The organism is Halosegnis rubeus (assembly GCF_009184545.1).
Lineage (GTDB): Archaea > Halobacteriota > Halobacteria > Halobacteriales > Haloarculaceae > Halosegnis > Halosegnis rubeus.
On the sequence record NZ_QJOW01000005.1, the window covers coordinates 1 to 57671 of the forward strand.

Below are 57671 nucleotides of genomic sequence, written 5' to 3' on the forward strand. Positions count from 1 at the left end.
CAGCATAGAGGACCTAATAGATGCTTTCTGATTTTCAAGCCCGGCTCGAAGAAGTCGAGAGACTCGTCCGAGATGATAGAGATGAAGTTGGCAAGCGAGCTGGGGTCCCGTTCATTGTCTTCACCTACGACCCCGGTGACGAAATCGAAGTCGATGAAGAGGTTCGAAACCTCATCGAGAAACTGGAGTATCACGACCAAACTGTCGCAGGAATCGATATGCGTGAACTGGTCTTCAGTATCCTCAAAGACCGCGGCATCTTGGAGAACGTTGCCGATCTCGAACGCCGGGACCGGGACCAATTACTCGATGGTCTGAAATCGTCACTCTTGGATGGCGGCGAGATGGGACAGTTGGCCTCGGCCATCGCAGCGAAGGCAGAAGACGCTGACACGGTGATTGTCTACCGGATGGGTATCCTATACCCATTCGCCAGTGCTTCCACACTAATGGGACAATTAGAGACGAACACGCCGGAAGACACGCCCATCGTGTTCTGCTATCCGGCGAAAGTCGATGACAAGAGCTTAAGATTCCTCGATGAATCTGAAGGAACATATTACCGCGCAATGGTGATCGGACATGAGTGACACTACCACATCACACCAGATTCACGAGATCTTCTACCGCTCGATCAATCGAAAGATCGACCGGGTGGTCAAAGTCGATAACGACGAGCCGAGCGTCGTCAAGAAAGAACTCGAAGAGTACATTCTCACGCCACAGCTTGAACGACACTTCTCGGACGCGCTAGAGGCCGTCATCGATACGGAACACGCACAGACCGAAGATGTCGGGATGTGGGTCTCCGGATTCTTCGGCTCAGGGAAGAGCCACTATATGAAAATCCTCGGCCACATCCTCGAAAACCGCGAATTCGATGATACACACGCGGCCGAGATGTTCCGGGACCGAATCGAAGGCAATGAGATGCTCGATGGAGCAGTCTCGTCTGTCACCCAGAAGTTCGATTCCGAGGTGCTGATGTTCCAGATCGGCGCGAAAGCCGACGCATCCGGGAGCGAGTCCATCACCGAGATCATTCACCGTGAATTCAACATCTCCCGTGGGTATGCCTCGATGCCCTGGGTTGCGCAAATGGAGCAGGAACTCGAATCCCGCGGCGTGTACGAGGAGTTCGTCGACGCGATTGAGGGGAACACCGGGAAAGACTGGACGGAAGCCCGCAAGGACGCTATGTTTGTCCGGTCTGACATGGAGACCGCATTAGTCGAGGCTACCGATGAGTTCGACGACGAGGACGATGCGGCTCGCGCAATCGACGACGTTCAGGACAACGTTCTGATCAACGCGTCCACGCTCGCCGAAGACATCGTGGACTACGTCGAACAACGGGAGACCGAGACCGGTGACAACTGTCGGTACTTCGTGTTTATCGACGAAATTTCGCAGTTCATCGGCGACGACGGCCAACTCCTCTTGGAACTCCAGAGTATCGTCGAGGAGTTCGGGCAGAAAGGAAAAGGAAAGGTCTTCCTTGGGGTCACCTCCCAGGAGCAACTCCAGCAACTCATCCCCGGCGTCCTGGAGAAGGAGGCCGAAGAGTCGAAAGTCATCGACCGCTTCCCACACCGATTTGACCTCACCTCCGAGAACCTCGACAAGGTCGTCCGTGACCGCGTCCTCAGCAAGAAAGGCGAATTCAGAGGCATCATAGGCGACCTGTACGACCAGCACGAAGGTATCCTTTCGGCCAGATACAAACTCGACTCCAGTCAGAGTCTGAAGCCGATTAACGAGGAGAACTTCATCGACTGTTACCCGTTCCTCCCCTACCAACTCGACATCCTTCCGGAGATGTTCAAAGCCCTCGGAAAAGGCTCAGACGACCAACTTGCAGGGAGTGAGCGCACACTGATCGATGTCACACAGAGCGTCCTCAAAGATGAGGACCACCTCTACAACGACGAACTCGGGGCACTCGTCACGCTGGACATGATCTTCGACGAGATCAGCAACGACATCCCCAGCAGTGACGTCAAGTCGATCCGCGAGGCGCGACCGAAAGATGCCGACCCAGAAATCGCACGGCGCGTCCTCAAGTCCCTTTACCTTCTCCAACAGCTTCCATGGATTCCGAATACGGCCGACAACATTGCGACGTCACTCCAAACGGAACTCGGTCCCACACAGCAACTGGAGGGGGACGTCGAAGACACACTTGATGCGCTCGTCGACGCCGGTTACGTCGGTCGGAGCGAGGAAGGCTACCGGTTCCTCCGTGAAACCGAACGGGAGCTCGAAAACGAAATCAAGGGCATCGAAGTCGGGCCAGGTGACATCAGGCGCTCGTCAAAGCGCTTCCTGAACGACATCCTCGACGAAACGTCCCGCGTCAACTACCAAGGTAAGACGTTCCAGGTGAACCTGAGCATCGACGGCGAGGAAATCACATCGAAAGGCCACATCGACCTCAAAACGTACTCGCCGGTTTACCAGCGATACGAGGACCTCGACCCAGACGGGCTGAAAACGCAGAGCTTCAGCGAGGACGGCACACTGTACTGGATCGCCGATAACGAGAAACAGCACGACATCTACGAGAAGTTGAAGTCGATCTTCCAGATCAACACCGTCGTCAAAGAGAAACGGGGTGATCAGCTCAGCCAAGAGGAACAAGAAGCCTTAGGACAGAAGCAGGAGGATCTCCAGCGTCTCCGCAACGAGGTCGAACGCGAATTCAAGCGAAGCTTCCAGCGCGGAGTCCTCATCTACAACGGTGACACCGAAGAGTTCGACACCACGAGCACCTCTCTCACCTCGCTCGTCGCCCGAAAGACGGACAACGCCATCCCGAAGGTCTTCACCAACTTCAAGCACGGCTCAGCAACGGTCAGAGACCGACACATCGAGCAGATCTTCGGTGACCTCGGTGGCTCGTCGAACCCGTCAGTCTTCTCTGATCTGGGTGTCGTCCAGGACGGCGAGCTTATCGCGGAGGCCCGGATTTCATCCGAAGTCGAAGACGAGATTCAACGTCGTGAGAAAGCGGGTGAGTCCCGTACTGGCAGCGACCTAATCGATCACTTCGCTGAACCGCCGTACGGGTGGAGTCGTGAAGTCGTTAGGCTGGCCGCAGCGGTGCTTTTCCGAAACGGCTCGATAATTCCGACGTACAAGGAGCGAACCTACGGAACGTACACGGAAGACGGCGCACAGGAGCTGTTCACTCAAGTCACGAAGTTCAAGTCTACCTCATTCGATGAGCGCGAAACCGTAGATATCGATACGCGAACGGACGCCAAGCAGCTCCTTGACCGCCTGTTCGATCGCAAAGTCAAATCGACGGACCAGGCCGTCGACGAAGGCATTCGAGATGAAGCCAACAACTGGGTCTCCACTACCAGCACACTCCTCTCACAGCTCCGTCGGGTCGACTTCCCGCTCGTGGACGACGTCGAGCGGTTCCAGACCCGACTAAAGAACCTGATTCAGCAACCCACGTCGGCCAAGCGCATCAAGCAGTTCGTCGAGTTTGAGGACGAACTCGAAGGACTCACCAAAACCACGAAAGATGTCGCTCAGTTCTGCGGTGAGAACGGCGGCGAAAACCGCTTGAAAGAATACGAGACGATCCAGCGATTCATCACAAATGAGTGGGAATCGCTCGTCGACGAGGCGGACGATCACTCTTCACTCGTCGACATCAGCGACGACGCGCGTGATGCCGCCGAGCGGGTCAAGAACACGCTGGACACCGAGGGCGTCATCAGCCAGTGGAACAACGTCAAGACCGACTATCGAGCCGCAGCAGAAGCTTTCACCGCGACCTACGAGGCGCTGTACGAGAAACGGCACGAAACGTACACAGACTCCATTGACTCGGTCAAAGCATACGCTGGCTCCGATGTCGACGATAACGATCTCGACTCGGCCCTGTCAGACCTGACGGAACGGCAGGGCGATGGCTCGGTCGATCTGGACATCTCGAACGAGGACCACATCAATCCGGATCCCTCTCTCACCCGACTTATCGAACACATCCAGACCGTCGACGCCTACGAGAACGGGGCGAAAACCGAAATCGACGATCTGGGCGGAGGCGGTGGCGGTGGTGGAACGATCCGGGAAAGCGTGGACATCGACGATATCTTCGGGAGCGTTGTCGTGACTGACTCTGAAGACATCGATGCACCAATCGAGGAACTGCGGGGAGAGATCGCCGACCTTCTCGATCAAGACGGTGACGTAGAGATCCGGTTCCGATAATTCACTGTCCGGACTCCGACTTTTTGCTGGTGACCGTTGCGAGATTCGGCAGCCCCCGGTATAGGACGCTCTCCCACAATTATAAGACACGCCGAATACTTGCTCGTTGTATGTCATCGCGGGCGGGAATCCCGACACAGCGTACTGCTGTCCCGCCTGTTTCGCGGAAGTACGCGACCCTCTGATATACATGTCCACGACACACGCTCAACCCGGTCTCTCGTCGGATCAGCGCTCGAATATTCGAAGCACTATCCTCAGCACGCGGCATACGCTCGAAGACGAACTCCGACGACAGCTCGAAAAGTACGGCATCTACGAGGACAAGAAACTTCCACAGGATAAGCTGACGCATCTCTCTGCTGACGAACTCCATACCCGCAGTAGGATAGACGCAGCTATCGAACGGGAACTCAAATCCACGGAAGGTGATCTGGAGCGGTCGATCACGAATTACGTCCGCGAAGCGACGAAGACCTACCTCAACCGATTCGTCGCGCTGAAAACCATCGAGGTTCGCGGCCTCGTCGAGGAGACCATCACCGAGCGACCGGAGTACGGCAATCGGTCGTATATGCACCACACCGTGGCCGAAATCGCCGGCGAGCTAACCAACGCTCCAGATGACGGCTTCGGTGCCGCACTCGATCTTGCGTACCAAGAAATCGGCGCGGAGATCCGGATTATCTTCGAGGAATCTGAACATACCGCGATCGATCTTGATGCGCAGGTTCGAGAAGAAGTACTCGACGACTTGGACGCAATCGATGACGAAGCCTGGGAGAGCGATGAGGCATTGGGCTGGGTGTACCAATACTTTGGTGAAGAAGAACGCGAAGACATCGACGAGCGCGTCGATGAAGAGAACTACAAAATCGCTGGGACAGATATCGCCACGAAAACCCAGCTGTTCACTCCGCGGTACATCGTCGAGTGGATGGTGGATAATTCACTGGGCCGTACGTGGCTCGAAATGCAGGGTGAACGGACGAATATCGACGATGAAGATAATTGCTTCTACCTTGCCCCGCTAGAAGAGTCCCTGATTGAGCGAGAGACAAAAGCAGTCGAGGATATTACGGTGCTTGACCCTGCTTGTGGCAGTGGTCATATGTTGTTCTATGCCTTTGACATACTCTACCAGATGTATTTAGAGGAAGGTGAAGTTCTTGAGAGGCACATACCGCGAGAGATCCTTCGAAACAATCTCTATGGAGTCGATATTGATTCGGGAGCCGCGCAGATCGCTGCCCTATCCCTCTACCTAAAGGCGAAAGACCAATCGCCGGATGTCGAGATTCCACAGTTGAATATCGTCTCAGCAGACGCCGTGCTAATTAACGGGGAACGGAAAGAGGAGATACTCGAACGTGCAGGCTCGGAATTGGAGAGAGACATTTTAGAGCAGATTTGGAACAGCTTCGGTGACATCCGTGAGTTAGGCAGTTTGGTTCAGGTCGAAGACCGCATTGATGAAGTCCTCGATGAATACCGCGAGGAATTCGAGGCAACTGGTCAAGCACAGTTTACGAGCGGTGGCGGGCTAACCTCTCAATCGACCTTCGTTGCAGGGGGTGACGAAGAGTCCTGGGACGAGATCAAGTCGCGGTTGATGCAGAGTGTACAAGACCTCGCTAGCGAGGCACTCGAACATAATGACCCAATTGAGGAGATGTTTGCAGCGGAGGTTGGAAAGACGGTCGAACTACTCGATGTTCTGATGGGAGAATACGATACGGTCGTTAGCAATCCGCCTTATTTGCAGAGCAAAAAGATGGGGGAGACGCTGAAGGACTACATCAGGGATCACTATGAAGGTAAATACGACGTCTATGGTGCCTTCATCGAGCGCTGCCTTTCCTTCTCTTCGGAGGATGGCCACGTTAGTATGGTTACTCCGGAGAATTTCATGTTTCTCTACTACTTCCGGGGACTGCGAAAGAAGCTTCTAAATGAGAGTTACTTCGTCGAGGCTGCTCACCTTTCCAGATACGGTTTCGAACAGCAGAAAGACGCATACACAATTCCCTTCGTGCTTAGAGGATCGACTCCCTCGGAGGGAGAACCGTCTCGCTTCTATAGAATGACGCACGAACAGGAACACTACGAGAACTACGAGCGTAAAATTGCAGGCCTGCGGGAGATCGCTGAAGCCCTTCGTTCTGGAGAGGAACACGACGATGTGTATGTCTTCTCTCAAAGCAGAATAGATGATATTGGTAGGCGGCCATTCCTTTATTGGTTCGGCGAAGAGACACTAAGTTTGTTCTCTGATCATCCAAGTATTGATGATATTGGAGAAGTGAAACAGGGGCTCTCTACCGGCGACGATGACCGATTCGTTCGGAAGTCGTGGGAGGTGCCAAAACAAGAGATTGGTGATCGATACAAACGGTTCCAGAAGAGCGGAACAGACTCCGAGTACTACGATTACGCTGAAGACTACGTGGACTGGGGAGACTCAGGGAAAGATCTGCGGGATGCAGGAGCGAATCTTCGTAACGAAGACTTCTATTTTGAGGAGGGGGTTACCTTCAGAGCATTCGGGAATCATTTCGTCGGACGCAAACAACCAGCAGATTCTATCTTTTCGCACAAGTCCCACGCAGTATTCTCAAATAAGGTATCGGACGAACTCCTCCTAGCGAATCTCAATTCGACTCTACACAGATTCATCGGGAATGGACTCAACCCGGGCCTGAGCTTTGAGGTAGGTGACGCAAAGCGATTCCCGGTGAAAACAGATTACGAATATCCGTCTACGCTAACGGAGCTAGTTTCTACTGGAATTCAAGAGCGCAGGAAGATATCTCAGCTGACGGAGACTAGCGCAGATTTCGATGGTGAAGAACTTGCAACGCTGCTCGAATCGAATACAATCGACCTCCAATACGCTGAGGAGGCTGCCCAAGCTCGCATCCTTACTGTTCACGGCATTTCCGATACACTCCTCTTCGATGAATACGATATTTCACCTGAGACGCAAAAGCAGGTGTACGCCAACCTCCCAAAGAACACCTCTGAATATCCTGTGGATCGCAATACCCACGTTGAGTATCCAGATTACTTGAACCAGTATCTGGAAGTCGCTGACCTGAATGACGAACGGATTGATTCAGCAATTGAAACTCTCCGGTCATTAGACGATGTCACACTCCGCCAAGCAGCAGAAGAAACTGAACTCTCCCCGTTAACCGTGGCTCAACTTCGGCACGACCACGATCTCTATACCAATGATGAGCAGACGACGGCCGCAGGTCGAGTGGTTTCTCTAATAGTTGGGTCCCTGTTTGACCGCTGGGATTGCGGTAGCACGATTCCCACTCTCGATGACGAGATACTCGCTTTCGACCACTCGACTACCTCTGCCTCAAACTTATTCTCAAGGGCCATTGACAATCTGTTTCAGGAACCGGAGCGGGCAGAACGTGAACTTGAATCCGCTCTGGGTGATCGGCCGATTAATTGGTTCCGTGAGAGATTCTTCCGGCACCATCACGTCGACGAGTACAAACCGCGAGGTGAACGAAGTCCGATTTACTGGCAACTCGAAAGCCCCAACGGCGGATTCAGTTGCTTCGTCTATTATCACGAGATAGACGAGAACACGCTACCGAAGCTCCGGGGTCAGTATCTCGATCCCCGGATTGGGGAACTCGAAAACGAGCTGGAAACCCTGAATGCACAAACTAGCGGTGACAACCCAGACAAGGAGCTTCTGAACAGGAAAGAGGATGTTCAGAATGACCTCGACGATATCAGGAAGTTCCGCAATACCATCGACGAAATGATCGACGATGGCGTAACCGTCGATATCGAGAAGGGTATTTGGGAGAACATCAAGGAGTGGGACCAGTACGATGTACTAGAAACTGGTCTGCCCAAGTTGAAGTCCAGCTACACAAGATAAACGAGCGACAAATACAGACAAAATAAAGTAAATGACAGAAATTTTCTTAGCTCCTGCATCACGAAGGGATAATGCGTTCGAAATCTTTGACAGAACGGCTCTCAATGGCATAGAACGAGCGACATACAGTAATCACTCTGATAACGACTGGGGGGACTCAGTCGGTATATGGGGTCTAACGTCGTCTTTCGAATCAACTTGGCAAAACGTGAATAAGGGCGACTGGATTTTATTCTATACCGATTCTGACCAATATGAGTATGCTGCGAAAGTAGCTGAAAAAGAGCATAATCCGGATCTCGGCGATGCAATTCGTACTGATATTTTAAACTTGGAGAACAACGGAGATAGGGATTGGGACTTCCTACTGATCTTAGAAAGTCCAATTTCCATATCGATTTCCGGCCATAAATTAGCGGAACTGCTCGATTATGGCAACTACTATCCAGTCAGGTTCATTCGAGTAACCGAAAGCCGAATGCAACATCTCAGAAAAGAATACGAGTCTGTAAACGAATTCATATATAAAATAAGAACGGACACCACATAATACAGTCTGGGACCCCTGCTATCGATTACAACTGCCAAGTATCCCCGAAACAACAATCAGTCCCCGCTTGAAAAGAGAACGCAATGGGAGATCTCGCGGACAGCATTATTACGGAACTCCGGCAGAAGTTCGACCGACACCCAGTCTGGGTGTGGTACGACGCCCAAGAGAAGTACAAAGGCGTCCTCGACGAGGTCGAAGCTGCCCTCGATGACATCACACTCGCACGCTACGACGGCAGCTACTTCGAACTGAAGCGCCGCCTCCACGAAGAGGATCCGAACTACGAGCAAGACTGGCTGTTCTACATCCCTGAGTCCCGAAACGACGCCGAGTGGTTCCGCGACATCCACTCACTCGGACGGCAGTACCGAGTCGGTCAAGACATCGACAACACGCCCGTGACGCAGTTTCTCGTCGAGCACGACGAAGAGATACCCGATGCGTACGAGGACTGGGGACAGAACCGTGAGGTTCAGCGCTTGGCGTTCTTCTGCGTTCTCTTCGATACCGCAGGTCCCGCGACCAATAACTGGGTTCGGACCTACCTCTCAAACCCAGAAGAGTACCGCGAGACAATCGAGGATAATGCGATGGCCGACGCTTGGGACGCACAGCTCCGCGAGGAGTACGGTGTCACCGCGGGACTTGACCCGAAAGAGCTAGCCACCCAGCTCCTCTTCGGCGAGGTTGCCAGCCGAGCACCGACATCCCGGTACGACGAACTGGCGGCTGACGACAGCCGCGCTGCGGCGGCGTTCTGCGATGAGTGGCAGCAGTATGCCCCTGCCGAGTTCACGCGGTACGCACAGAAAATCGCTGAGGACTACGACCTCGCGAAGGCCGTTATCGACTCGGACCGAGTTCGCTGGGACGCGACCGCGTTCAAGGGCATCGACATGGGTCTCATTCGGCTCGTGATGAAACGACTCGCTGACGAGACCTACGCAGATCTTCCCGAAATCGCGGCAGACCTCCAGCAGACGGTCACCGAGCGACAGGACAGCTTCTGGAACAACGAGGACCTCGTCGATTGGTCAGTCCCGACCCTGGCGGTCGAAACCCTCCAGCTCGTTGGAGCCATCGACGCCGACGAAGCCAAGACGCTCTCCTCGTCGGAACTTGCCCAGAAGTACACGAGTGACGATGGTTGGTGGCAAGTCGACGCGGCCTATCGGCAGTACATCAACGCCACGCAGAAGGCCACATTCCCCTACCCGAACGAGACCACGGTCAAGCAACGGGTCACGCAACACTATATGTCCTTCCTCCAGGGGGTGAACCGGCCACTTGCGAATATGCTGAGTGACGACCCGACACTCGGGACACCGCAGACCTCCTTCTACGATGAGTTCGCTGACCTTGACAACGGCACCGTGATCATCATCTGTGACGGACTTCGCTACGAACTCGCCGAAACAATCAAACAGAACCTCGGGCGACGAACTGACTTCGAGCAAAATCTGAGCGCAGTCAGCGCCGCACTGCCTTCCATTACTGAGGTCGGTATGGCTGCACATCTACCCGGAGAACTCGGTCTTTCCCTGGAAGACGACGACCTCGTCGTGACTAGCGGTGGTGAGGAGATGACCGGGAAATCAGACCGCGTCGAACAACTCACCGCTGCGGGGTTCGAAGTGGTGGATATGGACGAGGTGAACAACATCTCGTTGGAAAGCTTGTCCGGGTCTGATCCGGTCCCCCGAGTCGTCTACTCGGGGACGATTGACAAACTCGGTGAGAGCCTCGATGACGACGCGGCCTTCAGCCAGGTCGCTTCCCACGTCGACGACGTTGAACGGACAGTCCAGCGACTGAAGCAGGCCGGGTACACTCGGTTCGTCATCACTAGCGACCACGGATTCCTCTACACGGATCGTCTATCAGACGATCTTAAAGTCGAATCTCCCGATCTCGCTCCCGTCGTCAAACGACGATTCGCAGCCGCCGACCATGATGCTCCCCTCGTCGATACGGACGAGTTCATCGAAGTCGGTTCAGATTCTCTGTCCGACCTCGGCATCAATGCCCCAGAACTCAAGCTGCTCTTCCCCCGAAGTGTCGCCTGCTTCAAGGCCCAAGGCGGGAATATGCGGTACTTCCACGGCGGGATTTCTCTCCAAGAGCTCCTCGTCCCGTGTCTCACGGTGACCACCGGTGAGATCGAAGAAAGCGCATCGATCAGCTATGACGTCACGATTCCAGACCCCATCACGAACTCGATAATCTCTGTCGAGATCGAAGCCAAGAGCGGACAAGTAGCGTTCGACCCAGCTCCGAGACTGGAGGTCCGTGCCAATATCGACGATATAGCGGTCGCAGACCCTGTAACGATGGAAATCTCCCCGGGAACCAATAGTGAGCGTGTCCGTCTCAAACAGGGGGCTATCTCTGGAGAGAGCTCAGTCCAGTTCGAAGTTATAGACACCGACACCCGAGAAACAATTAAGCGGAAAACTGTGGAACTCGATCTACTCTTCGGAGACGACGATATGGGATTTGACGTCTAATCACAACGGATCTCACCAACTGTGTATGGGCGCGGGGCTGAGAATTGGAGATCGGTAATCCGTATCGGTATTCCACTTGGAGTGACCGACACCAATATGCCCCCGGCTCTGTTTCTCGAATATAATGACTACTGAGGACGTCGATCAGAAAGCTCTCGACGTCTTTCCCGGACGCGTCGTCCGGAAGGATCTTGTTCAAGATATCAAGTCGGGAGTGAACGTCCCCACTTATGTGCTCGAATACCTCATCGGGCAATACTGCGCTACTGACGATGAGGAATCGCTTGAGGAGGGGCTCGAAAAGGTCAAACAAATTCTGTCGAAGCACTACGTTCGCCCTGATGAGGCCGAGTATGTGAAAAGCGAAGTGCGTGAGCGAGGACGATACCGAGTCATCGACAAAGTAACCGTCAGACTTGACGAACAGCAGGATGCCTACATCGGTTCGTTCGTCAACCTCGGACTCAACGACGTCGAAATCAACGAACATCTTGTCAGCAAGCATCCGAAGCTCCTGGGTGGTGGTGTCTGGGCCATTATTGACTTAGAATACCTTCCGGACAACGCGAACAGCCCCAAGAGCCTGTTCGGTATCGAATCGTTCAAACCGATACAGGTGTCGAACCTTGACCTCGACCAGCTGAAAGACCGTCGACGAGAGTTCACTCGGGACGAGTGGATGAACCTTCTCCTCCAGAGCGTCGGGTACGACCCTTCAGCTTTCAGTGACCGTGAAAAACTGCTCTTCCTAACTCGGTGTCTTCCTCTCGTCGAGTCTAACTACAACTACGTCGAGTTAGGACCCCGCGGAACGGGGAAGAGCTACCTATACCGTGAAATTAGCCCGCATTCGATTCTTATCTCCGGTGGAAAAACTACCGTTGCGAAGCTCTTCCTAAACCTCAACACAGGACGAATTGGACTTGTCGGCCGCTGGGACGTCGTCGCATTTGACGAAGTTGGTGGACTCCAATTCAGCGACTCGGAAGCAGTCCAGATGTTAAAAGACTACATGGAGTCCGGGAGCTTCTCACGCGGCACTGAGGAACTCACAGCCCAAGCTTCGATGGTTTACGTCGGAAACATCGATCTGGATGTCGAAGGCGTTCTCAAGAGCTCCCATCTCTTCGAGCCGTTCCCAGAAGATATGCAGGACCTCGCCCTCATCGATCGCTTCCACTACTACCTTCCTGGTTGGGAAGTTCCGAAGATGCGCTCCGAGTTCTTTGGCGACCAGTTCGGATTTATCGTGGATTACTTCGCCGAGTTTGTCCGCGAACTTCGCAAGGAATCCTATGGTGATGCGATCAACGAGGAGTTCGCATTCGGAGACCACCTGAATCAACGAGATGAAAGGGCTGTCCGGAAGACGGTATCTGGCCTGCTCAAATTGCTCCACCCGCACGGAGAATATACGAAAGAAGAGCTCCGTGAATATCTCGAATTTGCTATGGAGGGGCGTCGTCGCGTCAAAGAACAGTTGAAGCGGATGGGTGGTATGGAGTATCGTGCTGTCGAGTTCTCGTATCTGGACTTAGAAACGAAAGAAGAACGCTACGTTCCGGTTCCTGAGGAAGCCGATGAGGCGCTCATTCCTCCCGGCACACAGCAATCAGGTACTGTCTACACTATCGGCGAAAGCGAAGGTCGTCACGCCCCTTTCCGCATCGAAACTCAGACACTCCCAGGTTCTGGCAAGACGAATATCTCGGGGACACCGGGGAAACAGATGAAAGAGTCGTTTGAAACTGCCTGTGACTACCTCCAGGCAAATATGCGAGAACTCCGCCGCGATGAGACTCTCGATGAGTACAATATCAATGTTCAAGTACTGAATCCATCCGACGCCAACGAAGGCGGTGAGACAAGTGTCGGCTTGCTTGTAGGAATAGTCTCGGGCATTCTCGATCGACCTGTCCGTCCCCAGACAGTCATCTTGGGTGCTATGAGTTTGATGGGTGAACTGGTTGCAGTAAGCTCATTAGTTGACAAGTTACAATTGGCGGCAGATTCGGGGGCTAAGACCGTATTGTTGCCGGCCAAAAACAAAGAGGATATGGCGAAGATACCGGACGAACTTCTAGATCAGCTTCAGCTTGTATTCTATACAGATCCACTTGACGCCGCCAGCAAAGCGATTCAGATAGACTGAACGACGCAAGAGGCGCTCTGATGCGGTGATTCGGCAAATGACGCTTGTCGATTGAGCTCTCGAATTCTTATCAAATGTCTGGGGGCTAATTATGGTACTTCAAAGCTGTCAGTCTCGCCAAGAGTGAAGTGAGACCGATATCTTGGTAGGGAGTGTTCGATGGATTCAACGCTTCTCACTGGCCCGAAACACGCCCGATTGGAACGACGGGCATTTCAGCGGGCTGATGACACCGCTACCGATTCGCTGGGGAGTATTCTCTACATAACGCGAAACGACGCTCGCAGGAGTATGGTTGAGGACCGCTGGGCCGCGTCGCACGATCCCCTCCGTCTTCGTGCCGAGACGCTCGACGGGGTCGTTCGGGAGTGGTACGAGGAGCTCCACGGTCCGGTTCAACCCCTCTCCGGGCAGCTGAACCGCCGGCTGGCGGAGTACGCTCTGGACAGATCGACAGCCGAGACAGATGGCGCTCTCGCTGGCGAACCTGCCTCTGCCGCTCTCGCTGATTCGTTCAGTAGCCGCTTCTCGCTCTTCGACGACGCCGGCGTCGGTACCGCTGACGCGCTCGTAGCGGAGTTCGAGGGCTCAGACCTCGATGACCGTATCGCGAAAGCCACTGCCGACGCGTACCGACACTACCGGGATCTCCACGGCGACTATGTCGACGAGTGGGTCTGTACCCGGGGAGAAATGTTCGACGCCGTGGCGACGGCGGAGCAGTCACTATCGGCGTTCTCTCCGGAACCGGATGTCGTCATCCTTTCCGGGTATCACGAGTTCCGTCCTGTCGAACGCCGCCTCATCGAACGCCTCGTCGATGAACTTCCGATGATCGCACTGCTGCCGCTCCACCAAGATGGCCGGAGCGGAGTCGACGCCGTTGCGGAGGACGCCTTGGATGTCTACGAAGCACTTGACTTTGAGGCAGTAGAACTCGAGCCCGTCGACGAGTCAGGGCGGGCCTTTGGAACGATCACCGAGTCGCTCTACCGCCCGGACCCGGACACTGTCCCTGCTCCAGACACTCTGCGATGGCGTGAACTCCCGACGCCCGAGCGCGAGATTCGCTTTGTCGCTCGCGAGCTCCGGACTGAGTTGGCCAATGGTCGCGATCCCGACGACCTGGCTGTCGTCGTCCCGGGGACCGAGGCCTATTCGGGGTACGTCGAGGACACGTTCGATACGTTCGACATCCCGCACGTCACGACCGCCGCCTCACAGCTGAACCGGACGTTCACCGGGAGCGTTGTACACGACCTCCTGAACCTCGCTGAACCGGATCCGCGGGCTGAGGACCTCACGTCCCTGTTAGCGAATCCATTGGTCGACGTCGTCGACACCGACCAAGCCAACGCCGTCACGGCAGCTGCTCGTCGGCGTGACACCGTTTCTGTGTCACCCCTGCTCGATGACGTCGACGGCGAGGCGGCGGCGGTGATCGAGCAGCTGCTGGCCACGTTAAAGACGCTCCGAACGGAGGACACCGAGGACGCAACCGAGACGCTCCGACGACTGTTGGACGACCGGTTCGACCTGGAGGGGGCGACGGAGGACTACGCCAGCGGCGCCGAGCAAGCCGTCGAACAGCGAGCCTACGACCTCGTGGACGAAGTCCTCTCCTCGTTCGAGTCGCTGTCGGCGGTCAATAGCGATCTCTCCCCGTTGGCACTGTTCACCCGTGCATTCGATGGTGTGCCCATTCGGGTTCCACAGCGCGCTGCTGGTGGCCACGTTGAGGTGATGGGGCTGCTCGACGCCCGGATGCGCTCGTTCGAGAAGGTGTTCCTCGTGGGACTGACGAGCGCGCACTTCCCGGTAACGCCGGAACGTCCGGCCTTTTTCGAGGAGATGACCGACGCCCACCCACGGTTCGACACCGGCGACGAGCGACTCCGGGGCCGCTATCTCTTCGCGACGCTACTCGCGAACGTCGACGAACTCACGATCACAACACCAGAGACGGGCGACGACGAATCCGCCGTCGTCCGGTCGCCGGTCCTCGACGAACTCCAGCGCGTGACCGGCATCGACCCAGAAGACGGCGTCGACAACCGCGTAGGCTCCCGCGAAGACCTCCAGCGCCACGTCGCTGCAACGGCCGACCGGCGTGCGGCAGTAAGCCTCGCCGGCGACCGAGGTGATTTCTCCCCCGAGCAGACCAAGCGCACGGATCGGGGACTCCACTGTGCGGACAACAGGGGAACGGCTGGCCTCTCTGAACACGATGGCGTGTTAGAACCCAAGACAGTCGATGAGGTCTACCCTCCGTCGGAACGGGAACCCTACAGCGCGAGTCGAATCGAACGATACGTCGAGTGTGGGTTCAAGTTCTACGCTGAGAAGGTGCTCGGAATCGAGGATCCCGACGACGTTGAGGTCGTCCCTACGCCCCTCGAAACCGGGTCGTACGTTCACGACGTTCTCGAACGATTTTTCGCGGATCTACGGGACGAGACCGAGGATGGTGTCGATCTCATGGACTTCGACCGGGACGAACTGGCGACGCACCTTCGCGAGATCGCCGTCGAGGAACTCCGGGATGCCGACTTCGAGTACGACGGTCTGTTCTACGAGCGGTGGAAAGCGGAGCTGTTCGCGGGCTTGGGTGACGGCGAGAGCACCCCTTACGAGGCCGGGAGCAAACCCCACGACGCACCGGAACAGGGATTGTTCACTACCTTCCTCGACAACGAGCTCTCGCGGGACGGCGCTGACCGACCACACTTGTTCGAGGCCCCGTTCGGCGAGGGACTTCCCGACTCGGATGCTGGGCCGTTCACAGTTGAGCGACCGGACGGCTCGACCGTCTCGATTCGGGGATACATCGACCGCGTTGACGTGAGCCAGGGTGGCGAAAAACCGACGCTCACGCTCTACGACTACAAGACTGGACGGGCACCGTATATGACGAAGACGACCGGCGGCACGAAGTTCCAGCTCCCCATCTATCTGCTTGCTGCCGCCGAGGTCGTCGACGGTGACCTGTTCGCGGAGGGCTCGCTCTCGGCGACGTACTATCAGGTGCGACCGCCAAACGACCTCAAGGTTCCACGCGGCGTCGAATCGAAGTTCGATTCAGAGGTCGAACTCCGCCGGTTCCTGAACAAGGTCGTCCCGGAATGGTTGGGTCAGATCGACGAGGCGATCGGCAACGGACGGTTCCACACGACGCTTCTGTCCGCTCGGGGTGCGAACTGCCGATACTGTGACTACCGTCGGGCGTGCGATGTCCGCCATCACCGCAAGCGGGAGTTTGTCGACGAGGTGCACGAGGACGACGCTGCGTACGTTCCCCTCCGTGTTCGCGACGACGAGGACATCGAGGCGGTGATGAGCGATGACTGAGGACCCCGAGGAGATTCAGCTCACGGAGGAACAGGAGGACGCGCTCGTCCAGGGCCGGAACGTCGCGATCACTGCCGGCGCCGGGACGGGGAAGACGACAACGCTCACCGAGCGGTACGTGACCATACTGGCCCAGAACCCGTCGCTCACCCCGGAGAATATCGTCACGATCACCTTCACGCGAAAGGCCGCTGCCGAACTGACTGAGCGCGTTCGGGAGGAGGTGTACGACAGGCTCGAGGCTGTCGACTCACCAGAGGCCTACCACCGCTGGCGAAACGTTCTCGACGATCTGGAGGACGGCTATGTCCACACCATTCACGCGTTCTGTACCCGGCTCTTGCGAGAACGGGCCGTCGAGGCTCCGGTTCCGCTCGGCTTCGACGTGCTTGACGAAGACGGCGCCGCGACACTCCAACGCGAAGTTGTGACGGAGTTCCTCGAACGCAACCAGGACGATGACGACGTGGAGCTCCTTGCCCAGCTCTGGAGTCGCGACCAGTTGGTCGATACACTCGCTGGATTACTCGATGAACGCCCACAGAGCGAGTCCGTCCTCGAGGCGTGGCGTGACGCCGAGGTCGACGACTACGTCGATATCTGCTGGGAGGTCGTTTGTGATCTCGACGTCGACGACGCCCGACAGACGCTGTATGCGGACGGACTCCTTGAGCAGCTACGCACGGTTGCGGGCCGTGTCGACCGCGAGGGCGCTATCGCCGACGAAGACGGTCTTCGAGCCTACCGGACCTTCACCGAAGTCGCGACCACACTCTCGGCCGACCTGGTGGAAAGCGATCCTCGCGACTGTCAACGGGCAATCCTCGACCTCTACGAGGCCTGTGAGAAGAAGAACGGTGGCCTGTACAGCAGTTCGGGGTACGTCGTCGGTGACCGGGACGATTGGGGTGAGTACGGTGACGTCTACGACGATCTGAAAGACGCCATCGACACGGTCATCGATGCCGTCGAACTGCACGCGGATGCGGTCGAGACGACACCGGGGGAACTGGAAGAGAATAGCGCTCACTACGCGCTGGCTCTGATGCGGGTCTTCGATGACGTCCTCGCCGCCTACGCCGACGAGAAAGAGCGTCGCGATACGCTCGACTTCCCCGACGTGATCGAGACCACCCTTGAGTTCTTGCGAACGAACGATGCCGTCACGGAGGGGCTACGAGAGCAGTTTGCGGCCGTGATGGTCGACGAGTTCCAGGACACGGACCCGCGCCAGTGGGAGCTGGTCAAGCTCCTCACGGGCGTCGACGAGCAGACGGCGTCGAACGTCTTTCTGGTCGGCGACGAGAAACAGAGTATCTACGGATTCCGTGGTGCCGACGTGACGACGTTCGGGGAAGCGAGAGCGGAACTCCAGACTGTCAACGAAGCCCGTGGGGTCGACGACGTCCCCGACAGCGATGCCGAGAGTCCGACCGCGCTCGAACTCTCCGGGAACTTCCGGACGCTGGATGAGCCGCTGTCGTTCCTGAACGAGCTCTTCGAGTACCTGTTCCAGCCGGAGGGTGACAGCCACGAACCCCACGAAGCGCCACCGCAGGAGTTGACCACACAACGCGACCGTATCGAGGACATCGAGGGACTGACCGGGAGTGTCGAGTATCTCGCTGTCCCCGACGACGCTGACACGGCGGCAGAGCTTTTCGGCGACGACCATCCGGTCGCCGAAGGTGCGCTGGACCACACCATCGAGGCCGAGGCGCAAGCGCTCGCTGCTCGACTGACCCACCTGTTCGACGATCCGCCGCAAGTCCAAGACCCCGACACGGGTGCTCATCGCGACGCTACGCCGGACGACACGGCAATCCTCCTCCGCCGGCGAACCCATTTGGATCGGTATCAGCGCGCCCTTGAGGAGTACGACATCCCCTACACTGTCGTCGGTGGCGTCGGGTTCTACGATACGCCTGAGGTCCAGGCGCTCACGAACCTGCTTCGAGTACTCGGTGATCCACAGGACGACGTCTCCCTCTACGGGGTGCTTCGGTCGCCGCTGTTCGGATTCGCGGATGATCGCCTCGCACCGGCGGTCGCAGAGGCTGATTCAGTGTGGGACGCGCTCGCCGAGACGGACGATCCACAGCTCGCGGACGCGTTCGACCTCCTCACAACGTGGCGGACTCTCAGCGGCTGTGCGACGCCGTCCGAAGATGGCGTCCTCCCGTGGAACCGCCTGCTGTCCCGGGTGATCGACGACACCGGGTATCTGGCAAGTGTGAGTGCAGATGAACGCGGTCGACAGGCCGTCGCGAACGTCGAGAAGTTCCGCGACCAGGTCCGTACTTGGAGCGAGAATGGTGTTCACACAGCTGCCGGGTTGCTCCACCGGATCGACCGCCAAGCCGAGATCGACCCTCGTGAGGGGGAGGCAGATATTCCGGGTGACGCCGAGGGCGTCCGGATTATGACGATCCATTCCGCGAAGGGACTTGAGTTCCCGATCGTCACGGTCCCCGATCTCGGGAGTGATCTCAACTTCGGTCGGTCCGTCGACGACCATGGCTACGTTCGACTCGTGGACGGAACTGATGACGCGCCGCCGGTCCCGGCGGTCGGCGGGCCGAATCCGGGCGATGCGTTCTCCATCGAGAAGACGGCCGTCCACGAGTACGCCGACCGACGGTCGCGTCCACAGGAGCGGGCGGAGTCGAAACGCCTCCTCTACGTAGCGTGTACACGAATGCGGGATCACCTCCTTCTCTGCGGCACGCACGACATTGACGTCGACGAGTCCGATACAATCGAACTCGGCGAGCCTGCAGCCTTCGACGACGCAGACCGGTGGCGCGACTGGTTACAGCCAGCCCTCCTCGACGGAGCACTTGTCGCCGAGGCGGTTCGTGACGGACAGGCCCGTTGTGAGATAGATGGAGCCAGCTATACTGTTCGCAGGCCGCCGCGCCCAGTAGACTGGGACACCGACGACGATGCTGTTGATTCAGCGCCGGAGATATCGATCCCCTCACCGCCGTCGTTAGCGCCGGCGAAACGGATCGCGGCGACGACCCTCGTGAATGCGGTGGCGGATGCGTCTCCAGACGGTCACAGTTACTCTCAGCGTGAGGAGTCGGCCGGCCTGAGTCCAACGACGTTTGGGACGGTCGTCCACCGGATCAACGAACTTCGTCCACCGAGAGACGAGTGGACCACCCTGATCCGTCGTTTGAGTCAGATGGCTGGTGAGGAGCCGACAGAATCGGACCTCCGTGATGCTGTCAACCACGCTGCTGATGCAGTCGAATTTGTTGATCAGATCGAGTCTGATACTCAGCCTCAGGAGGTTTACGACGAGTACTCTGTTGTCGCTCGAATCGATGAGTCGCGGATTGTCGGTGATATCGACCGGCTGCTCGTCACGCCAGACGCATTCCACATAATCGACTACAAGACCAACGAGCTCTCAGCTACGACATCGGATGAGCTCGCGGAACACTATCGACCGCAGATGCTCGCGTACGCTCTCGCTCTCCTCCAACATGACCGGAATCGTGACGTACGATCATCACTCCGGTTTACTGACGAGGGGATAGAGGAGCGGTTCCATTGGGTGTCGGATCAGATGACGGAGATGGAATCTGAACTACGCTCAATGGTGGATTTGGTGGATTAAGCCTCTGTTTTCGCCAATTCACCCACCTTGCGATAGGTCAGGACAAGCTCTTGGTGGCAGCCTTCGAGAAACGAATAGAACGAACGAAACGAACTCAACGAGAGTATTTCGAGTAATGAATGAATTTACTGGAACGAGCCGAACCGACGCTGGAACAGAGTGCTCGGTGAACGAAACGAGGAAAACGAGAGAAACGAACAATATGATAAAAACGAACGAAACTTCTTCAACGAGTGGAACGAACAGTTGGTTTTAACATCGTAGTAATCCTCTCACCGAGTGAAACACCCTCACCGAACGCACCGAACTAAACGACCAAAACGAACGAAACGTACATAACGAGAGAAACGAAGATAATGACCGACACCAATACCGCACGAATCACGGTGGCAAATCAGAAAGGAGGCGCGGGGAAAACAACCGACGTCATTCATACTGGCGGCGCACTCTCCGCCAGAGGCCACGACGTCCTCCTGGTCGATATCGACTATCACGGAGGGCTCACCTGCTCGCTTGGCTACAACGATCTGTATTACGACACCGACCGCACAACGCTGTTCGACGTCCTCGACTTCGATCAGATGGAGTCGGTGAACGACATCATCGTCGAGCACGAGGAATTCGACATTCTTCCCGCCAGCGAGAAGCTCGCGAACAACAAGAACATCCAGACGTTGCTTGAGGCGCCGAAGAGTCGCGAGCGTTTGGAGATGACTCTTGACGAACTCGAGAAGGACTACGACTACATCATCGTCGACACGCCGCCATCCCTGAACGTCCTCACCGACAACGCCCTCGTCGCGACCGGCAACGTCGTCATCCCCGTCATTCCCGAGAAGCTCAACGCCAACAGCCTCCAGATTTTCGCAAAGCAGCTGAGCTCCCTCGAACAGGCGTACGGAGACATCAACCGGCTCGCCATCGTCTGTAACCGTGTCGAGCAGAACGCTGAGCACCGCGATACCATTGAGGAGATCAAGTCGGCGTACTCCCTCCCAGTGTTCGAGATCCCGAAGCGGACCGACCTCTCTCAGTCGATTGGCGAGGGTGTGTCTGTCTTCGGCTTCGGCAAGGAGAACCAGCGCGTCGAGGATGCACGCGATCTGTTCAACGAGATTGCCGACCTGTTCGACGAGACGTTTGAGAAGACCGCACCTGAGGAGGTGGAAGCATGACCGACGGCTGGGGCGATGCTTCCGGCATCGAGGGCAACTACGAAGAGGAGGACGAGGAGGTCGAATCCAGCGAAACGAGTGAGGTGAGTGAAACGGTGGAAACCAGTTCATCGACCGAAACGACCGAATCGACTTCAACGAGTGAAACGAACGAAACGAGCAAAACGAAGACGAACATCAAGGACGAATGGAATGGGCGGACGATCTACATTCCCGACGATGTCCTCGACGAGATGGAGGATACCTACCTCGAGTCCCAGCTGAAGCTCCGCAAGGCGGGGCAGGACGAGTTCAAGAAGAACCGTCACTTCTACCCGCTACTCGTCCAGTTCGGTGTTGAGGCGCTCTCTGATGCGGATGCTGAGGAAATCCAGGCTCGGCTCTCGGAACTCGGCGACGAATGACCTTGCGCAGAGCGAGGCTCGGCAGTAGTTGAGACTGGCTCTCTCAATGCATACGGGATGGAACCGATCTGAGCAGTCTGTCGAAGACGATGGGTTGGACGGTGAAACGGAACTGCTGTTTCCCATGGTTCCAGATTCACAGAGTCGTTTATTTTCCAGTGACATAACCGAAGGAGTCATTCGGATTCGGACACAGAAGGACCGCATGGATAGCGATGAGAGATTGAGCTCACAGACAACTCCCGAACTGGAGGATGTCTCATCGCTCGACCGGCTTCCGCTGCACTCAACTGATCTGTTGACGCTGCTTGACCCGTCAGGCGTCGTGCTGTACGAGAGTCCATCTATCGAGCGCCTCTACGGGTACGATCAGGAGGAACTGGTCGGGGAGCAGGTTGCCGAGTACTTCCATCCCGAGGATCGAGACCGGGTCGTCGAAGCGTTCGCTGCAATCGTCTCCGACGACGGCAACCACGTCGAAACCGTCGAATACCGCCACGAGATGGCAGACGGTTCTTACAAGTGGATCGAAACTACCGGCTCTTCGAACCCGACGCCTGACGGACATTATGTCATCAACTCTCGGGACATCTCCGAGCGAAAGCAGCGAGAGCAGCAACTCCAGCAGACTCGTAAACAGGTCCAATCCGAACGCGACGGAAAAGAGGCCATTCGCCAGCTCCTTCTGGAAACCTCGACAGACCGGGAGATCGCCGCGAGCGTCTGTCGATTGCTCGTCGAGGACTATGGGTACGAGGCGGGCTGGGTCGTCCGAAAGCAAGCACGGGACGGCGACGACCCGCGTCCGGTGATGGTCGCCGATCACGGCTCGGACCGGGGGTTCCGGGGACCGGACGCGGCCGGCAGTATCGACACGGCGACACGCCGGACGCTCGCCACGGACGCTCCCGTGACGGTCACGACGGGCTCGGACGAGGAGCCGGACATCGTCGCCCGGCTGGAGCGGTGTGGGCTGTCCTCGGTCCGGTCGGTGCCCCTGGACCACGAGGGCCTGTCCTACGGCGCGCTCACCGTGGTCCGGACGGATTCCGGAAGTGACGTGGCCCAGCAGTTGGTCGATGAGGTGGCGGTCGCGATCGCGTTCAAACAGCAGGTCCACCGTCAGCAGGAGGCTCTCGCCAGCGAGACAGTCACGGAGCTCACGCTCCGATATACGGGTGAACACGTCTTGACAGCCCTGTTGGCGGCGCTGGCTGCCGACGAACGCGAGGAGACCAACGACGGCGACAGGCCGGAAGTAGTCGTTGAGGAACTACAGAGCGGTGGTGACTCAGGTGTCACGTTTCTGCTCAAAACTGCGGACGCAGACGCGGAGACACTCCGATCGACCGCAGCGGGACTCCCGTCGGTTCAGGCGGCGACCGTTGTTACGGCGTCGGAGACAATAGCGGTCGTGTTGATGCGCACCGACGGACAGTCAATACGGAGACTCGTGGGCGGGCACGGCGAAGTCCTGCGCTCGATTATCACCTATGACGGTTGTTTGGATCTGACTGTGGAATTCCCGCGTCGGACCGACATTGGTGCTATCGTCGACACTGTGGAAGACCACTGGCCGGGGGCCAGTATGTACGCCTGTACCGAGCGGCCTGTCGATGATGAACATCCGAGCGCGTTCGGCAGGCTGACGATCAAACAGGAAGACGCACTCCGGGCGGCCTCGCTGGCGGGCTTTTTCGAGCGCCCACAGGAGGCCAGCGCCGAGGACGTGGCCGAGACGCTCGGCTGCTCGGCCTCGACCTTCCTCCATCACCTGCGCAACGCCGAACTGGCCGTTTTCAAGGACGCCTTCTCTCACGACGGGCGAGTCGACTGATCCGACGGCGCGTGGCTATCTGTTCTGACTAGTTGCCTCGTTGTCACTGTTGCGTATATTTGTAAGCCAATTTTACACCAGCATGATGCGTACCGAAGATCGATATGTATTCGCTTCTATGCCTCTGTGGGCGTCGGTCGGTGGGTTCGGGCGCGGTCAGTTCCGCTGGCGGCCGGTACCGACCGACGGCGGCCGTCGGTGACAGACTACAGTCTCGTGTCGTCGGTCTCGTGACCGCACCAGCGGGTAGCGCGAGCGGCCGGGCAGTGAGACGGCAGTGGTTCTGGCGGTGGTTGGCATAACGCGCACGGCGAGTCGACTGGCTGCGGTATATCTTGTCACAATCGTGGGGCTCGCGATGCTGGCGACCAGTGGTGGCTTTGTCGGGACCGCTACGGCCGCGGCAGGCAATACGGCCCCGGACTGTGGCACAATCAGTTACACGACCAACAGTTCGGGCTGGCATGAGGTTACTAACGTCAGCCAGTTACAGTGTATCAATCAAAACCATAGCGATGCGACCAGTCGGTCGGACGCCCTGAGTAAAAGATACGTCCAGACCAGGGATATCGATGCCACCGGAACGAATAACTGGAATACTCGCAGCAGTTTCACCGACACGTTCTCTGTCTTTTCTGCCCCAAAGCCCGTCGAACTTTCTTACGCACCAATCGACAGTAGTTCGGTGACAGTCACTGATACGGCTGACGGCACCTCGCTTAGCTTCAATGTGGTCGATGCGGATTCGGGGGCCATTGACCTCACCGAAAAACCGGATGGCGATGTAACGGTCTCCTACGATACGCAGAGTCCGCGAACGCTCGGGTTCGAACCGATCGGAAACCGTACCGACGACTTCACCGGCGCGTTCGACGGAAGCAGCCACACGATATCGAATCTGTTCATCAATCGGCCCGGCCATGATCAGATTGGCTTGTTCGGTAATGTCTATGGGGTCACGATTACGAACGTCGGTCTCACGAGCGTCGATATCACTGGCAACGAAGATACCGGCGGGGTCGCTGGCGAAGTCGGTGAAAGTAGTTCGCAGGTCAGTCACTCATTCGTGACCGGCGACATCTCGGCTGACGGCAGTGCCGGTGGTGTCGTTGGAACAGTGACTCGGGGAACGCTCGAAGATTCATATGCAAACGTCACCGTTACATCTCCGGGTAACTACGTCGGTGGGGTCGTCGGGTTCGTAAACGTGGGGACGGTGCAGCGGACGTACGCCACAGGGGCGGTGTCGGGTCTCAACTCCGGCGGCGTCTCGGGGTATATATCGGGCTCCGGAACGGTCCAGAACTCCTACTGGGACAAAGGAACGACTGACCAGGGGAGCGTTATCGGAAAGGACAACGGCGGAACCACCTCGGGACTCACGGGCTACGGGTCCACGAGTGACACCACTCCAGCCCCGGAGATGCAGGGGTCAAGCGCCTCCTCGAACATGGGGAATCTCGATTTCACCAGCACATGGGAAACAGTCGAAAACGGCGACGCCGACGCCACCGGAGACGGCTACCCGATTCTGCAGTCCGCCAACGGACAGGCACAACTGGAAGCCCAGGACGCGTACGCCTACGCCGGCGGTGACGGCTCCACGGACAATCCCTACGAAATCGCGAACTGGTATCACCTCAACAACACCCGAGAGAACCTCGACGCGGAGTTCATCCTGACCGCCGGCCTCGATTCGAACACCGCTGGCTACGACGACGTGGCGAGTTCGTCAGCCAACGGTGGCAACGGCTTCGATCCCATCGGCGACGACAGCTCGCGGTTCACAGGCACGTTCAACGGCACCGGACACACGATTTCGAACCTCTCCATCGACCGAGGGTGGGCTTTTGATGTTGGACTGTTCGGGTACGTCAACGGTGGCACTATCGAGAACGTCGGCGTCGAGAACGCCGACATCACCGGTAAGGAACGAGTGGGAGGCCTCGTCGGGAAGAACTTCGGCACAGTCAGCAACTCCTACGCGACCGGCACCGTCTACGGAGACAAGGAAGTGGGCGGCCTCGTCGGGTTCAATTTCGGCAACACGACTGCGTCCTACGCGACCAGCGATGTCTCCGGGACGGGCAACGACGTGGGCGGCCTCGTCGGGTCCAACGTTGGCAACACGAGTGGGTCCTACGCGACCGGCAATGTCTCCGGAACCGGAATCAAAAACGTGGGGGGCCTCGCCGGGGTCAGCGAAGGGGAGATCACGGAGTCGAACGCGACCGGCACCATCTCTGGAAACAATCTCGTCGGTGGCCTCGTCGGAGTGAACACCGGCACGGTCACCGAGTCGTACGCGACCGGCAACGTCTCCGGAACCGGCGACGTCGTGGGCGGCCTTGTCGCACGAAACTTCGGGGCAACAGTCACCAAGTCGTACGCGACTGGGTCCGTCACTGGGACCAAAGGCGTTGGAGGTCTCGTCGGCATAAACAGCGGCATAAGTAGCGCAAAAGTCTCGGAGTCGTACGCGGCCGGCTCCGTCACTGGGACCGACGACGTGGGTGGTCTCGTCGGAGTGAACAATCGCACAGTCAGCGACAGCTACTGGGACACGGCGAGGACCAACCAGTCCGACGGCGTCGGGAGAGATGACGGCGGCACCGCCACCAACATGGTCGGCCTCACGACTGCGGAGATGACCGGGGACCGCGCGGCGGGGAACATGGGACCGTTTGACTTCTCCAGCACCTGGCAGACGACCGGAGACGACGGCTCCGTCGAGGGCTACGGCGTCTTCTACCCGACGCTACAGAACAACACTCAGCAGCCCGCACCCAGTGCCACACTCTACGCTGGCGGTGACGGCTCCGCAAGCACTCCCTACGAAATCGCGAACTGGTACCACCTCGACAACGTCCGCCAGAATCTCGGGTCGGAGTTCGTCCTGACCGCCGACCTCGATTCGAACACCGCTGGCTACGACGACGTGGCGAGTTCGTCAGCCAACGGCGGTAATGGCTTCGACCCCATCGGCGACGACAGCTCGCGATTCACAGGCACGTTCAACGGCACCGGGCGCACGATTTCGAACCTTTTCATCGACCGGAGCGTTTACGTCGGACTGTTCGGGTACGTGGACGGTGGCCGTGTCGAGAACGTCGGCGTCGTGGACGCCGATATCAGCGTAACCATTCGGTGGATGGGCGGCCTCGTCGGGTACAACGACCAAGGCACGGTGAGCGGTTCATACGCGACTGGGCATGTATCCGGCGGGACAAATGACGGAAATCACGTGGGCGGCCTCGTTGGGGAGAACAACGGAGGCACGGTCACCGAGTCGCACGCAGCCAGTTCCGTCGGCGGACTCGTTTGGATTGGCGGCCTCGTCGGGACAAACGATGGCGGCTTGATCACCGAGTCGTACGCGACCGGCGATGTATCCAGCGGCTCTGGTGCGGGCGGTCTCGTCGGGAAAAACAGCGGCACTGTCACTGAGTCTTACGCAACGGGCGATGCCTCCGGAGTCATCACCGTTGTAGGTGGCCTCGCCGGACAAAACAGCGGCACAGTCAACGAGTCGTACGCGACCGGCGATGTCGAAGCAGCCGCCATCGTGGGCGGCCTCGTCGGGCGTATCAAGAGCGGCACAGTCAGCGGCTCGTACGCGACTGGCGATGTCACCGGAGACAACGACCGCGCTGGTGGCTTCGCCGGAGAGAAAAACGGTGGCACGATCACCGACGGCTACTGGGACGACGAGGCGGCGACGGTCACGGAAGGTGGCAGCACAGTCGACAACCAGGGTGTCAGTGACGGTGGGGGTGACGTGATCGCGCTCACGACAACCGAGATGCAACGCTTCGCCCCGCTCGCCAACATGGACGGGTTCTCCTTCGAGAGCCCCGAGACGTGGCTCGTCACGAGCGGCTACCCCGCCCTGGCCTGGGAGTCAGTCACCGAACTCACCGTCGACACTGTCGAGGCGAGCGACCAGACCGTCGCCGAGAACAAATCGGGAACGATCAACGTAACCGCAAAGGAGGGCGGGGTCAACGCCGGTGAGGGCGTCACCATCGAAGTCCTCGACAACGACAGCCTCGACGGCTTCGCGACCGGCGACACGACGGTCACCGATGCCAACGGAAAAGCCACCTTCAGCTTCGACGAACCGGACGACGGCAGCTACGAACCCGAGTTCGCGTGGGCCGACGATACGACTGTCTCGGCAACGCCGACCGTCACCATCGACACGACTGCGCCGACTATCGACAGCGCCAGAAGGGTCGACGACACCACCATCGACGTGGATTTCTCCGACGGTGGAGCCGGGATCGAGAAGAACAGTATCAGCTCGGGGGACTTCTCGCTCGATTCCGGCTCTATTTCGACTATCGACACCAGCGGCGTCACCGACGGCGGAACCGGAACCCAGACGGTGACGATCAACCTCAACTCAGCGGTCGACAGCGACACGGTGACGGTGAGCCTCCAGTCCGATGGCATCGACGACATAGCTCGCAACACGCAGACGAGCGGGTCGGCTGACGCCTCGAATATGGACGGCGTCGCACCCACCTTCGACAGCGTCTCGAAAACCGACGACACAACCATCACCGCCACCATCGCCGATGGTGCCAACGTCGACGAATCCAGTATTGCCAGATCCGACTTCTCACTGAGCACTGGCTCGATTTCCTCTATCTCGACGACTGAGAACGGTGCAAACACCGACGTGACGCTGAACCTGGACTCAGCGGTCGGTGTCAACACCGTCGACGTCTCCATCGCTGGTTCCATCGCCGACACGAGCGGCAATGTCCTGTCGTCCGCCACCAAAACCGTCCTTAGCATGGACGGCGTCGTGCCCTCGATTTCCGGCAGTTCGCTGGCGTCCGATAATGGCCACGTCGACGTGACGTTCAGCGAGGGCGTCTTCCAGAGCGACAGCAGTAGCGCGCTGACGGCCGGCGACCTGACAGCGACGGTCACACAGAACGGCGGAACAGTCTCGTCGGCGTCCGTCTCCAGTCTCACGAAGACCGACGGCTCGGCGCTGGCCGGTGGCGAGACGACGATTCGCGCCCAGCTCTCGCTGACCGGGACGCCAGCCGACGGGGTCGAATCCGTCGCCATCCAGCCCATAGACGGCAGTTCCGTCGGTGACGACGACACGAACCTGATGGCTGGCAGCGACACCACGGGATCGATCACGCTGAACGACCGGACCCCTCCGTCGCTGTCGGATGACTCTGGGGGTACCGACGAGGAGACGAGCGGCGAGATCGTCGCGGACCTGACGAGCAACGACAACGATCAGGGGGCGCTGAGCGTGACCAAAGTCAAGGGCAACGCCGCGAACGTCGGGAGTCCGACCGCCGGCGACAGCGGCGGGCTGTTCACGATCGCCAGCGACGGGACAGTGAGTTTCGATCCGAACGGTGAGTTTGAGTCCGAGTCGGATGCTGACTCCAGCACGACACAGATCACCGTTATCATCTCCGACGCAGCCGGGAACACGAACACCCAGACCGTCACAGCGAGGATAAACGGCGTCAACGACCCACCGGCGTTCGACATGGCGTCGCCGTCACTGTCCGTGAGTCAGGACGCCTCAGCCACGAGTATCGACGAGAAACTCAGCGTGACTGACCCCGACGACGAGGAGACAGTGACGTGGACCGTCTTGAGTAAACCCAGTCATGGATCACTCTCGGGGCTCCCGGCTAGCGAGCCAACCGGCACAGACTCGGTTACACCCAGCGGCTTGACCTACGAACCCGACCGTGACTACGCCGGCAGCGACAGTTTCGACATCCAAGTCAGCGACCCCAACGGCGGGACGGATACTGTAACCGTGAGCGTGATCACTTCACAGGTCAACGACGCACCGACGGCCATCAGCCTGACCAGCACCAACGTTACCCAGTCCAGCGGCACCAACGCAGTAGTCGGGAGACTTTCGGCCGCGGACGTTGACGATAGCAGCCATACGTTCTCGCTGGTCAGCGGGGGCGGTGATGGTGACAATGCCGAATTCAACGTCGACAGCGGCGACCTGCGTGCGGACGACGCCGGCTCGCTCGCTGAAGGGGACTATGACGTTCGCCTCGAAGCCGACGACGGCAGTGGTGGCACGTACGAGAAAGCAGTCACGATCAGCGTGACCGACGATATCGCGCCTACCATCACGTCGAGTACGCCGGCCGACGACGCCACTGGTGTCAGCGAGACCACCGACATCACGATCACGTTCAGTGAGGATGTCGTCTTTGGGTCGGGATCAGTTATCTTGCGGGAGGACGACGGCGGCTTCAGCAACTCGGAGACGTTCGACGTGAGCACTGATACCGGGGGCGGCGACGGAACGGTCTCGATCTCCGGACGCAACCTGACGATCACTCCCACAAGCGAGTTTACCTCAAGTACGGAGTATGCCGTCCAAATTGACGCGGGAACACTCACCGACACGGCCGCGTCGCCGAACGACTTCGGCGGCATCGGTGACAATGCTACCGTGAACTTCACGACGACCGACTCGATGCCACCGACCGCAAGCGTCGGCCCGGATGCGACCGTCGGCGAGGGAGAATCGGTGAGTTTCGACGGGACCGGCTCGACCGACAACGTCGGGATTGTCAGCCACGACTGGGACTTCGACGACGGTGACACGGCCATCGGCGCAACAACCACACACACGTTCGACAACGCTGGTACCTATGAGGTGGAATTGACCGTCGCCGACGCCCTAAACAACGAGGCAACTGCTATCCGGACGATCACTGTCGAATCGACTGGCGGCGGTGGTGACGACAGTAGTGGTGGGAGTAGCGCTCCCGCCGACACTGATGACGGCCAGCCTTCCGCGGACGAGGACACCACCCACGTCGTCACCGGAACCCGCTCGGACGACGGCACAGCCTCGTTCAACGTGGCCGACTCCGGTGGGTATGGGTCCATCACGCTTGACCTCCGCGGGACCGCCACGGATGACTCTCAGTCTGCGGCCGGGAGTGACGGCAATGATGCGGACGATGGCGTGGATACGGACACAGTCGTGGTCGACCGCCTGTCGATCACCCCGACGGAGAGTGCTACCCGCGAGTTCGAACTGTCGGTGCGGACGTGGTCAGCCGACAGCATAGAACCCGGAAACGAGACCGACGACGCCGGGACAGTTGTGACGGCACCCGCCAACCAGGGGAGAGCAAACTATAGCAGCCGCACGGACACGCGAGCGTTTCTCAATATAACCGGGTCAGTACCCGTGGGCTACGTTGAGGTGACCCACACGAACCCAGACACAGACATTGAGAACGTCACGTTCCGGTTCCGGATCCAGAAAGCCTACTTAGATGAGAGGGATGTCGCCCCGAGTGCTGTTGCGCTCTATCGCAACGAAACCGACGGAATAGTCCGTCTTCCAACTGAAAATGTCGGTTCGAACGGCAGTTACTACGTCTTCGAGTCGGTATCACCGGGCCTCTCGCTGTTCGCTATCGGCTCCAGCGGCCCGACGTTCGTCATCGAGCGTGCCAGCGGCCCAGCGGACACGATTACCGTCCCCGAGCCGGTCACTGTCGACGCGACAGTCCGTAATCTCGGCAGGGCGGCTGGGGCCTACACTGCCGAGTTGCAATCTAACGGAACGGTCGTTGCCGCCAGAGAAGTCGAACTTGCCCCGAATTCGACGCGGACTGTGTCGCTCTCGTTCACGCCAGCGGATCCTGGCGAGTACACGCTCACGGTCGGCACAGTTGTAGCTGGGACGGTCTTGGTTCAGTCAGATGAGGCTCTGAACGCGTCGACACCAGCCCCAACAGAGCAAGCGAACCCGCAACAGACCCCAGGGACCACAAGAGAATCGACCCAGCCAGCAGGTGACAACGAGGACACGGAATCGGCCACCGACGCGAGTGGGCCCGGGTTCGGCGTCGCTGTGGCGTTCGGTGTACTCTTGATGGTGGTCATCGTCTTAGCTCGGCGGCAGTCGTAACGCTGCCTCCCCGCTATGTCGCGAAGAAGACGCGTTTTTGAGCGAGTCGTGTTCTGCGTCTCGTAGTGACTGCAACTCGTGAGTCTCGCCGGAGTGTCTTCCGACAGATTGCCCGCCGACCACACGCTGATTGGCCAGTATACGATGCGACGCCGCTGTACGAGCAAAGCTCGCTCAACGGGCTGGAGTCAGATGTTCGGATGGTCTCACAAACCTGGTTCAAACACGACCGCCACGAGTCGGTCGAGAACTTCGTCTGCGCACTTCCGCTGGCGTATTTCGAATTCCACGCTCACGACCGCTACGCGGGGCCAACTCGCTACGAGATGGACACGCTCTTTCGTGTGTTCTTGCTGAAGGAACTCCACGGGTGGGAGCACGAAACAGCGCTGATCGAGTATCTCGAGTGTCGCCCGGCACTCCGCGAGCAGTTAGGCTTGGAGAGTCTACCGAACCAGTCGACGCTATGGCGCAGTTGGCACGAACGGTTCACTGCCGAGCTTCGTGGTACAGTCGAGACAGCTGCGCGGACCATACTTGTTAAAGCCCAGAACGCAGATGTCGCCGTTCCGCGCGAACCAGAACGGCACCTCCCATCTCACGGTGACGAAGAGGACGAATCAGATCTGGACGAGCAAGCTGTCCTTGACGAAGCGGCAACGGTTACGGAGCACGTCAGTCACGTCGTCTTCCCGGCGTTCTCACTGGATCGAGGTGAAGGCTGTGAGATTCACGAGAACGCCTACTGGGACTTACAGACGTATCTCGGACTTCGCGAAAATCTGGCTGCCAACGAAGGCGCTCGCAGCTTCACCTACGAGTCGACTCGAAAGCGGACACCGTTGGGTCACGCCCATCGAGAACAGGTGCGTGACCTCTCCATCGCGGAGATCCGCGAGATGTACCGACAGGCCGTCAACAGGCTCCTGAGCGAAGTCGCGGAGACAGAGGAGTTCTTCCGAGCCGGGATCGTCGCCATCGATATCACCGAGGCCGATCCCTTCACCGGTGACAGGACGGGCCACGAGGACGAAATAATCGGGACGAAAGAGAAGACTGACGAGTACGCCTATCAGTGGGCAACCGTCCAGTTAGTTGGCAATGCAGTGCCGATTGTGCTAGACGCACGGCCAGTTCGGAAAGGTGAGTCTCGCTTGGAAATCGTTGAGGACCTCTTGGATTCAGCCGAGGAGTTGGTTCACGTCGATAACGTTCTGATGGACCGGGAGTTCGACAGCCAGCACGTCTTAGAGATGCTCAGCCAGCGTGGCCTGTCGTACGTCGTTCCCAAGCGGATGCAGACCAGCGAGAAAGCACAAGCAAAGCGGTTGTTCCAACGAGATCGGGATCGATACGAGACCGACCGGAAGCTCCACCTCGGCAAGAACGAGTGGCACGAGACGACGCTAATCTACCGACGGAAAGAGGATTCCGAGCACGACGATCACCGGCAGTATTCGGTGTTCATGACGAATTGCGGGAGCGGACACCTCACGGAGTACGGCTACCGCTGGGAGATCGAGAGTGGGTACAGGTCGATCAAACGGTTCATGGCGGCGACGACGTCGAAGGACTTTGGACTTCGCTTCTTCTACTTCGTGTTTGCGTGTCTCCTGTACTCGATCTGGCGAGCTGTCGATTTGCTCGTGCAGGTAGAGTTGACCGGTGAATACCAGCATTCACCGATCGTGACGGCCGATAATACGCTGACGCTGTTGAAGAAAGAGACCGGAATCGGGTAGGAAAGCCCTCAGTCTGGATTCGTGTGGCGTCTGAGTGGCAACACTGCCGGAAGTCGCCGAAATCCGGCCATGATATTGGAAATTCAATAAGAACGATTGTTTGGAGAGCAATCTGAAGCGGTTTCCGCTCGTCGATTCGGTCGGACCACGCATCACAGGCCCGCTAAACCCGCTGTAGTCTCAACTTCCCAGGCTCGGAATTTTGTATAGCGATATACGATATACATTCTACTGTATTACGGATTTCCGGTACTAAGAGACTCTAGACCTCCGAATTCTCCCGATGAGCCGAATACAACAAGTGGTCCTGATTATGCTCGTAATCACGACCACTTTGAAGTACCCCGCCGCCGTCGGTGAAGCACGAATGCTGCAACCGCCTCACGACGGCGCTTCCCCCGGGGTAGAGGCACCGAGACCGGGCCCGCAGGACGGTGGAGGGCCGGTGAATGCCTGACCGAGCGCTTTCGACGCCGCTCGACGACAGCTACGAGCGCTACCTCCAAGACAAGGGGAAAGGCCGCGGCGGCGACGGTGGGAACTATCGACGTAACGCTGCACGCGAGCTCGAACGGTTCGCCGAGTGGGCCGCCGGCGACCGCGGCGCCGACGACTGGACCGGGATCGTCCCCGACGACGTCGACCGGGAGCCGACCTTCGACGATCTCGACGAACGCGTGTTCCGGGAGTATGCCCGGCATCTCGGTGGAGATCGGGGACTCAAGCAGAACACGGTACAAACCTATTACCGCTATATCTCTGCGTGGTGTGGCTGGTGCGTCAACGAGGGATATCTTGAGGCCCACTACGCGCAGCGAGCGAGTGCGATGGCGCCGCTGCCGGAGGACGACGGTCGCAAGCCCGGCGACCAGCAGGCCTGGACGTCCGAACAGCGCCACGCCCTCACCCGTCACGTCGACGAACGGGCCCGCGACGCCGTCGAGGCGTACACGACACTCCCGGAGGATACTGATCCCCTCGACAAGCAGCGAGCACGCTACGCGGCGTTGAAGGCGGCTCGTGACCGGGCGCTGGTGTTTGTCCTCGCGTACACCGCCGTCCGCGTTGGCGAACTCCTCCGCGATCCGAACGACCCGCGCCGGCGCGGCGTCCGCTGGGAGGACCTCTCCGTCGACGACGGGAGTATGGACGTCTACCGGAAGAAACAGCAATGGGATGCCGCGAGCCTTCCCGATCCGGTGATCTCGCCGTTGCGAAGCTATCGCCAGTTGATGGACCCACCAACGGAGCGCTGGCCGGTGTTTCCGACGTTCGACCAACGGACGCTCGCAGGGCTCGTCCGGGAAAACCTCGCCGAACGAGGGGAACGCCCAGAAGCAATCATTGAACGCCGTGCGGAGTACGCTCGCGACCTGCTGCTGGCGCTCGATGTGGACATTCGGCCGCCGTCGATCACGACGGACGGCGCACGGTCGATTCTCCAACGACTCTCGGAGGCCGCGGAGATCGACATCGACCATCCGAAACACGATTATCTTGCTCCGCACGGTGGCCGTCGTGGCATGGGCGAGGTTCTGGTCCGGGCATTCGGATATACTGTGGCGGCCCGATATCTCGATAATTCTGAGGAGATGGTTCGTGAGCGGTACTCGCATATCGAGGCTGGTGAGTTAGGTGATGTCGCTACTGAGGCCCTTGAGGAGATCGATAGTGTACCGCAGTAACTTATTTCGAGTGAGAGGGGTAGACCGTCGCGTTCACACCGCGTCGACGGTGAACAGCGAGTCGTCGCTGAGGACGACCTGTACCCGGCGGTGCCAGGCGTCAGCGAAAGCCTCTCGTTGCTGGTCAGTTGCCGATTCGTCGAGAATCCCTTGGAGGTTCCCGATTGCGGGTCCACCGTCAGGAACGTCGCTGACGTGGTAGGTCACTTCGACGGTCTCGTCCGTGTCGGTTCGCCGGAACCGGAACGTCGGGTCCGCCGTGTCCGGGTCGAACGCGTCGAAGCGCAGGAGGTCGCGGCGGCCGCCATAGCCGCCGGCGAGCCCGCTGAATCCGTCATCGCCGGTCGCGCCAGTCACGTACGAGATGATGCGGCTCATCACGCCGTACGCGGCATCGTCCTGCGGGCCGGCCGTCTGGACCTCGATTTCGCTCCGGACTGGATAGTCGTCGGGATACAGGGCGTCGAGCCCGAGCTGGACGATCCGATAGGCACCCGAGGCTGTCGGACAGGAGTGTCCGGCTTCTTTCACCGCGTCCCGGTAGGTGACGACGAACGGCTCGCCCGGTTTGAGGACGCCGAGGGCCTCCGCGACGGGGTCGCGGATTTCGATCGGGTCGGCGTCGTAGTCGACCTGCCAATTGGTTCTCGTCTGGGTCGTGTCAGTCGCAGTCGAATTCGATGTCATGAGTTGTGGTTGTGATCGTGTCTCGTGGTCAGTAGCGGAGCAGTCGCATCCCGTTGAGGATGACGAGGAGGACGCTGGCCTCGTGGACCAGCATTCCCGACGCGAGGGTGACGTAGCTGGTGAGCACGCCCGCGAGGAGGACGGTCACGGTCAGCACCGCGAGCCCGACGTTCTCGAGGACGTTCCAGCGCGTCGCCTTGCTGAGTTTGACCGCGTACGGGATGCGTTCGAGGTCGTCGGCCATCAACGCCATGTCAGCCGTTTCGATAGCGGTGTCCGTTCCCGCAGCACCCATCGCGATGCCGACATCGGCAGTGGCCAGCGATGGCGCGTCGTTGATGCCGTCGCCGACCATCGCGACGACGTGGCCGTCGGCCTGGTAGCCCTCGATGACGGACTGCTTGTCCTCGGGGAGGAGTTCGGCACGGTACTCGTCGATACCGACCTCCTCGGCAACGGCAGCGGCCGTCCGCTCGTTGTCGCCGGTGAGCATCACCGTCTCGATGCCAGCGTCTTGGAGCGCCGCGACGACCCCAGGAGCGGCCTCCCGGAGCTCGTCCCGCATCGCAATCGCGCCGATGATGTCCCCGTCCCGAACGACGTGGACGACTGTCTCGCCGCGCCCCTCACGCTCGCGGACGTAGTCGGCGACCCGATCGGGGACATCGACGTCGCGGTCGTCCAGCAGCGCGCGGTTGCCGACGACGACTTCCTGGCCATCGGCATGGGCGATGACGCCCTTGCCGGCGACCACGTCGAAGTCGTCGGGATCGGGGACCGACCTGCGCCCCACGTCCGTATCGTCCGCTTGGGCGACCGTCGCTCCACCGTCCGTCGCAGCCGTCTGGCGTTCGCGGGCCATGTCGACGATGGCGTCCGCGAGGTGGTGTTCGCTCTTCTTCTCGGCGGTCGCTGCGAGCGAGAGGACGTCGGCGGCGGCGACGCCGAACCCCTCGATACCGGAGACGGTGGTCTCGCCCTTCGTGAGCGTCCCCGTCTTGTCGAAGGCGACGAGATCGATCTTGCCGGCGCGTTCGAGGTGTTCGCCGCCCTTCATCAGCACGCCCGACCGGGCGGCGTTACCGATGGCCGAGACGATGCTGACCGGTGGCCCGATGACCAGCGCGCCCGGACAGCCGATGACCAGCAGCGTCAGCGACAGGATCGCGTTCTGCGTGACCGCGTACGCGCCGATAGCCAGGGCAATGACGGCCGGCGTGTAGTACTTCGCGAACCGGTCGATGAGACTCTCCGTGGGCGACTGAGCCTCCTGGGCCTCCTCGACGCGACGGATGATCCGTTCGAGAGTCGTATCCGATCCCGCTCCCGTCGTCCGGATTTCTAGCGCGCCCTCCTGGTTGACCGTCCCGGCGTACACCTCGTCGCTGTCGGCCTTGTGGACGGGCGCGCTCTCGCCGGTGACCGGCGCCTGGTTGACTGCGCTCTCGCCGTCGACGACGGTTCCGTCGACCGGGATCTTCCCGCCCGGCTTTACGACGACGACTTCGCCCTCTTCGACATCGCGGGCGGAGACCTTTTGGAGTGTCCCGTCGCGACGGACGGTCGCCGTGTCGGGCGTCATCTCCAGTAGCTCCTGAAGTGCCGTCCGGGTCTTCCGCATCGTCCGGCCTTCGAGGTAGCTGCCAAGGCTGAACAGGAAGACGACGGCGGCGGCTTCCCAGTACTCCCCGATGACGATAGCACCGATGGCGGCCAGCGTCACCAGCGTCTTGATGCCGAGCGTCCGGTTGGTGACCTCGTGGTAAGCGGTCTTGGCGATGTCGTAGCCACCCACGACCGTCGCGAGGACGAGGATGGCGGCGCTTGCCATCTCGAAACTCGTGAGGTAGCCGAGACTCCAGCCACCGCCGTACAGCAGGCCGCTTGTCGCCGTGACGATGGCCTTCCGGTGGTTCCGGTAGTACTGCGTGATCGATTGTTTGTTCATAGTGTTAGGCGGGCTGGGGAGTGTACCCCTGGTTTTCGATGGTCTCTGCGAAGGCGTCGGGGTCAGCGACGCTGTCGTCGTACTCGATCTCGACGCGGCCGGTCGCGTAGTGGACTTCGACGTGCTGGACGCCGTCGACGTTCGACAGGGCGCGTTCGACGGTACTCGCGCAGGTCGGGCAGTCGAAGTCGAGGACGCGGAATTGGGTTGTGTCGCTCATTACAGTTTGAGATAGTGCCCGTACCTCAATAAGTATTTTTTATATGATATGTTTGAATTCGGATACGAGTCGTTGGAACAGTCAAACGGGTCGTCTAGGGCTTTCGCTATCGCGGGTCCATCCTGTACTGGATACCTCGACAGACACCTACCCGACTCCTGCCCCGCTACCTTTTCCCGCGTGCTCGCGCTCAGTCCTCGTATGAGTGATTCCGATACCGACCACCGTCTCGACGACATCGCGGTGCGAGACACTCGGATTTCGGACGCCATCGACGAGCCGATGCGGGCGATGGTCCTCGACATTCTGTCCGAGGAAGCCCTAACTGCGACCGAGGTCCACGAACGCCTCGACGATCGCGGCATCGACCGGACGGAGAACACGGTCCGCCATCACATCAACGAGCTCCGGGATGCGGGCCTCGTCGACGTCGTTCGCTTCGAGGAGGGGCGTGGTGGGACGACGAAGTACTACCACGCGAACACGATCGTCCTCTCGTACTCACTACCAGATTCGGCCGACGCCGCCGTCGAGGAGATGATCGACGCTGCCCAGCCCCAGATCACGGACGCGCTCACTACGCTCACCGACGAGTACGACGACGCTATTGAGGAGATCGTCGAGGATATGCAGCCCTGCGAGCACTGCCAGACCCAGAAGTACGAGACGTACGTTCTTCTGACCGTCCTGCGACGTGCGTTCGTTCGCGCCCACAGAAATTCCTGAGGGGGAACCACCCCTACGCTGGCAGGGTCTTAGAAGGAGAACCGATCACGCGCGGATTGCATCGCGAGGCGAGTCAGGAGTCGCGCAGGGCCACGCTTTGGGAGGTCCCGTACAGTCTCGATGCTGGTCGGCGGTTCACTACCACCAATGTCTAACTCCCAGCCTGTCTCGTCCATGAAGCGTTCGACAGCCTGATTTACTCGCTGTCGCACGTCGTCCGAGTCCATTGTCTCGGGCACACCATTCCGGAGGACGACGTCGCCGTCAACGATCACTGTCTCGACGTCGGCCGGGACCGCGTTGTTCACGACGTGTGCGGGAACGTTGGTCAGTGGCGTGAACTTCGGTTTGTCGACGTCGAGGAGGATAATATCCGCGCGCTTTCCCGCTTCGATACTGCCGATCTCGTCGCCCATCCCCAGCGCGCGTGCGCCCTCGATAGTGAGCATTCGTATCAGTTCCATCGAGTCGAACTGCCCGGCTGAACGCTTGAGATTTGCCGCCAGCCGAGCTTGCCGCGCTTCACCGAACATGCTGTACGAGTCGTGCCAGTAGTGGTCGTCAATCCCTACTCCGACGTCGACGCCGGCGGCTCGAAGCTCGGGAACGGGCGTCCACTGCGTCTCCCCGTCCGGATTCCAGTAACAGAAGACGGACGGGCAGTGCGCAACAGCCGCGTCCGCCTCGGCGGTTCGCTGGATGTCCTCTTCGTCGCCGAGGCGGAAGTGAGCAGCGACCAGTCGGTCGTCCAGGAGTCCAACGTCGTCGAGCAATCCTACCGAGTCCTCGCCACCGTTCGCTCGTGCCATCGTGTTACTCTCCTCGAGTTCGAGCAAGTGCGTGTGGACGAGCAGGTCCGGATACTCTGCGGCGAGGGATGCGGTCCGTTCCCACAGCTGCCGGGTACACGACCAGTCGTCGTGCGGGCAGATCGTCGCCCTGATTCGGCCGTCGTACGTGTCGTGGTACGTTTCGACGAACTCGCGAGCACGGGAGAACTGCTGATCGACTGGTTGGTCCCAGAAGAGGTCCGAGATCGCCGGGCCGAAAAATCCGCGGAGCCCTGCTTCCCCGAACGCCTCTGCACCTGCGGCAGGCCGTGCGTCCATCGAGTTCACGGTCGTGACACCGCCCAAGAGGAAATTGAGCGCTGCGAGCTCGACGCCTGCCTCGACGAGGTACTCGAATTCGCCGTTCCCTAATCTGTTAAACAAGGCCGTCCCACTCCCAAGCATCTCCGTCAGCTCGAGTTCGCTAAACGCACCGATGAGCGGTGTCATCTCCAAGTGCGTGTGGGCGTTCACCAACCCCGGCATCACCAGTTTCCCGTTCCCGTCGATAACGGTGGACGCTTCTAATTCTCCGTCTCCTGCACGTGATGGTCGGACTTCTTCGATACAGCCATCGGTGATGCATACTGTGCCGCGCTCGTACAGGCGGTTCCGCTCGTCGGCTGTGAGAACGAGTGCATCATGGATTGCCAGATCGACAGCCATCGTAAATTAGGAAGTGGATGTGACAGTTACCGTACTGGACAACCGAGCAGGCCGGCGAAGGCTGTTCTTCCAGGTGGTGTTCCCCTCATTTGGGATATCATCGGTCTCTACTGGTCCCATTAGCCTCTAATACGTCGGCGTGATTTAATCAGATTCCCCTTTTGAATCTGAAGTCGGATTCCGTGGAGCTTGTGGAGGTTTGCAATGTTTTCCCCTCTTCACGATAGATCATCTATGGCCGACGGTTACGATGCCATAGTACTGATACCCTCATAGGCAGTATATTCTAATCAAAACCGCAATAGATGATCCCTACAATGATACACCTATGCAGGCGACGATAATCGACGGAGTTCTTGAATCCCTTCGTATCGGTGTCGGATTTCTCTGGACGGCGGCGTGGGCGATCATCATGGGCCTCACGATTACGAGTCTCGTCCAGGTCTACGTCTCGAAGGAGCGGATGGCACAGGTGCTGGGTGAGGGCGATCTAACTGGACTTACCAAGGCGACTGTGTTCGGAGCAGCAAGCAGTGGCTGTAGTTTCGGCGCCGTCGCCATCGGGAAGGGCCTGTTCAAGAAGGGGGCGCACGCGGTGAACTTCCTCGCGTTCATGTTCGCGTCGACGAACCTCATCGTCGAACTAGGGCTGATGATTCTCATCCTGCTTGGCTGGGAGTTCCTCGTCGCGGAACTGCTCGGCGGCCTGATTCTCATCGCCGTCATGGCCGCCATCGTCCACCTCACGCTTCCCGAAAACCTGTTTAACGAAGTCCGCGAGAAGCTCAACGAGCGCGACCGCCAGGCGGGCGTCACGGAAGATCCCACCTGCGGGATGGAGGGGAAAGACGAGTACACGCTCACGACCGACGGCGGTGAGACGCTCAAATTCTGCTCGGAGGGCTGTATGGAGACCTATCGCCAGGAGACGTCGAGTAGCGGCGGGTGGCGTGACGAGTTGCTGTCGTGGGGTGGCTGGTACAAGGTCGGGAATCAGTACCGCAAGGAGTGGTCGATGATCTGGAAAGACATCGTCGCCGGCTTCCTTATTTCTGGGTTCGTCATCGTCTTCGTCCCGCAGTGGGTGTGGAACACGCTGTTCATTCAGGGCGACGGCCTGCTCGTGACTGCCGAGAACGCCGTCATGGGCGTCATCATCGCCGTCCTCAGTTTCGTCGGCAGTATGGGCAACGTCCCGTTCGCCGTCGCGCTCTGGGGTGGTGGCGTCAGCTTCGCCGGGATCATCGCGTTCGTCTACGCCGACCTCATCACCGTGCCCGTCCTGAACGTCTACCGGAAGTACTACGGCTGGAAGGTGATGCTGTACATCCTCGGCGTCTTCTTCGTCACGATGGCGTTCACCGGCTTCCTCATGGAGCTGCTGTTCGACGCGCTGGGTATCGTTCCAGATCTGGCGGGCGGCGAGACGGCGACTGAACAGACGTACTTCGAGCTCAACTACACGTTCTACCTCAATATTATCGCCTTTGCGCTCTCCGGGTTCCTTCTGTATGTCTACCGGCGGGGACTCGGCGCACCAGGTCAGTATCGAGATCCGGTGTGCGGGATGCGAACCGACGATGAGGGCCCGAGTGCGTCCCACGATGGGACGACGTACTATTTTTGCTCAAAGAAATGCAAGCGTACGTTCGAAGAAGAACCAACGGAATTTACTAATCAAAGCCCGCAAATATCGAGCCACGATCACGATCATGACCACTGATGATCGCACTGTGGTTCATCCGCTGTGATGGGGTTCATCATCACAGTTTCAATCCGCAATTGTCACACCTACTGCGCTCAAATAGACGGTATGAATAGTCAAATCCCGCAACTCGGGGCTGTCATATGAATCGCCGTCGAGCAGATACTGTCGTCGGTGTGCTTCTCGGGTTCGTTCTCCTGGCCGGCGGGGTACTCAGTTGGCGGGCCTATCAACAGCGTCGGGCTATCGAGCAATCGATGGGGTCAATGATGGGTTCATCTATGGGAACGATGCACGGCCCAGACCCCCTCTGGTACGTGGTTGGAACCCTGCTGGTTGCTGGCGTTATCGGTGGCGTCTATTACGTGGTCCGGGGAGAACTCACCGATCCAGAAGTGGCCGACACAACGGTGCCTGTCGATCCTGCACAGACATCGGCGGCAACAGCTACGTCGATGGATGATGACGCTGCACCGGCGACGTCTATCAATCCTGAATCGGACCCCCAAGCACGCGTTCTCGATCTCTTACCGGATGATGAACGACGCGTCCTCGAACCCGTCCTGAACTCCCCCGGAATCACGCAGATTGAACTTCGGGATCGATCTGAGTTCTCGAAGAGTAAAGTAAGCCAGACCGTGAGTTCACTCGAGGAGCGAGGTCTGCTGTATCGGGAACGACAGGGTCGGACCTATCGTGTGTATCCGAGTGATGACCTTCGGCAGCAACAACCGGGAAAATAGTCGCTATCTATCGGGCGCTCTCCCTCTCGAATTCCGTAGGTATGAACGGTCTCCCTCGAGCAAAACGGTTAGAAGATGTTATAGACGTTCTCGAACGTTCTCCTGTATGGATTCACACCCATGTCGATAACTCCCGAGCAGGCCTACGAGTAACCGAGGAGAGAGACAATGACCAACTTCAAACTCGGCCGGTGGCTGCTCGTGGCGCTCGCGATTGTCGGACTCGCGTTCGCCGCACCGGCAGTCAGCGCACACGACAACGCAACGACCGCTGACGACGCGCCTACGGACAATGCCACCGCAGATGAATGGGCCACTTGGATGGAGGCACAGATGACCGAACACATGGGCCCGGGTAGCGTCGAGTGGATGGAGTCGCACATGGGTGTGACCGTCGACGAGATGGCCCAGGACATGGCTGACGGGGAATACCACGACGGGGCTGACGACGGCTACAACGGCGGGATGTACGGGCAGGGCCACTGCTGACGGCTCTGGCCGTTTCGATCGCTCCAATCGAACACCACAACTCACCAACGCAAGATAATGACGCAACTCACCACTCACATCGGACGCACTGCTCGGCGACTCGCGATCCTCGCCGTCCCGCTGCTAGTTGCGGCGACTGGACCGGCTGTTGCCCACGGTAGTGGGAGCTACGGCGGCGGCATGATGGGGGGCGGCTGGGGCCTCTTCGGTGGAGCGATGGGGCTCTGGGGGTTCCTCTGGATGGGGCTCCTCATCGCCGTTCCGCTCTACATTGTCTATGCGCTCCTCAATCGAGGCTCCGGTGGGAACGAAGAGCAGTCGCTGTCGGTTCTCCGTGAGCGCTACGCCCGCGGAGAGCTCTCGGATGACGAATTCGATCGGCGGCGAGAACAGCTCGAACGCACCGGATGACTGGAGCAGCTGCTGTTCCAGCCGATACATCATATTCCCAACGGCCGCCGTTGCGGCACCCAACCGTTAACCCCGTAGACGGGGTATGATACTTCATGGAATACACAATACAGACTTCAGTCACCGGTGAGTTCGACGACGTCGTCGACACGACGATTGCGGCGCTCAAAGACGAAGGATTCGGCGTCCTCTGTGACATCGACGTCCAAGCGACGCTCGAGGAGAAACTCGGCGAGGAGTTTCGACAGTACTGCATCCTCGGTGCGTGCAACCCGGGGCTGGCACACGAGGGCCTGAACGAAGAGATCGAACTCGGCGCACTCCTCCCGTGTAACGTCATTGTCTACGAAACCGACGGCGGCGAGGTCATGGTGAGTGCCGTCGACCCACAACAGCTCGTCGGCATCGCCGACAACGAGGCACTCGACTCGATCGCGAACGAGGTCCACGACCGGTTCGAACGCGTTCTCGCCAGCGTCGCGGACGAACTCGAATCATCGACCGAGATCTGAACCATGACATCATCAAACCAACTCGACACCACAACCATCGTCCTCCTCATCCTCGGGGCGATCATCGTCCTCCCCTTGCTCACGATGGGGATGGGATTCGGCGGGATGATGGGATACGGTGGAATGATGGGTGGATACGGGACGACCAGCGGCTGGTGGCCACTCGTCGGGATGCTCGTCCAGCTGGTCTTCCTCCTCCTCCTGCTCGGTGGCGGATATCTCGTCTTCCGTCGCGTGACGGCATCGCAGTCGTCGCGGAATCCCGCAATGGAGGAGCTGCGTATGGCATACGCCCGCGGAGATCTCACCGAGGAAGAGTTCGAGGCGCGTCGGAACAAGCTCGAACGCTCGGAGTGACGGTCCGACCACCAACCTCCGGCGTTACTCACGTCCGGCCCCTTGGAATCCGAAATCTGTGACCCTCACAGCTTTCGGATGTGAATAGAAGTGTGCTAAAAGCATAAGACCATACTAGCTACTATGACGGAAGTTATCCTGTTCACACAGGAGACTTGTGGAGCGTGCGCAACGCAGCGAGAGAAAAACGAGGGTATCGAAGATGCGTATCCGGATGTCGAGTTCCGGGAGGTCGACATCCAGACCGATCTGGAGACGGCCGAGGAGTACGGTGTCCGAAAGACGCCAACGACGCTCGTGTATGCAAACGGGGAACAGACGGCCGAGTTCATCGGCATCGTCGACCGGGACGAATTGGAGGCTGCCATCGAGAGCGCCGGCCAGCAATCGCCCGGACTCACGAACCGGCTCGCCAGCATCATCCGTGGATAACAGAAGCCAACCAGCTACAATGACAGACTACAGTAGACGCCAGTTCCTGGGAGCGCTCGGTGCTGGCACAGTCGCGAGTGCGGGATTCACCCAACCAGTCGCCGCACAGGAGACGCCCGTCGTGAAGATGGGCAACAACTACTTCGACCCGATCGGGCTCCACGTCGAACCTGGCACGACCGTCCGCTTCGAGATAGCAGCCGGAGCTCACTCGGCGACGGCCTATCCGGACCGCGTTCCCGCCGACGCCACCGCCTTCGACAGCGGGACCATCTCGCAGGGGAGCTTCGAGCACACGTTCGAGGTGCCCGGAACGTACGACTACTACTGCATCCCTCACAAGACGGTCGGCATGGTCGGTCGCATCGTCGTTGGTAGCCCTGGCGGTCCAGCTGAAGACAGCCCGATCCCGGACGGCGAGGTCCCAGACAGCGAAACGATCGTCCAGAACGGCGCCGTTGCCGTCGGCTCGGACGTCGACGGCAGTGGGAGTACCGATGGCGGAATGATGGGTCCAGGGATGATGCACGGCCGGAACGGTGGATGGTTCGGTGGGCTGCCGTTCGTCGGCGGGGCACTCGGGATGCTGGGGCTGGTCGGCGGCTTCCTCTACTGGGCAATGGGTCGAGGCGATGCACCTCCAGAGAGTGACGATTCCGCTATGGAAACCCTCCAACGTCGTTACGCACGAGGCGAGATCGACGAAGAAGAGTTCCAGAAGCGTCGTGAACGGTTGGAGACTGGGAGTGAAGATCCATCTCGGTAAGGCGCGGTGTCGTCGCCATTTCTACACGCCCGAGGTCCCTCGCTCAGGAGTCCTTCGAAGACCTGTTCCTACGCCGCGGCACTTCTCCGCGGAACGTAAGCCGCACTCATCGGTGCCCAGAGAACGAGGGACACAGCAGCAACCAGAGTCCACCGAACCGTTTGCCCGATCAGACGGTCGTAGTGAAATCCGAGTCAAACTATCCAATTGAGCGAAGCTGGATATAGTGCTGTTTGGGTCTTCTCCCCTACAGTTACCGGAGTAAGTAGTCTACTGGCCTGATCTTACTTCTCCTGTGTAATTCGGTAGTAGACGCCGATTGTGAGGACAGCTACGAGGAGGAGGTATCCAGTAGCCCACACCAATGAGAGAGTCGTATCTACGTCCGTTGTGAGTCCGGTATCGACCATCACACGGACGGGCCAATAGCCGGGGAGTAGTTTCATCCACCATTCGGGCTCGGACTGGATGAACAGCGGATCCTGGAAGAGTCCGATATCGAGCATCGGGAGAATCAGCATTAGCCACATCCCGGCTAGGCGGTCGAAAACGGCCCCGACGAGCATCCCGATGAGACCATACGTGACCGAGACGACGAGCATCGCTGCGACGAACCACCAGAGATGCTCAGGCTGGAAATCGACGAGCATCACGCCGACTGAGACGCCGGTAACGATGAGAGTGATTGCTGCGAGGACCCCAAACCGGGCAGTGATTACCTGTCGTGCACGATAGCCGGCGACTGCCAGACGACCGTCTGTGTCTTTGGCTTCTCGCATCAGGAACAACCCGGCGAGTCCCGCGATGAGGGCGCTCGTAATCGGCGTCATAATCACGCCGTGGACCTCAGGCATCCCTCGCATGACCGTCACCGTCTCACCGTCGACGAGCGTCCGAACCGGCATCTCGACGTCCTGGGTGACTGCGAACGCCAACGTGATGAACGAGACCGGTAGGACGACCAGTAGAGCGACGAGGACGTAGTTTCGCGCCTGTTCTTTGATGCCGATTGTGAACGCCGTTGTCGTACGACTCATGCGGACCACCCACCACTGGTGCGCATCGTCACTCCGAACACTGCGGTGACGAGTACAAGCAGGACTAGCAGGTATCCGGCGACGAAGCCGAGATCACCCGTCGTATATGTGCCTTGGAACATCGCCTCCTGAAGGAGTTCCTTTGGATGATAGAGCGGGAAGTATTCCACGAACTCGGGAACGTCGGCGGCCAGCGGACTGTCGCCACTGAGGAACGCATCCATCATTGCAAGGAACACCACGACGAGCGAGCCTTCGAACAGTCGTGGAAGGAGCGCCCCGACGAGTGCGCCAAGAAACGCATAGACGAGGCCGGCAAGTACGAGGAATACGAACGTCAGGACAGGGGCTCCCGGTGAAATCGTCAGCCAGAGAACGCCGTAGTTTACGGCAGCCACGACAACGGTCACTCCTCCGAGCGCCGCTAATCGAGTCGCAAGCAGTGTTCGGGGTGGATAGCCTGTCTGAACGAGTCGCCGATCGGCTGCACGCGCACTAATCATCTGCGCGAGTCCCATCAGGCCGGCAATGATGGCGACCCCGAATATCGCTCCGAGAAGGCGACCTAGCTCGATCGGAATCGCCTCGACCGTCGGCATACTTGGTAACCCAGCCATTGCTTGTCCCCAGCCTTCGATAACGACAATCGGAAGGAGAAGTGCTAGGACAACATTCAGGGGGGTTCTGAGGAAGGTGGAGACGTTCGCCCGAATCCCCGTCCAAACCCTATTCATCGGTCTCTTCCCCCCGTTCACTGGCCGTTGCATCAGTCTCGCCTTCCTGGTCAGTCACGTCGTAGACCTGTCCGTCACGAACCTCATAGATGCGGTCGAGACGACTTTGCTCTTCGATCAGGTGTGAAATCATCGTGACAGCTGTTCCGTCGGCAGCGAGTTCCTCGGCGAGATCCCAGAACGTGAGATACGTTTCCCAGTCGAATCCAGTGTAGGGCTCGTCCAGCATGAGGACGTCCGGATCGTGCATCAGGGCGATACTGAGATTGATTTTCTGCCGGTTTCCACCACTGAGTTGGTCGATTCGGTAGTCAAGGTACTGCTCGAAATCGAGTTTCGACGCCAAGCGGTGTTTGGCCTCGTCGATTTCTTCGGCGGTCATTCCGTATCCGGAACCGAACAGTCGGAACGTCTCTCCGACCGTCAAGCGGTCGTAAAGCAGTGGTTCCTGTGGACACCAGCCAACGGTTCCCGTCCGTTCGACTGTTCCGGAATCCTGTTCGAGGACACCGACGAGGATGTTCATGAGCGTGGATTTGCCCGACCCGTTCGCGCCGACGATCCCGACGATTTCCCCCGTCCGAATTTCGAGATCGGCATCGGTGAGGACGGTCACTGACCGCGTAAATGGAAAACTCGATCCGTACGTTTTTTCAATCTCATTAGCACGGACGAGTACCTTGTTGCTTGTAGCTTCTCCTTTGGTGGTTGTGGACGCTTCCATAGGTGTATACACACGCTTCTAATTCACTGCGATTACTGTTTCAAATCAAAACTATTTGCAGCAAACTCGTAAGCAATCAGGAATTGAGTATACAGCTAATGCTAGACTCTAAGCATCAGATTTCTCTTGACTTTCTGTATACTGTTCCCTATACGTTGTTTCACAGTTCTCACTGCAAAACTGCTGGAGTGAACCACCGACACGGGTGGCTAGTCCGTCTTCACCGACAGTGGTTCCGCAATTTGCACATTTGAGTGCGGATTCAGTCCCCTCGGCATACGCTGATTGAGCAGCGTTCGACAGCAGTTGTACGTCGTATCGCCGCACGTCAGTCAGTGGTAGATATTGCTGCGCCCAGTTTCCGACTGTATTCCGCGGCGGCGTCGCAACAGCTACGATTTCGCCCTCCGCAGTTGTGAATACGTGTTCTACGGCTGGGGTCTCGAGGATCGATTCTCGAAGAGAATCCGTCTTTCCGAGCTCAGGCTGGAGGCGTACCATGACGTGTATCCGGTTTTCGTACTGTGTGAGGTCGAGATCAACGGTGAATCGACGAATGACATCTTCTTGCTCCAACTGACGGACGCGTGCTGAAACGGACGGGGGTGAAAGATTTACAGCCTCAGCAATAGTGCTGTAGGGTCGTCTCGCGTTCTCCGCTAAAAGACGGAGGATTTCGCGATCCGTGTCGTCAAGTTCTGGTTGGGTCATCGAAAGGCGGAATGGGGGTGGGTGTGGGGGAGCTACGACGCAGGTGTGGGGTGTGACGGTTAGACGTACTCCTCCGGTGTCGAGGTGAACGTCTCCTTGCAGCCCTCGGCACAGAAGTAGTACGTCTGACCGTCGTACTCAGCTGTGGCCGCCGGATCACTTTCATCGACGTCCATTCCACAGACTGGATCAGTTGCCATTCGGTTTCACCCCACATCAATGGTACGAGGGCCTGAATCAAGCAATTTGTTCTTAGCAATCCAAAGTCGGGATACATAGCGATTTGAGCCGTGCTGCACGGTTTGGCTTTTCTGACTCCACAATCAACGGTTAGTACCTCACAATCCCGAACTATCGTTCGAGTATACCAACGGATTCCTATCTGTGTCCTATATAAATACTGGAGTCTGAACCAATTCTAAACCTATGGGTCACGATCCACCACACGACAATCACGAGCAGTGAAGACCCCACAGGTCCATCCAAATTCGTGGATGCTCAAGCGTCGACGTGACGATCCGATTCTTTCTTGCGCCGTGCAAGTAGCAGTCAAGTAGTCTCTAGTTCCGCAACGAAGATAACGTGTCGCAGGAACGGCAGCGCGTGGTGAGCCTTCCGTACCTGCTCAGTAATCGCTGGGGGATCGAGATCATACGCTCCTAACAGTCGTTCAATGAGAGCCCGGAGCGGGCTCGTGAGTAGCTGGAGGTACAGCGTCGTCCACTTTCGGAAGCGTCCGACGCTGTGTTTCGTGATATCTTCGACCGCTTTGAGCTCAAAGCTCGTCTCGTCGAGAGCAGCTTTGTATCCTTCAACAGTACCCAAGGACGGCATATCCCACGCATCCGCAAATGAATCGACCAATCTCCGTTCCGTTTCAGTCACGTCTGACTGCATCACGAGATCGGAGACTACGAGAACCCCCTCGGGTTCGAGGGTATCTGCGACTGTAGCGAAAACGCGATTCCGCTCGGGGAGGTATACGAGTGCGTCGATGGCTGTACACGCGGTAAACGAGTCCCTGGTAAACGGGAGTTGTGTCGCGTCACCGATGATGAACTCGGAATCGAGGTGCTTACCCCGTGCGTTCTCGGTTGCCATCTGGATGTTGTACGGAACGAGGTCGACACCAGTGACGTTGAAGCCGAACTGATAGGCGAGGTGGAGGGCTGGACCCCCCCGACCGCAGCCGACATCGAGGAGGCGCACTCCGTCGGTTGTGGGTAGATGCGACGCGACCCTTGAGCCGACTTCCGTGACGAGGCGACGTTGACTCGAACCGGCTATATGTGGCTGGTACCACTCCGAGTAGCCGAGATTGAGGAACTCGTCAGTATCGAACAGGAGGTCGAACGCCCGCCAGATATCGGCTCGCTCGCCGCGGTAAGAAAACTGGTCGGTGATTCGGTGGCGGAGAGTACTCTGATCCATCGGCCACCTACTCGAGTTCGGAAACCTCCGAATAGCAGTACTCGGATTCGTCGCAGTACGCGAGGTCGGCACACCCGCGAGGACGCTGGTAGTCGATTCCCTTGTGCCGTCGGAGATACGTCACGTATCCGTCGTCGACGCGGTCCAGGATGTCGTGACAGATCCACTTCTCCCTAACCCACGTAGTGCCCAGATTTCGGTACGGACACAGGAAGATCGTCCGTTCGACCGAATCAACCTGTGGCGTCTCGACGATCCGGACACCGACAAGGCGATAGGCGATGCGAAGACGGGTAACGACCGATTCTGGCGTATTCGCGCCGAGGAAAAGGACGTATGCAAGCACGTATCCGAGATCGTGGAGGAGTCGTCGAATCATTGTTTAGGGTGTCGACTGCCGTCCCAAAGTATCTTGACCAGGTGTTTTCTGTTCAGATTTCGGTGTACACGTCACCTGTCTTTCCGCCGCCGAGTTTGTAGACGGTGAATGTGTCGGACTTCGTCCCGCCCATCCCCGGCGATCCAGCCGGCATCCCGGGCAACGCGATGCCGTCAATCGCCGGCTCTTCCTCGAGCATCGTCGCGATAACCTCGGCAGGAACATGTCCTTCGACGACGTACTCGTCGAGGACGAGTGTGTGACAGCTCTGTAGATCCGATGGAATACCGTGTTGGCGCTTGAGATCCGTCACGTCCTCGGTTTCGGTTTCCCCGAGCGTCGTGTCGAGCTGTTCCCGCAGGTACGACGCATATTTTCCACAACAGCTACAGCCTGGTGAACTGTATTGTTGGGCGTTCGTCACCGCTAGCGTTCCCTCGATATCCCACTCATCCCCACTCGATGACCCCAAACAACCGGCGGTTCCGAGTGCGACTGTCGTCGCACCGACCCGTAGTAGTTCGCGACGAGTTACGGCCCGTTCCATATGCTCGTCACTTGGCTCGGAAGTATTCAATTGTACGTCGACCTTTCCTGTGTATTGAGAACGGATTCAAGCACGACGGGGAAGGTGACTTTCAGTTCTGAGGAGGAAACCCCAAAGGTCAGAGTCCCGTATTCGTCTCTATGTGGCGACCCTCATCGGTCGAGGGTGCTGCCGTGACGGTTTTCCGTCAACGAGCATATCGGCCTTAAATTGCGCCCAACATGACCCAGAGCATGACTCGTCGCACCGACTCCGACACTTCACTCCTCGAAACTGTGGGAAATACGCTCTCGTCGAACTGATGCGACTCCAAACGACGTCTCCACTCTTTTCGAAATAGACGTGCTATAGCGAGTTACTTGCGATAAAAGCCTCAAGTCACCACCCCAGAGACTGTTCTCCCGGTTTCGATTCTTAACAGAAAGCACGGTAAATCGTCGTTACGTATAGATATGTATGAACTCCCCCAGCCATCTAGAAGTTCGAGAAGGTGCGGACATCAACCTGTACAACCAGATCCTCATTCCACTCTACGGAGCTGATATAAGGGACTCAGTGGTCCAATATGGCCTATCACTTGCAGAAACGTATGATGCGGCTCTCCACGTGTTATATATTCAAGATGAGGAACGCACGGAGGTGGAATCCGATCAAGTCACTAAACAAGAGGAATGGGACGCAGCAGCGGTAATTGAACCCGTGGTGGATCAGGCCCACTCGCTCGGACTCAATGTGATACCAGCAGTGGATAGTGGGCACTCTCCAGGTGTTATTCGGGAATACGCTGAGGAGAATGATATCGATTTGCTTGTCCACCAGAAACCTACACAGACTAGATTAGCACGAATTCTCCGGAGAGACGTCTCCAGCCACATCATTCAAAATATCTCTCTTCCTGTCTTGACGATACCTGATATGGATCCCTCTGATCCGGTAGGAGAGTTATCTACTAGTCAGTTCACAGATATTCTCGTGCCTACGGATGGATACGACGAGGCATCTGTGGCCTTCAAACATGGGCTACAAATTGCTAAACGGTATGATGCAACCCTACATGGACTTTTTATCATTTCCGAACAGTCCTATTCGAGTCGGCCTGGATTCACGTGGGAAGAGGTCACTGACTCTTGGGAACAGCGGGGAACTCGGCTCTTGGAGGACATTACGGAGAAGGCAGCGACCTTGGACGTTCCTGTCCGAACTACGTTGAGCTTTGGTCAACCTCAGCAGGAGATTCTCAAATACACTGAGGTGACTGACATCGACCTTGTTACAATGGGGACACGAGGATTGACTGGCATTCGTCGGCTATTACAGGGAAGCGTCGCAGCTCAAGTGATCGAGGAAGCAGATTACCCCGTTCTAACGATTAACCGAAGGACAGCTGAATTGAAAAAACACCCGTACACCTTTCTTCGAAAGACAAACCAGAATCGGAAGTCAAGGCTATATTGAAATATTATTTGTAATATACTAATTTCAGTCTTAAATTCGGAAATTCTAATTGCGTATTAATCCCCGTTTCTTCTACCAAACCAAAGAGTGTTAAGTTCGTTCTGCTGAATAAAGCGCGCGTACTGACCAGAAGGAAAACCAAGAAACGACAGGGCTACTCCTAAAAATCGTGTTTGTCTTCACGTTTAGGTGCATCAGATGGACGTTAGTGCGAGCAACGCGAAAAGTTAACTGGCAAATGGCTCCACGGACTGAGTTGTTGAACTAGTCGTCCATGCCGGATGGGGTTTGGCCCGTAGTCGATCCCGACGGTGCCGACCCTGCGGCAAACTTGTAAACGGCGACGAGTCCCCAAATCACCAAGCCGAGCAGGATGATGCCCGCCCTAATGTCGATGGGGACCACTGCAGCGTGTTCGATTGCTCCCTCGCTATCGACTGGGTGCCCGGCTCCCAGTAGCATGTCGAGCAGGCCGATCACGACGACGCCCAAGACAACCAGGCCACCGCCGACGTACATGGCGATTTGGTCTGCCGTTGATAAGTCACTCATTGGTAGTCACCCGAGGAGTTTCCGTAATCGCGTGTTCTCGAACAGTTCCATCTCACGCAGGCGGTTATCGACTGCCAGGACGCCGCCCGCTCCAAGTGCCACAATGGTTCCGAAGACCATGATCCCAAGGAGTTCACCCGTGACCATACCGTTGGCCCAGCCGCCACCGTAGCCGTTGATGAAGTAGAAGAACAGCATCATGAAGGCACCAAAGAAGGCGGCGGTCCTCGTGAGGACACCGAGTATCAGCCCGAGACCGATGGCGGTTTGCCCAAGCGGTACCGCCACGTTGACGAACGCCAACAGGATGCCGTCGCTGAACGGCGTGACGAAGGGGGCGAGAATCGTGCCCTGAGCGGCTCCGCCGACGAACCAGCTGGCGTCGAAGGGCCACGCCCAGATTTTGTCAAGGCCAGCGTGGAGCATCCACCACCCGGCGGTCAGCCGGAGCAGCAGGATCCAATACGACAACCAGGCTCCCGAGACCGAGAACGACGTCTCGGTTCCGAGAAAATTCGTACGGATGGATTGAGTTGACATGGCATACTTCACCTCACGGCTGATTTTGTCAGATGTAGTAAAAAAGATTGATGGTGTTCGTGATTTCTAAGAGTCGGGGCTCATTTCAGGAACGCGGATATCCGAGGTGAGTTGGATGATTCTCAAGAAGGAATTCGGTCACCCTCTACGGACTGATTGTGTGCTGGGGCGTGTAAGCGGGAACACTGATGAAGCCGAGCCCACCGAATTCTGGATCTCGGAAAATTCGCTTGAGGGACTCCATTTGCTGATTTAATCCTCTGTACTTACCGATCCTCCCAGTAGCTAACAGATTCTGAGAATTTAACTCGAGCGGATGTCAATTAATCAACTCCCATTGGTTAGTCATTCCTCCATAGACACGGTTTAAAACTCGTCGTCTCGAGAAAATACGGGCAAACAAAACAGGGTGGCGGAGGAGACGCAGTAGAACTGTACTCGGAGACCGGTCAACGTCTTCAATATCGATCCCGGCAGCGGCACGAATTGCTGCTCCCAGAACCTTGGGATTACGAGTTTCAAGAAAGTATCTCACAACTGTGGCGAAAATGTACTCCGTTTTCATCCTCTGATATAAACTGTCAGGAAAATTGTGTAATTGGCCGCTGTTAGCCAACTCTGCGGCCAAGAATCCCGATTCAACGGCCTGTGAGATCCCCTTTCCGGTGAGTCGGTTTGCGATACCTGCAGCATCACCCACCCGTACGACGGAATGCTCCGGTAGATAGGTTCTGTCGGGATCAAGGCTTGGTCCCTCGGGAATGATTGCGACGTTCGTCCGTTCCTGCGACGGGACTGGCCACCCATTCCGCTTACAGGCTTCCCTCAATGCCTTCATATAATCACTAGGCCGGTCACTGACCGTCCAGCCGATACCAACGTTGGCTCGTTGCGATGTCTTCGGGAATGCCCACGAGTACCCTGTATAGTTCTCCAGAATTATCCGGCTGTTCGGGTACAACTCGGTGAAGTCCCCTTCGACATCACTGTTAAGCGCTACCATATATCCTGAATACTCGTTGGTTGTTCCGAGCGCTTTACTAGAGAGTGATGGCTGACCGGTTGCATCAACGACGAGATCATACTCATCGGTGAACTCGTGGAAATCTGTCCGTGTGATAGACTGGTTTTCGTGGATGTCAACACCCTTCTCTGAGAGTTGTTCTGCCCAGGACTGCTCAACGACATTTCGGTCCGTTATATATGTATCCGCAGCAGGAAAGGTGCCGGCTCCAGTGCGGTGGCGATCGGCGTCGATTCCGTCATACACCTCCACTTCCATCGCTGGCAGCGGATTGAGAAAGCCGTTCTCTACAGTCGGCTCGAGTGGGATCTTCGATACCGCTGTCATCGCTTCTCCGCAATTAACGCGTTTGCTATCGTAGGACTGCCGCTCATATAGTTCGACGACGAATCCAGCGTCGTCGAATCCAGCAGCTGCTGCAAGCCCGGCCATCCCTCCACCTATTACCGCAATTTTGGACGTTCGTGTCATCGGTTTTTGCCAATCTTTGAGGCCATCGTTAAGCTCCCAACAGCATCCGAAGTGACCCACGAACGCCCATCGGGAGTCCGATCGCTCCGATGAAGAACGTCATAAGCCACCACCACGTGTGATTCATCTCCTCTTTCGCATCGGCGAGATACCACACGATGCCGACAGTCACGACGAGTTTCAGCACGAACGTCGATCCGGAGAATCCAGTCGCCTGGTACACGAGATTCGTCACGACCAGCTTTGGGGAGTAGCCGAGGAACGTCACACCGATGAGATTCTGCGCAGCGTCCCACAACTGGCCGAAAACGGCCAGCAGAATTAGCGGGTGTCGAAGGTGTGTGATATTGACGAAACTCGCGCCCCAGTAGTAGAGTGCGGTTACGCCGAGCGCTATCCCCGTCGTCGCGACAGGAACCCATAGGCGGAGTGGGGTCGATGTCGAGAGGCCGTGCCAAACAGCCCACCAGACGGCCCCGACAGCCCACACCGACCCGACGAGCCCGACTGTTAGCGGGATAGATCCGATATTTTGGTCACGCAAGAGTGCACCGACACCGAGCGCGAGGATGGTGACAGCGGTGACGACGATGTAAATCGATGGCGTGATGAACCACACCGCGTAGTCCCCGAGCAGCCCGAGATCCTCGAGGGCGCGCATCGCCCCACCTGCGATGATGATCGGAGCGAACCCGTAGGCCAGTCGTGCGTCGAACGTGACGTCGAGTTGGTCGAGATACGCACGTAGTCCGGGGAGGCTGTATACGACTGCCGCGAGGTAGATTACCGTGTTCACCGCGTTGTAGCCCTGGACAGCACGAACCCCCTCGTGCGTGACTGGCTGACCGGCCGCATCGGCGACGACTGGTCCCCAGAGATACTGCCAGATGAACCGGTCGTAGACCAACGTCGGAAACACGAGGATGCCCCCACCGAGGAGGACGAGCGGGGCCAGCAGGTACAGCGCCCACCACTCGCGTGAGCCGGTCTCCGGAAGGACAGTCTCGACGCGGCGGGTGACAGTACTCACGACCCGTTCACCTCCAATCGCCACGTCGTGCTTTTCGAGCGCCCCCACTGTTCGAGTGAAACGATTGTGAGTTCGTCCTGGAGCTGGCTGAGATACTGCGCGACTGCCTTGGGAGATCCGTCGAGGTCGCTGGCAATCTCGCGAGCCCGGAGGTATGTCGGTTCGCTACTGGCTGTCTCGACGAGGTACCTTCGAACCGTGTGCCGGGAAATATTCGACATTGATCTAGAGGTGACGGTTAGCGAAGAAATCCGAAGAGCTTGTAGTCGTGATCGGGGGTGTACCGCCGGAACAGGAGACTGTTCGTCAGCACCGACACCGACGAGAACGCCATTGCTGCTGCAGCGAGCACGGGCTGGAGGAGGCCGAGCGACGCTAACGGAATCATCGCCGTGTTGTAACCGAGCGCCCACACGAGGTTCTGTTTGATCTTCTGGAGTGTCGCGTCTGAGATTCGGATCGCCTTTACCACGTCGAGCGGGTCGTCTCGCATCAGCGTGACGTCTGCAGCTTCGATGGCGACGTCGGTGCCGGAGCCGATTGCTGTCCCGACGTGTGCGACCGCGAGTGCCGGAGCGTCGTTGACGCCGTCACCGACCATCATCGCCTGCCGGCCCTCGTCTTGAATACTGTCGACCGCGTTGGACTTGTCCTCAGGAAGGACTCCTGCGCGGACGTTCTTCGGGTCGATACCCACCTGTTTAGCGACCGCACGGGCAGTTCGCTCGTTGTCGCCCGTAATCATCATCACGTCAACTCCCCGCTCTTGGAGTGCTGTGACAGCCTGCTTGGAGCTTTCCTTCACTGTGTCGGCGTCGGCGACCACACCCACGAGCTCCCCCTCGTAGGCGACCAGCATCGCCGTCTTCCCCTCGTTCTCGAGGCGTTCCATCGTCTCCTCAGCGGGAGAGGGGTCGATCCCGTTGTCCCGCAGCAGCTTGCGGTTGCCGACCAGCACCTCGCTGTCACCAATGACTGCTTTGATCCCGTGGCCCGGAACGTTCTCGAAGTCGTCAGGCTCAGTCACGTCCAGGCCGCGTTCTTCGGCCCCTTCGACGATTGCACGGGCGAGCGGGTGTTCGCTGCCGCTTTCAGCTATCGCCGCCAGTCGAAGCACATCATCCTCTGAGAGGCGCTCACGGGTGCTGAGCTGTCCACCATCTGGGGTCGGCTCGCCACCGTCAGTCACCACATTTCCATCGCTATCAAAGACGACCACGTCGGTGAGTTCCATTTCACCCTCCGTGAGGGTGCCCGTCTTGTCGAAGACGACCGTGTCGACGTCTTTTGCGCGTTCGAGGATGTCACCGCCCTTGAACAGGACGCCGTTCTGGGCACCAATCGTCGTCCCGACCATCGTCGCTGCGGGCGTCGCCAGCCCCAGCGCACAGGGACAGGCGATGAGGATCGAGGACGCGAAGACAATTA

At 58.3% G+C, this 57671-nt stretch carries 43 protein-coding genes (1 of these 43 running past the window's edge); 24 read left to right on the top strand and 19 right to left on the bottom strand.

Annotated elements, in window-relative coordinates; genetic code table 11:
- Window positions 1–20 precede the first annotated feature (20 nt).
- The 11 genes from DMP03_RS11340 (at window position 21) to DMP03_RS11390 (ending at window position 23744) form a co-directional block, all read left to right on the top strand.
- Entirely contained in the window at window positions 21–590 is a 570-nt protein-coding gene (locus tag DMP03_RS11340) for a BREX protein BrxB domain-containing protein (RefSeq protein WP_152120781.1), read from the top strand.
- A complete protein-coding gene (gene brxC / locus DMP03_RS11345; protein WP_152120782.1) occupies window positions 583–4230 on the top strand; it encodes a BREX system P-loop protein BrxC in 3648 nt (1215 codons plus the stop codon). Before DMP03_RS11340 ends, brxC begins: the two co-directional genes overlap by 8 nt.
- 190 nt (window positions 4231–4420) lie before the next feature.
- Window positions 4421–8140 (top strand): BREX-1 system adenine-specific DNA-methyltransferase PglX, encoded by a 3720-nt coding sequence (gene pglX / locus DMP03_RS11350; protein WP_152120783.1) that lies wholly within the window; start codon window positions 4421–4423, stop codon window positions 8138–8140.
- Between the two features lie 208 nt (window positions 8141–8348).
- Complete coding sequence (locus tag DMP03_RS11355) at window positions 8349–8690, top strand: hypothetical protein (protein ID WP_152120784.1); 342 nt, start codon at window positions 8349–8351, stop codon at window positions 8688–8690.
- A gap of 83 nt (window positions 8691–8773) precedes the next feature.
- Window positions 8774–11200 carry a PglZ domain-containing protein gene (locus DMP03_RS11360; protein WP_152120785.1) on the top strand — a complete coding sequence of 809 codons (2427 nt, stop codon included), beginning with the start codon at window positions 8774–8776 and terminating at the stop codon, window positions 11198–11200.
- A 124-nt stretch (window positions 11201–11324) separates the two neighbouring features.
- Window positions 11325–13352, top strand: a complete 2028-nt coding sequence (brxL, locus tag DMP03_RS11365; protein WP_152120786.1) for a protease Lon-related BREX system protein BrxL — start codon at window positions 11325–11327, stop codon at window positions 13350–13352.
- 291 nt (window positions 13353–13643) lie between these two features.
- Window positions 13644–16700, top strand: coding sequence for a PD-(D/E)XK nuclease family protein (locus DMP03_RS11370; protein WP_152120787.1), 3057 nt, complete (start codon window positions 13644–13646; stop codon window positions 16698–16700).
- The gene (locus DMP03_RS11375; RefSeq protein WP_152120788.1) at window positions 16693–20328 is read left to right on the top strand and encodes a UvrD-helicase domain-containing protein; all 3636 of its coding nucleotides are present in this window, start codon (window positions 16693–16695) and stop codon (window positions 20326–20328) included. Before DMP03_RS11370 ends, DMP03_RS11375 begins: the two co-directional genes overlap by 8 nt.
- Window positions 20329–20684: 356 nt before the next feature.
- Window positions 20685–21503, top strand: coding sequence for a ParA family protein (locus DMP03_RS11380; RefSeq protein ID WP_114587425.1), 819 nt, complete (start codon window positions 20685–20687; stop codon window positions 21501–21503).
- Window positions 21500–21907, top strand: coding sequence for a hypothetical protein (locus tag DMP03_RS11385; protein WP_152120789.1), 408 nt, complete (start codon window positions 21500–21502; stop codon window positions 21905–21907). The genes DMP03_RS11380 and DMP03_RS11385 overlap by 4 nt, the downstream gene beginning before the upstream one ends.
- 205 nt (window positions 21908–22112) lie before the next feature.
- Window positions 22113–23744 carry a PAS domain S-box protein gene (locus DMP03_RS11390; RefSeq protein WP_172967141.1) on the top strand — a complete coding sequence of 544 codons (1632 nt, stop codon included), beginning with the start codon at window positions 22113–22115 and terminating at the stop codon, window positions 23742–23744.
- A 487-nt stretch (window positions 23745–24231) separates the two neighbouring features.
- Here the strand turns inward: DMP03_RS11390 and DMP03_RS14375 are convergent, their stop codons facing one another.
- The gene (locus DMP03_RS14375; RefSeq protein ID WP_172967142.1) at window positions 24232–24804 is read right to left on the bottom strand and encodes a hypothetical protein; all 573 of its coding nucleotides are present in this window, start codon (window positions 24802–24804) and stop codon (window positions 24232–24234) included.
- 6 nt (window positions 24805–24810) lie between these two features.
- Between DMP03_RS14375 and DMP03_RS11395 the strand changes: the two genes are divergently transcribed.
- From DMP03_RS11395 to DMP03_RS11405, 3 genes are all read left to right on the top strand, one after another.
- Window positions 24811–31689 carry a GLUG motif-containing protein gene (locus tag DMP03_RS11395; protein WP_207105370.1) on the top strand — a complete coding sequence of 2293 codons (6879 nt, stop codon included), beginning with the start codon at window positions 24811–24813 and terminating at the stop codon, window positions 31687–31689.
- Window positions 31690–31754: 65 nt separating this feature from the next.
- Window positions 31755–33431, top strand: a complete 1677-nt coding sequence (locus DMP03_RS11400; protein ID WP_152120792.1) for a transposase — start codon at window positions 31755–31757, stop codon at window positions 33429–33431.
- A gap of 449 nt (window positions 33432–33880) precedes the next feature.
- Window positions 33881–35116 carry a phage integrase SAM-like domain-containing protein gene (locus DMP03_RS11405; protein ID WP_135806937.1) on the top strand — a complete coding sequence of 412 codons (1236 nt, stop codon included), beginning with the start codon at window positions 33881–33883 and terminating at the stop codon, window positions 35114–35116.
- A 33-nt stretch (window positions 35117–35149) separates the two neighbouring features.
- On the opposite strand, the gene DMP03_RS11410 is transcribed toward DMP03_RS11405, so the two are convergent.
- Genes DMP03_RS11410 through DMP03_RS11420 form a run of 3 tightly spaced genes read right to left on the bottom strand, consistent with a single transcriptional unit; the run spans window position 35150 to window position 37971 of the window.
- Complete coding sequence (locus DMP03_RS11410) at window positions 35150–35803, bottom strand: hypothetical protein (RefSeq protein WP_135806938.1); 654 nt, start codon at window positions 35801–35803, stop codon at window positions 35150–35152.
- A 28-nt stretch (window positions 35804–35831) separates the two neighbouring features.
- Window positions 35832–37751, bottom strand: coding sequence for a heavy metal translocating P-type ATPase (locus tag DMP03_RS11415; RefSeq protein ID WP_004594624.1), 1920 nt, complete (start codon window positions 37749–37751; stop codon window positions 35832–35834).
- Window positions 37752–37755: 4 nt separating this feature from the next.
- Window positions 37756–37971, bottom strand: coding sequence for a heavy-metal-associated domain-containing protein (locus DMP03_RS11420; protein ID WP_004594622.1), 216 nt, complete (start codon window positions 37969–37971; stop codon window positions 37756–37758).
- A 201-nt stretch (window positions 37972–38172) separates the two neighbouring features.
- Between DMP03_RS11420 and DMP03_RS11425 the strand changes: the two genes are divergently transcribed.
- Window positions 38173–38697: an ArsR/SmtB family transcription factor gene (locus tag DMP03_RS11425; RefSeq protein ID WP_004048660.1), complete on the top strand. Its 525-nt coding sequence runs from the start codon at window positions 38173–38175 to the stop codon at window positions 38695–38697.
- Window positions 38698–38726: 29 nt separating this feature from the next.
- Here DMP03_RS11425 and DMP03_RS11430 read toward each other — a convergent pair whose 3' ends face one another.
- On the bottom strand, window positions 38727–40193 hold the full coding sequence (locus tag DMP03_RS11430; RefSeq protein WP_011222406.1) for an amidohydrolase family protein: 1467 nt from the start codon (window positions 40191–40193) through the stop codon (window positions 38727–38729).
- Window positions 40194–40521: 328 nt separating this feature from the next.
- On the opposite strand from DMP03_RS11430, the gene DMP03_RS11435 reads away from it, so the two are divergent.
- The 8 genes from DMP03_RS11435 to DMP03_RS11470 all read left to right on the top strand — a co-directional run bounded on the left by DMP03_RS11435 (window position 40522) and on the right by DMP03_RS11470 (window position 45608).
- Window positions 40522–41916, top strand: coding sequence for a permease (locus DMP03_RS11435; RefSeq protein WP_004594620.1), 1395 nt, complete (start codon window positions 40522–40524; stop codon window positions 41914–41916).
- A 125-nt stretch (window positions 41917–42041) separates the two neighbouring features.
- Entirely contained in the window at window positions 42042–42641 is a 600-nt protein-coding gene (locus DMP03_RS11440; RefSeq protein ID WP_135806939.1) for a helix-turn-helix transcriptional regulator, read from the top strand.
- A gap of 168 nt (window positions 42642–42809) precedes the next feature.
- Complete coding sequence (locus DMP03_RS11445; RefSeq protein WP_004594618.1) at window positions 42810–43130, top strand: hypothetical protein; 321 nt, start codon at window positions 42810–42812, stop codon at window positions 43128–43130.
- Between the two features lie 57 nt (window positions 43131–43187).
- On the top strand, window positions 43188–43541 hold the full coding sequence (locus tag DMP03_RS11450; protein ID WP_004594617.1) for an SHOCT domain-containing protein: 354 nt from the start codon (window positions 43188–43190) through the stop codon (window positions 43539–43541).
- Window positions 43542–43636: 95 nt separating this feature from the next.
- Window positions 43637–44053, top strand: coding sequence for a DUF302 domain-containing protein (locus DMP03_RS11455; protein ID WP_004594616.1), 417 nt, complete (start codon window positions 43637–43639; stop codon window positions 44051–44053).
- 3 nt (window positions 44054–44056) lie between these two features.
- Entirely contained in the window at window positions 44057–44410 is a 354-nt protein-coding gene (locus DMP03_RS11460) for an SHOCT domain-containing protein (protein WP_004594615.1), read from the top strand.
- Between the two features lie 123 nt (window positions 44411–44533).
- Window positions 44534–44842 carry a thioredoxin family protein gene (locus DMP03_RS11465; RefSeq protein ID WP_004594614.1) on the top strand — a complete coding sequence of 103 codons (309 nt, stop codon included), beginning with the start codon at window positions 44534–44536 and terminating at the stop codon, window positions 44840–44842.
- A 19-nt stretch (window positions 44843–44861) separates the two neighbouring features.
- Window positions 44862–45608: a plastocyanin/azurin family copper-binding protein gene (locus DMP03_RS11470; RefSeq protein WP_004594613.1), complete on the top strand. Its 747-nt coding sequence runs from the start codon at window positions 44862–44864 to the stop codon at window positions 45606–45608.
- 284 nt (window positions 45609–45892) lie between these two features.
- Here DMP03_RS11470 and DMP03_RS11475 read toward each other — a convergent pair whose 3' ends face one another.
- From DMP03_RS11475 to DMP03_RS11510, 8 genes are all read right to left on the bottom strand, one after another.
- Entirely contained in the window at window positions 45893–46645 is a 753-nt protein-coding gene (locus DMP03_RS11475) for an ABC transporter permease (RefSeq protein WP_004594612.1), read from the bottom strand.
- Window positions 46642–47244 carry an ABC transporter permease gene (locus DMP03_RS11480; RefSeq protein ID WP_004594611.1) on the bottom strand — a complete coding sequence of 201 codons (603 nt, stop codon included), beginning with the start codon at window positions 47242–47244 and terminating at the stop codon, window positions 46642–46644. Before DMP03_RS11480 ends, DMP03_RS11475 begins: the two co-directional genes overlap by 4 nt.
- A 127-nt stretch (window positions 47245–47371) precedes the next feature.
- A complete protein-coding gene (locus tag DMP03_RS11485; protein WP_004594610.1) occupies window positions 47372–47995 on the bottom strand; it encodes an ABC transporter ATP-binding protein in 624 nt (207 codons plus the stop codon).
- Between the two features lie 216 nt (window positions 47996–48211).
- Window positions 48212–48814 carry an AsnC family transcriptional regulator gene (locus DMP03_RS11490; RefSeq protein WP_004594609.1) on the bottom strand — a complete coding sequence of 201 codons (603 nt, stop codon included), beginning with the start codon at window positions 48812–48814 and terminating at the stop codon, window positions 48212–48214.
- A 59-nt stretch (window positions 48815–48873) separates the two neighbouring features.
- The gene (locus DMP03_RS11495) at window positions 48874–49014 is read right to left on the bottom strand and encodes a YHS domain-containing protein (protein WP_011222411.1); all 141 of its coding nucleotides are present in this window, start codon (window positions 49012–49014) and stop codon (window positions 48874–48876) included.
- Window positions 49015–49363: 349 nt separating this feature from the next.
- Window positions 49364–50245 carry a class I SAM-dependent methyltransferase gene (locus DMP03_RS11500; RefSeq protein ID WP_004594607.1) on the bottom strand — a complete coding sequence of 294 codons (882 nt, stop codon included), beginning with the start codon at window positions 50243–50245 and terminating at the stop codon, window positions 49364–49366.
- A gap of 7 nt (window positions 50246–50252) precedes the next feature.
- Complete coding sequence (locus DMP03_RS11505) at window positions 50253–50624, bottom strand: hypothetical protein (protein WP_004594606.1); 372 nt, start codon at window positions 50622–50624, stop codon at window positions 50253–50255.
- A gap of 52 nt (window positions 50625–50676) precedes the next feature.
- Window positions 50677–51171, bottom strand: a complete 495-nt coding sequence (locus DMP03_RS11510) for a DUF411 domain-containing protein (RefSeq protein WP_004594605.1) — start codon at window positions 51169–51171, stop codon at window positions 50677–50679.
- Between the two features lie 456 nt (window positions 51172–51627).
- Here DMP03_RS11510 and DMP03_RS11515 point away from each other — a divergent pair, with 456 nt between their 5' ends.
- Window positions 51628–52626, top strand: coding sequence for a universal stress protein (locus DMP03_RS11515; RefSeq protein ID WP_004594604.1), 999 nt, complete (start codon window positions 51628–51630; stop codon window positions 52624–52626).
- Between the two features lie 264 nt (window positions 52627–52890).
- Here DMP03_RS11515 and DMP03_RS11520 read toward each other — a convergent pair whose 3' ends face one another.
- The 6 genes from DMP03_RS11520 to DMP03_RS11545 form a co-directional block, all read right to left on the bottom strand.
- Window positions 52891–53178, bottom strand: coding sequence for a hypothetical protein (locus DMP03_RS11520; protein WP_004594603.1), 288 nt, complete (start codon window positions 53176–53178; stop codon window positions 52891–52893).
- 6 nt (window positions 53179–53184) lie between these two features.
- Complete coding sequence (locus DMP03_RS11525) at window positions 53185–53718, bottom strand: DoxX family protein (RefSeq protein WP_004594602.1); 534 nt, start codon at window positions 53716–53718, stop codon at window positions 53185–53187.
- Window positions 53719–54037: 319 nt separating this feature from the next.
- Window positions 54038–55213 carry an NAD(P)/FAD-dependent oxidoreductase gene (locus tag DMP03_RS11530; RefSeq protein WP_011222414.1) on the bottom strand — a complete coding sequence of 392 codons (1176 nt, stop codon included), beginning with the start codon at window positions 55211–55213 and terminating at the stop codon, window positions 54038–54040.
- Window positions 55214–55241: 28 nt separating this feature from the next.
- Entirely contained in the window at window positions 55242–56243 is a 1002-nt protein-coding gene (locus DMP03_RS11535; protein WP_004594600.1) for a DUF63 family protein, read from the bottom strand.
- A complete protein-coding gene (locus DMP03_RS15000; protein WP_004594599.1) occupies window positions 56240–56464 on the bottom strand; it encodes a DUF7123 family protein in 225 nt (74 codons plus the stop codon). Before DMP03_RS15000 ends, DMP03_RS11535 begins: the two co-directional genes overlap by 4 nt.
- Window positions 56465–56481: 17 nt before the next feature.
- A protein-coding gene (locus DMP03_RS11545) for a heavy metal translocating P-type ATPase (protein ID WP_004594598.1) crosses the window boundary here: on the bottom strand, window positions 56482–57671 show its 3' end. It continues 1417 nt past the right edge of the window; 1190 of the gene's 2607 nt are visible here — the last part of the coding sequence; its start codon lies off the right edge, out of view; the stop codon is at window positions 56482–56484.

What these genes read in the sequence shown, in the direction of transcription:
- DMP03_RS11340 (WP_152120781.1), top strand. Translation starts at nt 21, where the DNA reads ATGCTTTCTGATTTTCAAGCCCGGCTCGAAGAAGTCGAGAGACTCGTC.
- brxC (WP_152120782.1), top strand. Translation starts at nt 583, where the DNA reads ATGAGTGACACTACCACATCACACCAGATTCACGAGATCTTCTACCGC.
- pglX (WP_152120783.1), top strand. Translation starts at nt 4,421, where the DNA reads ATGTCCACGACACACGCTCAACCCGGTCTCTCGTCGGATCAGCGCTCG.
- DMP03_RS11360 (WP_152120785.1), top strand. Translation starts at nt 8,774, where the DNA reads ATGGGAGATCTCGCGGACAGCATTATTACGGAACTCCGGCAGAAGTTC.
- brxL (WP_152120786.1), top strand. Translation starts at nt 11,325, where the DNA reads ATGACTACTGAGGACGTCGATCAGAAAGCTCTCGACGTCTTTCCCGGA.
- DMP03_RS11370 (WP_152120787.1), top strand. Translation starts at nt 13,644, where the DNA reads ATGGTTGAGGACCGCTGGGCCGCGTCGCACGATCCCCTCCGTCTTCGT.
- DMP03_RS11375 (WP_152120788.1), top strand. Translation starts at nt 16,693, where the DNA reads ATGACTGAGGACCCCGAGGAGATTCAGCTCACGGAGGAACAGGAGGAC.
- DMP03_RS11380 (WP_114587425.1), top strand. Translation starts at nt 20,685, where the DNA reads ATGACCGACACCAATACCGCACGAATCACGGTGGCAAATCAGAAAGGA.
- DMP03_RS11385 (WP_152120789.1), top strand. Translation starts at nt 21,500, where the DNA reads ATGACCGACGGCTGGGGCGATGCTTCCGGCATCGAGGGCAACTACGAA.
- DMP03_RS11390 (WP_172967141.1), top strand. Translation starts at nt 22,113, where the DNA reads ATGGATAGCGATGAGAGATTGAGCTCACAGACAACTCCCGAACTGGAG.
- DMP03_RS11405 (WP_135806937.1), top strand. Translation starts at nt 33,881, where the DNA reads ATGCCTGACCGAGCGCTTTCGACGCCGCTCGACGACAGCTACGAGCGC.
- DMP03_RS11410 (WP_135806938.1), bottom strand. Translation starts at nt 35,803, where the DNA reads ATGACATCGAATTCGACTGCGACTGACACGACCCAGACGAGAACCAAT.
- DMP03_RS11415 (WP_004594624.1), bottom strand. Translation starts at nt 37,751, where the DNA reads ATGAACAAACAATCGATCACGCAGTACTACCGGAACCACCGGAAGGCC.
- DMP03_RS11420 (WP_004594622.1), bottom strand. Translation starts at nt 37,971, where the DNA reads ATGAGCGACACAACCCAATTCCGCGTCCTCGACTTCGACTGCCCGACC.
- DMP03_RS11425 (WP_004048660.1), top strand. Translation starts at nt 38,173, where the DNA reads ATGAGTGATTCCGATACCGACCACCGTCTCGACGACATCGCGGTGCGA.
- DMP03_RS11430 (WP_011222406.1), bottom strand. Translation starts at nt 40,193, where the DNA reads ATGGCTGTCGATCTGGCAATCCATGATGCACTCGTTCTCACAGCCGAC.
- DMP03_RS11435 (WP_004594620.1), top strand. Translation starts at nt 40,522, where the DNA reads ATGCAGGCGACGATAATCGACGGAGTTCTTGAATCCCTTCGTATCGGT.
- DMP03_RS11440 (WP_135806939.1), top strand. Translation starts at nt 42,042, where the DNA reads ATGAATCGCCGTCGAGCAGATACTGTCGTCGGTGTGCTTCTCGGGTTC.
- DMP03_RS11445 (WP_004594618.1), top strand. Translation starts at nt 42,810, where the DNA reads ATGACCAACTTCAAACTCGGCCGGTGGCTGCTCGTGGCGCTCGCGATT.
- DMP03_RS11450 (WP_004594617.1), top strand. Translation starts at nt 43,188, where the DNA reads ATGACGCAACTCACCACTCACATCGGACGCACTGCTCGGCGACTCGCG.
- DMP03_RS11455 (WP_004594616.1), top strand. Translation starts at nt 43,637, where the DNA reads ATGGAATACACAATACAGACTTCAGTCACCGGTGAGTTCGACGACGTC.
- DMP03_RS11460 (WP_004594615.1), top strand. Translation starts at nt 44,057, where the DNA reads ATGACATCATCAAACCAACTCGACACCACAACCATCGTCCTCCTCATC.
- DMP03_RS11465 (WP_004594614.1), top strand. Translation starts at nt 44,534, where the DNA reads ATGACGGAAGTTATCCTGTTCACACAGGAGACTTGTGGAGCGTGCGCA.
- DMP03_RS11470 (WP_004594613.1), top strand. Translation starts at nt 44,862, where the DNA reads ATGACAGACTACAGTAGACGCCAGTTCCTGGGAGCGCTCGGTGCTGGC.
- DMP03_RS11475 (WP_004594612.1), bottom strand. Translation starts at nt 46,645, where the DNA reads ATGAGTCGTACGACAACGGCGTTCACAATCGGCATCAAAGAACAGGCG.
- DMP03_RS11480 (WP_004594611.1), bottom strand. Translation starts at nt 47,244, where the DNA reads ATGCCGACGGTCGAGGCGATTCCGATCGAGCTAGGTCGCCTTCTCGGA.
- DMP03_RS11490 (WP_004594609.1), bottom strand. Translation starts at nt 48,814, where the DNA reads ATGACCCAACCAGAACTTGACGACACGGATCGCGAAATCCTCCGTCTT.
- DMP03_RS11495 (WP_011222411.1), bottom strand. Translation starts at nt 49,014, where the DNA reads ATGGCAACTGATCCAGTCTGTGGAATGGACGTCGATGAAAGTGATCCG.
- DMP03_RS11500 (WP_004594607.1), bottom strand. Translation starts at nt 50,245, where the DNA reads ATGGATCAGAGTACTCTCCGCCACCGAATCACCGACCAGTTTTCTTAC.
- DMP03_RS11505 (WP_004594606.1), bottom strand. Translation starts at nt 50,624, where the DNA reads ATGATTCGACGACTCCTCCACGATCTCGGATACGTGCTTGCATACGTC.
- DMP03_RS11510 (WP_004594605.1), bottom strand. Translation starts at nt 51,171, where the DNA reads ATGGAACGGGCCGTAACTCGTCGCGAACTACTACGGGTCGGTGCGACG.
- DMP03_RS11515 (WP_004594604.1), top strand. Translation starts at nt 51,628, where the DNA reads ATGAACTCCCCCAGCCATCTAGAAGTTCGAGAAGGTGCGGACATCAAC.
- DMP03_RS11520 (WP_004594603.1), bottom strand. Translation starts at nt 53,178, where the DNA reads ATGAGTGACTTATCAACGGCAGACCAAATCGCCATGTACGTCGGCGGT.
- DMP03_RS11525 (WP_004594602.1), bottom strand. Translation starts at nt 53,718, where the DNA reads ATGTCAACTCAATCCATCCGTACGAATTTTCTCGGAACCGAGACGTCG.
- DMP03_RS11530 (WP_011222414.1), bottom strand. Translation starts at nt 55,213, where the DNA reads ATGACACGAACGTCCAAAATTGCGGTAATAGGTGGAGGGATGGCCGGG.
- DMP03_RS15000 (WP_004594599.1), bottom strand. Translation starts at nt 56,464, where the DNA reads ATGTCGAATATTTCCCGGCACACGGTTCGAAGGTACCTCGTCGAGACA.